At 45.4% G+C, this 57,671-nt stretch carries 58 protein-coding genes and 1 pseudogene (2 of these 59 cut by a window edge); 31 read left to right on the top strand and 28 right to left on the bottom strand.

The genetic code is table 11. From position 1 onward, the window contains the following. A protein-coding gene (locus tag H6G17_RS05465; protein WP_192154915.1) for a carboxypeptidase-like regulatory domain-containing protein crosses the window boundary here: on the bottom strand, positions 1-139 show its 5' portion. The gene continues 2,549 nt to the left of window position 1, outside the view; the window shows 139 of its 2,688 coding nt (coding positions 1-139); its start codon is at positions 137-139; its stop codon lies beyond the left edge, outside the window. Between the two features lie 610 nt (positions 140-749). On the opposite strand from H6G17_RS05465, the gene H6G17_RS05460 reads away from it, so the two are divergent. Beyond that, complete coding sequence (locus tag H6G17_RS05460; protein WP_192154913.1) at positions 750-1,298, top strand: hypothetical protein; 549 nt, start codon at positions 750-752, stop codon at positions 1,296-1,298. A gap of 131 nt (positions 1,299-1,429) precedes the next feature. Next, positions 1,430-2,254, top strand: a complete 825-nt coding sequence (locus H6G17_RS05455; protein WP_192154911.1) for a hypothetical protein — start codon at positions 1,430-1,432, stop codon at positions 2,252-2,254. A 13-nt stretch (positions 2,255-2,267) separates the two neighbouring features. On the opposite strand, the gene H6G17_RS05450 is transcribed toward H6G17_RS05455, so the two are convergent. Both H6G17_RS05450 and H6G17_RS05445 read right to left on the bottom strand, forming a co-directional pair. Further along, positions 2,268-2,717, bottom strand: a complete 450-nt coding sequence (locus tag H6G17_RS05450) for a hypothetical protein (RefSeq protein WP_192154909.1) — start codon at positions 2,715-2,717, stop codon at positions 2,268-2,270. Between the two features lie 163 nt (positions 2,718-2,880). After that, complete coding sequence (locus H6G17_RS05445) at positions 2,881-3,018, bottom strand: hypothetical protein (protein ID WP_015156971.1); 138 nt, start codon at positions 3,016-3,018, stop codon at positions 2,881-2,883. Between the two features lie 243 nt (positions 3,019-3,261). Here H6G17_RS05445 and H6G17_RS05440 point away from each other — a divergent pair, with 243 nt between their 5' ends. Next, positions 3,262-3,714 (top strand): EVE domain-containing protein, encoded by a 453-nt coding sequence (locus H6G17_RS05440; protein WP_192154907.1) that lies wholly within the window; start codon positions 3,262-3,264, stop codon positions 3,712-3,714. Between the two features lie 42 nt (positions 3,715-3,756). On the opposite strand, the gene H6G17_RS05435 is transcribed toward H6G17_RS05440, so the two are convergent. Together H6G17_RS05435 and H6G17_RS05430 are read right to left on the bottom strand one after the other, a co-directional pair. After that, positions 3,757-4,926 carry a DUF1822 family protein gene (locus H6G17_RS05435; RefSeq protein ID WP_192155121.1) on the bottom strand — a complete coding sequence of 390 codons (1,170 nt, stop codon included), beginning with the start codon at positions 4,924-4,926 and terminating at the stop codon, positions 3,757-3,759. Then, positions 4,923-6,137 (bottom strand): sigma-70 family RNA polymerase sigma factor, encoded by a 1,215-nt coding sequence (locus H6G17_RS05430; RefSeq protein WP_192154897.1) that lies wholly within the window; start codon positions 6,135-6,137, stop codon positions 4,923-4,925. Before H6G17_RS05430 ends, H6G17_RS05435 begins: the two co-directional genes overlap by 4 nt. Before the next feature lie 133 nt (positions 6,138-6,270). On the opposite strand from H6G17_RS05430, the gene H6G17_RS05425 reads away from it, so the two are divergent. Continuing rightward, positions 6,271-6,540: a Mo-dependent nitrogenase C-terminal domain-containing protein gene (locus H6G17_RS05425; RefSeq protein WP_192154895.1), complete on the top strand. Its 270-nt coding sequence runs from the start codon at positions 6,271-6,273 to the stop codon at positions 6,538-6,540. Between the two features lie 349 nt (positions 6,541-6,889). Here H6G17_RS05425 and H6G17_RS05420 read toward each other — a convergent pair whose 3' ends face one another. Next, a complete protein-coding gene (locus H6G17_RS05420; RefSeq protein WP_192154893.1) occupies positions 6,890-7,747 on the bottom strand; it encodes a FecR family protein in 858 nt (285 codons plus the stop codon). A 221-nt stretch (positions 7,748-7,968) separates the two neighbouring features. On the opposite strand from H6G17_RS05420, the gene H6G17_RS05415 reads away from it, so the two are divergent. The 11 genes from H6G17_RS05415 to glgP all read left to right on the top strand — a co-directional run bounded on the left by H6G17_RS05415 (position 7,969) and on the right by glgP (position 16,893). Further along, complete coding sequence (locus H6G17_RS05415) at positions 7,969-8,319, top strand: hypothetical protein (RefSeq protein WP_192154891.1); 351 nt, start codon at positions 7,969-7,971, stop codon at positions 8,317-8,319. Between the two features lie 282 nt (positions 8,320-8,601). Then, entirely contained in the window at positions 8,602-8,985 is a 384-nt protein-coding gene (locus H6G17_RS05410) for a hypothetical protein (protein WP_192154889.1), read from the top strand. 130 nt (positions 8,986-9,115) lie between these two features. After that, positions 9,116-9,544: a hypothetical protein gene (locus H6G17_RS05405; protein ID WP_192154887.1), complete on the top strand. Its 429-nt coding sequence runs from the start codon at positions 9,116-9,118 to the stop codon at positions 9,542-9,544. A gap of 76 nt (positions 9,545-9,620) precedes the next feature. Beyond that, entirely contained in the window at positions 9,621-9,974 is a 354-nt protein-coding gene (locus H6G17_RS05400; protein ID WP_192154885.1) for a hypothetical protein, read from the top strand. A gap of 73 nt (positions 9,975-10,047) precedes the next feature. Beyond that, on the top strand, positions 10,048-10,434 hold the full coding sequence (locus H6G17_RS05395; RefSeq protein WP_192154883.1) for a hypothetical protein: 387 nt from the start codon (positions 10,048-10,050) through the stop codon (positions 10,432-10,434). A 23-nt stretch (positions 10,435-10,457) separates the two neighbouring features. Continuing rightward, complete coding sequence (locus H6G17_RS05390; protein WP_192154880.1) at positions 10,458-10,676, top strand: hypothetical protein; 219 nt, start codon at positions 10,458-10,460, stop codon at positions 10,674-10,676. Between the two features lie 43 nt (positions 10,677-10,719). Next, complete coding sequence (locus tag H6G17_RS05385; RefSeq protein WP_192154878.1) at positions 10,720-11,106, top strand: hypothetical protein; 387 nt, start codon at positions 10,720-10,722, stop codon at positions 11,104-11,106. A gap of 379 nt (positions 11,107-11,485) precedes the next feature. Beyond that, positions 11,486-11,884 (top strand): hypothetical protein, encoded by a 399-nt coding sequence (locus H6G17_RS05380; RefSeq protein ID WP_192154876.1) that lies wholly within the window; start codon positions 11,486-11,488, stop codon positions 11,882-11,884. 182 nt (positions 11,885-12,066) lie between these two features. After that, positions 12,067-13,428 (top strand): serine/threonine-protein kinase, encoded by a 1,362-nt coding sequence (locus H6G17_RS05375; RefSeq protein ID WP_199316527.1) that lies wholly within the window; start codon positions 12,067-12,069, stop codon positions 13,426-13,428. Positions 13,429-13,589: 161 nt separating this feature from the next. Then, entirely contained in the window at positions 13,590-14,060 is a 471-nt protein-coding gene (locus H6G17_RS05370) for an ABA4-like family protein (RefSeq protein WP_192154874.1), read from the top strand. A gap of 142 nt (positions 14,061-14,202) precedes the next feature. Next, positions 14,203-16,893: an alpha-glucan family phosphorylase gene (gene glgP, locus H6G17_RS05365; protein WP_192154872.1), complete on the top strand. Its 2,691-nt coding sequence runs from the start codon at positions 14,203-14,205 to the stop codon at positions 16,891-16,893. Here glgP and H6G17_RS05360 read toward each other — a convergent pair. Continuing rightward, positions 16,795-17,667, bottom strand: a complete 873-nt coding sequence (locus H6G17_RS05360) for a DUF429 domain-containing protein (RefSeq protein ID WP_192154870.1) — start codon at positions 17,665-17,667, stop codon at positions 16,795-16,797. The two genes, glgP and H6G17_RS05360, sit on opposite strands and share 99 nt — an antisense overlap. Positions 17,668-17,737: 70 nt before the next feature. On the opposite strand from H6G17_RS05360, the gene gloB reads away from it, so the two are divergent. Further along, on the top strand, positions 17,738-18,511 hold the full coding sequence (gene gloB, locus H6G17_RS05355; RefSeq protein ID WP_192154868.1) for a hydroxyacylglutathione hydrolase: 774 nt from the start codon (positions 17,738-17,740) through the stop codon (positions 18,509-18,511). Here the strand turns inward: gloB and H6G17_RS05350 are convergent. Then, on the bottom strand, positions 18,450-19,193 hold the full coding sequence (locus H6G17_RS05350) for a glycoside hydrolase family protein (protein ID WP_242038250.1): 744 nt from the start codon (positions 19,191-19,193) through the stop codon (positions 18,450-18,452). The two genes, gloB and H6G17_RS05350, sit on opposite strands and share 62 nt — an antisense overlap. Continuing rightward, a complete protein-coding gene (locus tag H6G17_RS05345) occupies positions 19,193-19,855 on the bottom strand; it encodes an NAD(P)H-binding protein (protein ID WP_192154866.1) in 663 nt (220 codons plus the stop codon). The genes H6G17_RS05350 and H6G17_RS05345 overlap by 1 nt, the downstream gene beginning before the upstream one ends. A 184-nt stretch (positions 19,856-20,039) precedes the next feature. Between H6G17_RS05345 and H6G17_RS05340 the strand changes: the two genes are divergently transcribed. After that, complete coding sequence (locus tag H6G17_RS05340; protein WP_192154864.1) at positions 20,040-20,702, top strand: DUF1997 domain-containing protein; 663 nt, start codon at positions 20,040-20,042, stop codon at positions 20,700-20,702. Positions 20,703-20,738: 36 nt separating this feature from the next. Here H6G17_RS05340 and H6G17_RS05335 read toward each other — a convergent pair whose 3' ends face one another. Beyond that, the gene (locus H6G17_RS05335) at positions 20,739-21,209 is read right to left on the bottom strand and encodes a DUF4079 domain-containing protein (RefSeq protein WP_192154862.1); all 471 of its coding nucleotides are present in this window, start codon (positions 21,207-21,209) and stop codon (positions 20,739-20,741) included. Positions 21,210-21,400: 191 nt separating this feature from the next. Between H6G17_RS05335 and H6G17_RS05330 the strand changes: the two genes are divergently transcribed. Next, positions 21,401-22,882: an ankyrin repeat domain-containing protein gene (locus tag H6G17_RS05330; RefSeq protein WP_192154860.1), complete on the top strand. Its 1,482-nt coding sequence runs from the start codon at positions 21,401-21,403 to the stop codon at positions 22,880-22,882. 68 nt (positions 22,883-22,950) lie between these two features. Here H6G17_RS05330 and H6G17_RS05325 read toward each other — a convergent pair whose 3' ends face one another. Beyond that, complete coding sequence (locus H6G17_RS05325) at positions 22,951-23,334, bottom strand: pentapeptide repeat-containing protein (protein WP_192154858.1); 384 nt, start codon at positions 23,332-23,334, stop codon at positions 22,951-22,953. A gap of 232 nt (positions 23,335-23,566) precedes the next feature. Here H6G17_RS05325 and H6G17_RS05320 point away from each other — a divergent pair. Next, positions 23,567-23,923 (top strand): annotated as a pseudogene (locus tag H6G17_RS05320) (VOC family protein); the annotation flags it as partial. A 97-nt stretch (positions 23,924-24,020) separates the two neighbouring features. Continuing rightward, positions 24,021-25,319 (top strand): recombinase family protein, encoded by a 1,299-nt coding sequence (locus H6G17_RS05315; RefSeq protein ID WP_192154855.1) that lies wholly within the window; start codon positions 24,021-24,023, stop codon positions 25,317-25,319. 20 nt (positions 25,320-25,339) lie between these two features. Here the strand turns inward: H6G17_RS05315 and H6G17_RS05310 are convergent, their stop codons facing one another. After that, positions 25,340-25,948 carry a hypothetical protein gene (locus H6G17_RS05310; RefSeq protein ID WP_192154853.1) on the bottom strand — a complete coding sequence of 203 codons (609 nt, stop codon included), beginning with the start codon at positions 25,946-25,948 and terminating at the stop codon, positions 25,340-25,342. Positions 25,949-26,413: 465 nt separating this feature from the next. On the opposite strand from H6G17_RS05310, the gene H6G17_RS05305 reads away from it, so the two are divergent. Then, positions 26,414-26,830: a DUF1499 domain-containing protein gene (locus tag H6G17_RS05305; RefSeq protein WP_192154851.1), complete on the top strand. Its 417-nt coding sequence runs from the start codon at positions 26,414-26,416 to the stop codon at positions 26,828-26,830. Positions 26,831-27,084: 254 nt separating this feature from the next. Here H6G17_RS05305 and H6G17_RS05300 read toward each other — a convergent pair whose 3' ends face one another. The 3 genes from H6G17_RS05300 to psaA all read right to left on the bottom strand — a co-directional run bounded on the left by H6G17_RS05300 (position 27,085) and on the right by psaA (position 32,385). Beyond that, a complete protein-coding gene (locus H6G17_RS05300) occupies positions 27,085-27,477 on the bottom strand; it encodes a hypothetical protein (RefSeq protein ID WP_192154849.1) in 393 nt (130 codons plus the stop codon). Positions 27,478-27,848: 371 nt separating this feature from the next. Further along, positions 27,849-30,062 (bottom strand): photosystem I core protein PsaB, encoded by a 2,214-nt coding sequence (psaB, locus tag H6G17_RS05295; protein WP_192154847.1) that lies wholly within the window; start codon positions 30,060-30,062, stop codon positions 27,849-27,851. Between the two features lie 64 nt (positions 30,063-30,126). Further along, complete coding sequence (gene psaA, locus H6G17_RS05290; protein ID WP_192154845.1) at positions 30,127-32,385, bottom strand: photosystem I core protein PsaA; 2,259 nt, start codon at positions 32,383-32,385, stop codon at positions 30,127-30,129. A 539-nt stretch (positions 32,386-32,924) separates the two neighbouring features. Here psaA and H6G17_RS05285 point away from each other — a divergent pair. After that, positions 32,925-34,823, top strand: a complete 1,899-nt coding sequence (locus H6G17_RS05285; RefSeq protein WP_347276413.1) for a hypothetical protein — start codon at positions 32,925-32,927, stop codon at positions 34,821-34,823. Between the two features lie 131 nt (positions 34,824-34,954). Here H6G17_RS05285 and H6G17_RS05280 read toward each other — a convergent pair whose 3' ends face one another. Together H6G17_RS05280 and H6G17_RS05275 are read right to left on the bottom strand one after the other, a co-directional pair. After that, positions 34,955-35,542, bottom strand: a complete 588-nt coding sequence (locus tag H6G17_RS05280) for a rhomboid family intramembrane serine protease (RefSeq protein WP_192154841.1) — start codon at positions 35,540-35,542, stop codon at positions 34,955-34,957. Positions 35,543-35,679: 137 nt separating this feature from the next. Further along, the gene (locus H6G17_RS05275; protein ID WP_015156937.1) at positions 35,680-36,642 is read right to left on the bottom strand and encodes a lysylphosphatidylglycerol synthase domain-containing protein; all 963 of its coding nucleotides are present in this window, start codon (positions 36,640-36,642) and stop codon (positions 35,680-35,682) included. Positions 36,643-37,129: 487 nt separating this feature from the next. On the opposite strand from H6G17_RS05275, the gene H6G17_RS05270 reads away from it, so the two are divergent. Further along, positions 37,130-37,372 carry an RNA-binding protein gene (locus H6G17_RS05270; protein ID WP_015156936.1) on the top strand — a complete coding sequence of 81 codons (243 nt, stop codon included), beginning with the start codon at positions 37,130-37,132 and terminating at the stop codon, positions 37,370-37,372. Positions 37,373-37,565: 193 nt separating this feature from the next. Here H6G17_RS05270 and H6G17_RS34530 read toward each other — a convergent pair whose 3' ends face one another. Continuing rightward, complete coding sequence (locus tag H6G17_RS34530) at positions 37,566-37,838, bottom strand: GlsB/YeaQ/YmgE family stress response membrane protein (RefSeq protein ID WP_192154833.1); 273 nt, start codon at positions 37,836-37,838, stop codon at positions 37,566-37,568. Between the two features lie 161 nt (positions 37,839-37,999). Here H6G17_RS34530 and H6G17_RS05260 point away from each other — a divergent pair, with 161 nt between their 5' ends. From H6G17_RS05260 to H6G17_RS05245, 4 genes are all read left to right on the top strand, one after another. After that, positions 38,000-38,878, top strand: coding sequence for a M28 family peptidase (locus tag H6G17_RS05260; RefSeq protein WP_192154831.1), 879 nt, complete (start codon positions 38,000-38,002; stop codon positions 38,876-38,878). A gap of 155 nt (positions 38,879-39,033) precedes the next feature. Continuing rightward, complete coding sequence (locus H6G17_RS33315; protein ID WP_192154829.1) at positions 39,034-43,143, top strand: hydantoinase B/oxoprolinase family protein; 4,110 nt, start codon at positions 39,034-39,036, stop codon at positions 43,141-43,143. A 188-nt stretch (positions 43,144-43,331) separates the two neighbouring features. Continuing rightward, the gene (locus H6G17_RS05250; RefSeq protein ID WP_106546206.1) at positions 43,332-43,547 is read left to right on the top strand and encodes a DUF2945 domain-containing protein; all 216 of its coding nucleotides are present in this window, start codon (positions 43,332-43,334) and stop codon (positions 43,545-43,547) included. A gap of 9 nt (positions 43,548-43,556) precedes the next feature. Then, positions 43,557-43,889, top strand: coding sequence for a DUF3140 domain-containing protein (locus H6G17_RS05245; RefSeq protein ID WP_192154827.1), 333 nt, complete (start codon positions 43,557-43,559; stop codon positions 43,887-43,889). An 85-nt stretch (positions 43,890-43,974) separates the two neighbouring features. Here H6G17_RS05245 and H6G17_RS05240 read toward each other — a convergent pair whose 3' ends face one another. From H6G17_RS05240 to psbQ, 4 genes are all read right to left on the bottom strand, one after another. Next, positions 43,975-44,457 carry a hypothetical protein gene (locus H6G17_RS05240; protein WP_192154826.1) on the bottom strand — a complete coding sequence of 161 codons (483 nt, stop codon included), beginning with the start codon at positions 44,455-44,457 and terminating at the stop codon, positions 43,975-43,977. Between the two features lie 62 nt (positions 44,458-44,519). Then, entirely contained in the window at positions 44,520-45,365 is an 846-nt protein-coding gene (locus H6G17_RS05235) for an alpha/beta fold hydrolase (RefSeq protein WP_192154824.1), read from the bottom strand. Between the two features lie 74 nt (positions 45,366-45,439). After that, positions 45,440-46,594, bottom strand: a complete 1,155-nt coding sequence (locus H6G17_RS05230) for an FAD-dependent oxidoreductase (RefSeq protein WP_192154821.1) — start codon at positions 46,592-46,594, stop codon at positions 45,440-45,442. 122 nt (positions 46,595-46,716) lie between these two features. Further along, entirely contained in the window at positions 46,717-47,172 is a 456-nt protein-coding gene (psbQ, locus tag H6G17_RS05225) for a photosystem II protein PsbQ (protein ID WP_192154819.1), read from the bottom strand. 688 nt (positions 47,173-47,860) lie between these two features. On the opposite strand from psbQ, the gene H6G17_RS05220 reads away from it, so the two are divergent. The 3 genes from H6G17_RS05220 (at position 47,861) to H6G17_RS05210 (ending at position 50,300) form a co-directional block, all read left to right on the top strand. Continuing rightward, entirely contained in the window at positions 47,861-48,592 is a 732-nt protein-coding gene (locus tag H6G17_RS05220) for a carbonic anhydrase (RefSeq protein WP_192154817.1), read from the top strand. A gap of 444 nt (positions 48,593-49,036) precedes the next feature. Further along, positions 49,037-49,645, top strand: a complete 609-nt coding sequence (locus H6G17_RS05215; protein ID WP_192154815.1) for an SET domain-containing protein — start codon at positions 49,037-49,039, stop codon at positions 49,643-49,645. Between the two features lie 37 nt (positions 49,646-49,682). After that, positions 49,683-50,300: an MFS transporter gene (locus tag H6G17_RS05210; RefSeq protein ID WP_192154813.1), complete on the top strand. Its 618-nt coding sequence runs from the start codon at positions 49,683-49,685 to the stop codon at positions 50,298-50,300. Positions 50,301-50,331: 31 nt separating this feature from the next. On the opposite strand, the gene H6G17_RS05205 is transcribed toward H6G17_RS05210, so the two are convergent. The 3 genes from H6G17_RS05205 to H6G17_RS05195 all read right to left on the bottom strand — a co-directional run bounded on the left by H6G17_RS05205 (position 50,332) and on the right by H6G17_RS05195 (position 54,242). Next, positions 50,332-52,758 (bottom strand): GH116 family glycosyl hydrolase, encoded by a 2,427-nt coding sequence (locus tag H6G17_RS05205; protein WP_192154811.1) that lies wholly within the window; start codon positions 52,756-52,758, stop codon positions 50,332-50,334. 160 nt (positions 52,759-52,918) lie between these two features. Continuing rightward, positions 52,919-53,641, bottom strand: a complete 723-nt coding sequence (locus tag H6G17_RS05200) for a molybdopterin-dependent oxidoreductase (RefSeq protein ID WP_192154809.1) — start codon at positions 53,639-53,641, stop codon at positions 52,919-52,921. A gap of 16 nt (positions 53,642-53,657) precedes the next feature. Then, entirely contained in the window at positions 53,658-54,242 is a 585-nt protein-coding gene (locus H6G17_RS05195; protein ID WP_192154807.1) for a cytochrome b/b6 domain-containing protein, read from the bottom strand. Positions 54,243-54,352: 110 nt separating this feature from the next. Here H6G17_RS05195 and H6G17_RS05190 point away from each other — a divergent pair, with 110 nt between their 5' ends. Further along, entirely contained in the window at positions 54,353-56,110 is a 1,758-nt protein-coding gene (locus H6G17_RS05190) for a pseudouridine synthase (protein ID WP_192155115.1), read from the top strand. Between the two features lie 76 nt (positions 56,111-56,186). Here the strand turns inward: H6G17_RS05190 and H6G17_RS05185 are convergent, their stop codons facing one another. The 3 genes in view from H6G17_RS05185 to H6G17_RS05175 are tightly spaced (at most 51 nt apart) and all read right to left on the bottom strand, a layout consistent with a single transcriptional unit that may run on beyond the window. After that, positions 56,187-56,981 (bottom strand): tryptophan-rich sensory protein, encoded by a 795-nt coding sequence (locus H6G17_RS05185; protein WP_192154805.1) that lies wholly within the window; start codon positions 56,979-56,981, stop codon positions 56,187-56,189. 51 nt (positions 56,982-57,032) lie between these two features. After that, the gene (locus H6G17_RS05180; RefSeq protein WP_192154803.1) at positions 57,033-57,581 is read right to left on the bottom strand and encodes a methylmalonic aciduria and homocystinuria type D protein; all 549 of its coding nucleotides are present in this window, start codon (positions 57,579-57,581) and stop codon (positions 57,033-57,035) included. Positions 57,582-57,589: 8 nt separating this feature from the next. After that, a protein-coding gene (locus H6G17_RS05175; protein ID WP_192154801.1) for an alpha/beta hydrolase crosses the window boundary here: on the bottom strand, positions 57,590-57,671 show its final stretch. The gene runs 797 nt beyond the window's last position; 82 of the gene's 879 nt are visible here — the last part of the coding sequence; its start codon lies beyond the right edge, outside the window; it ends in the stop codon at positions 57,590-57,592.

Raw genomic sequence — 57,671 nt, 5'->3', positions numbered from 1 at the left:
AATGCATGAGTTCAGAATTTAAGAAATCTAGCGAAATTTGTCTAGCATTTTCATTTGATATTACTTGCGCGATCGCTGTTTCAAAAGTTCCCAGCACAGCCGTGAGGAGCGATAAAATCAGCAGATATTTTGTTTTCATATATTGAATATCAATGCGTCCAGGTCAGTTAAATTGAATTAACTTATCAACAGGCGATCGGCTAACAAGTAACAATTTTGTAAAACTTTAATCCTACAAAAACTCCTATCTAGATATTTACTTTCCAAAAGCAGCAATACATTACCAGCCGATTTTGGTAATGTAAATAAAGTTATTTTGAGCGAATAGCGGATTAATATAGCTCGACAATTATTAACGTCACATCCGTAGAATCCACGATATTTCTCGCTCGACGTGCAAATACCAGCTAAATAATCGAAAATAAATAAATTATTAAATAAAATCGCTATTTTCGTCGTTTTTTACGGCTAAACTTACGTAATTTCTCTCAGATAGTTTTGAGAAATACTTGCTTATTGTAGTAATCAGTCACAGCAATAGTTGAACCTGAAATTGAATGACATGAGTTAAAAAATCTCTAGTTGATTAATTTAACTGAAGTGATTTTTTAGAGCTATCAAGTAGTTTTTTATTAGGAAAAGCTATCTGTACTTAGAATGCATAGACTAATGCAAGTCTACTTCTAAGCAGTACTTTGCTGTGTCCTAGTTGAAAAATTCACCAAGATTTAATTTGAAAGGAGTAGCTTATGAATTGGCGTTTAGCTTTAGCTAGTAGTCTTGCTGTGTTGAGTACTGCATCTTTCATCCCCGTGGCAAATGCAGCACCAACAACCCAAGATGTTTCATTTAACGGCACTGTTGCAGGAAGCTGTGTATTTTCTGGAACTGTTGGCGGTACTCTCGGTCAGGTTATGCCCAAATATGGCTGGGTTGAATCTAGTGGAGGTATTCCTGGCATGGCAGCTAATCTTCCTGCCGGACAAACAATGATTAACTGTAATTCTCCCGCTCAACTAAGTACTTCTGTTCCAGTAGCAGTCAGCGTCCCTGCTAGTTTTAATCCACAGAAGTTACAATCTCTTGTTTACGATGGAGTAAATTATACTACCGCTTATTCCGGTGGTAGTACTTTTGATAGTGGTGCGTGGAACAAGCCTACAACTCCCATAACAATTCCTTCTGGTGTTGATGTTCCACTCCAAGTTGGTATGGCTGCTGGTACGAGAAGCTTTACTTCTGACGTTCCTAGCGGCACTTACCAATATATGGTTACTTTGACTGCAACCCCTAACTAATGCTATGACTGATTTGCTTAATTAAAAGCAATTGAGAAGTGACGAACTTGGTTTTTTCAAACCAAGTTTCGTTGCTAAATAGAGTTGCGCCTGCGTAACTAACAACAATAGTTATTTTGGTAAAACCATTGATGAATGTTGCTGCCATCGGTCGCTATTCGTTACTAGGTAGTTGTTTGCTATCTAGCTTTTTATTTTGGGGCAGTGTTGCCCGTGCAGATATTGCTATTACTCCTATGGTCGTGGAGACAGAAGCCAAACGGGGTCAAGCACAAGGTACGATGACTGTTTACAATCAAGCACCAGAAGCCTTTCGCGCCCGCGTTTACACTGCTCCCTTTACTTACGACAAAGAACAAGGGTTTCAAGCGTTGAAATCTAGCCCTAACGATCTCAGCCCCTATCTGCAATTCTCTCCTACAGAGTTAGTCGTTCCTAGCTCTAGTAAGCGGAAAATTCGTTTCATTGTACGTTTTCCACCCAGCTTACCAGATGGTGAATATCGCACTATGATTTTTACAGAAAACCTTCAGGCGGCTAAAGTTACGCAAACTAACCAGGCAAATCAAGTCACGTTCATCACTTCTGTTGTGCCGCGCATTGGTGTCACTGTATACGTCCGCAAAGGAGATGTATCACCAAATCTCGTTGCTAATAGTGCCAAATTTAACCCAAGATCGAACCAAGTGCAATTACTCGTGCAAAATACAGGCAAAGCTTCTGCTGTTGTAGCTGGAAATTGGACGTTGACACAAGGCAAGCAAGAGATTTCTACAGGTAAAATTAACGATACTACGGCGATCGCCCAAGGAGAACGCTACGTATTAATTTCTGCTCAAACTCCACAACAAGCTAAGTTAGCACCAGGAGAGTATCAACTCTCTGGTGAGATGAAATGGGGTGAGGACAAGAAAAATCACACTCCCTTTAGCGTCAGCTTCACCGTACCGCAGTAATTAAGGTTAGTAATCAAGGTGGCGTGACAGTGACGCTGAGAGTCAAGCGATAGTTATAATTCCCCGGCGTAAAAGCAACAGGACGCTCTACCCGCATCCGCACTTCTAAATCCGTGTTACCTGTGGGTAAGTTGGCAGTATTATTTTGACTATCGCTGCTTAGGCTATTTGCTCCAAAGTTCAGAAAGCCTATCCGCGTCGTCCCCGCTGGATCGTCTGACACTCCTTCTACCAAACTCGGAGGTAAAATACTAATCTGAGCCGCTAGCTCTGATGGTACGCTAACGCTCAGGGTCGCTGGTGCAGTTGACTGCAATATTTTCATATTCCCCAACATCGGCTCTACAATGCCAGGGTTAACACTGCTGAATGCTACTTGAGATGTTTCTTGAGCGATCGCAGTATAATTACTCAAGCCTACCAAAATCGATCCAGTGACAAATAATGTTAATCGGTGTAGCATTCGGCTCAGAATATGTGAATTCAGAAATATGTGAGTTCAGACAATGTGAATATTGATCGATTTCACTCTAGCGATCGCGAGAGTGTCAACCGGGAATATGGCATTTTCAAGTTATGAGTGTCAAGGATATCGAGCCGAAATAACCTTACACTTTGCGATCGTCTCAACCTTTGGTTAAGCGAATATGCTCCATAATCCGTTTCTTGCGGTCTTCTGAATTGAGTGACGGTTTAATAAAATCTCCCGTACTACGAGATAAATGTTCCATAATCTGCCGTTGCCGATCTGATGCTTCAGCCATGAGCTAGCTAATCTCCAATGCTACTATTTTTATCAATACTTCATATTATTTTACGTAAATTCATTAATTTTGGAAACGCCTTTTGTACGGGCGGGTTTTGAACAAAGATTGATTGCTAAAATCGTGAATCTGTCGCTAAACCCGCCCCTACGACTTTTGTACGGGCGGGTTTTGAACAAAGATTGATTGCTAAAATCGTGAATCTGTCGCTAAACCCGCCCCTACGACGACTTACGACTTAAAATGAATTATTGGTTAATGAAATCAGAACCACAAACTCATAGCATTTCAGACCTCGATCGCGATCGCACCACAATTTGGGATGGGGTACGCAACTATCAAGCTCGCAACTATTTGCGTCAAATGCAAGTAGGAGATTTAGCTTTTTTCTACCACTCTAATGCCACACCCCCAGGAATTGTGGGTTTGATGCGAGTTGTCACACCTGAAGTTATCGATCCGATGCAGTTTGACTCTAGTAGCCCCTACTACGACCCAAAATCGGATTCTGATTTGCCGCGCTGGCACACAGTTAAAGTGGAATTTGTCAAGGTTTTTCCTCGATTTATTTCCCTACCTACGTTGAAACAAAAATTTAGCCCAGAAGAACTAGGCGTAGTCAGACCAGGCAATCGATTATCAGTAATGCCCGTTACCGATGCGATCGCCCAGAGAATACTAGCATTGGCTCAGTGAGTGTTGGTAATTGGTAATTGGTAATTGGTCAGGAGTCACTGCTCAAAACCGCAAAATCTCGCGATCGTAATTGATTGGTGTGGGTTCGATTTCCCAAATTAAGCCTTCGCCTGAGGCAAGGGAGACTTCGACAAATAAACATTCTACAGGTTTGCTAGCTGTATCTTCGTTGCCTTCAAATGCTTGTAAGTCTTCGGTCAGCAAGCGTAGTGTAAATCCGGCAGGAATGGAATCCCCCATAGCATGACGTAACTCAAATCGCCAGACTCCCCCTGTACGAGGCATCACTCGTAATTCATACTGCTGCTGGGCAATAATCATGTGGCGAGTCAGCAAAACTTCTGGAAAGAATTGTGTCGTCCCTCGTGCTGCTGCCATTGCTGTTGCTGGTTGCCAGGTGCTTTGTCCCCATCCCATCTGTCTTGCTGCGTCCGATACTCCTGTTTGCAGCCATTCCAAAACCGACCACTGTTCGGGATGTCCCAAACGGTGATGGTAAAGTTTTTGTCGCCAACCGCCATGCGAGATTAACGCACCCCATAATTGGAACGGTACTGCCAAGCGCGGACTTACAACTTCTGAGTTTCCCAGGCGGGGAATTAAATTTTCTACCTGTGCTAGAGGAATGACGGGTAAAGCTGCAACTGTCCGGCGCGTCGTTTCAGTAATACCGAGTTGTCTACCTACCCACAATACGCTCATGTTCTGAATTACATGGGCTTCATCTAGGCAATAGCTGCGGTCTTGGGAGTCGTAGCTACCATTTTGTTTGAGTTGTTCGTGGGTAGCATAACCCCAAATTCTAATAGATCCACAATCGGGGTCTACTTGTACGCCAAAGTAATAATCGGCAACCCAGTCGGGAATGTCTACCCATTCTTGAGGTACGCGCAGTTCGCTCAAGTCAATTGTCTCTGTAGGAATTAAGACTATCCGCATCCTGTCCCAAGCTACGCCCGTTCCATTGACGAATTCCCAGATGCTAGGTAAAGCGGTGAAACTCGGTACAGCCAGAGCTTTTCCAGCGTGTTCTTCGCGCAACCAGGGTAATATAGTCTGGAGGCAAACTTGATTGAGATAGGCGTTCCAACGACTGCTGGGATGAGAACAAGCTTGGCTGCGCTGCCATGCCTGCGATCGCACCAAATCGGACACTTCCAGCCACAACTGTGTCGGATCGGTCAAAGTTAGCGAGTTAGGATCGAAGGTCATGAGGTAGACTCCATGAGCGAAGAGGGACGGCGGTAATGTACCTGCAACCATTCCTCTAAAACTGTGTTGATATTATTGAGTACCTCTGATGTCAGAGTAATATGCAATGTCTCTTGACTCCATTTTGCCAAAGCCAGTAACAAACTTTCTCTGGCTCTGGTGAGGCGGCGAGAAACTGTATATTGTTTGGTGTCGATCGCTTTGGCAATTTCCTGTTGCGTCAGTCCCTGTCCGTAGTACATTTGCATAATTGTCTGTGCTTGCGAGTCCAATTTAGCGATCGCTTCTGCTAAAACTGCCTGCATCTGAATTTGCCGCGATTGCTGTTTTTTCTGTTCTTCAACAGCAATCATTTCATTGAGATAATTATCTTGCTCGAAGTTACCTAGATCGTCAAGAAATGCTCCTGATTCTTGCCCTGGTTTAGGAGCATCAATCGATACGAGTGAGGGATAAAGGTAAGAACGTGCGGCTTTGGCACAGGCAATGAGCCATTTTTCTAGCGTCTGGGCGTTACATTCTGCCCCTGATGGCTGGAGTTGGGTAATGCGTTCTTGATTGTAAAGTTTAGCGATCGCCTCCCAAGTCTCGGATTCCGGTTTGGGCAGCTGGCGAGTTCCCGTGGGGTGAGTCGGGACGTAAAGCGTTTTAAAGCAATTCCAAGCAAGGACGTAACGGTTAGTAACGTCCATACCAAGTCCGGCATTTTGTAAAGACTCCACCAGTCTTTTTTGACTCAAGCGACGCAGCAGCGACCAATTTGTAGAGATATCGACTTCTTGCTGTTGGCGCAGCAAATCTTTCAGGACGCTGCTAAAAATGGCACTGGCATAGTTTTTGAACCCATAGCCCAATTGGGGATTAAAGCCTTTTAAGACCTTATCAAAACGGGCGATCGCCATTTGAAAGCAATCGGACAAGGTGTATTGGGATGAAGCAAAGCTGGCACTCGTTTTATGTGCCGTCCAGTAGCACACTTCCTGCAAGTAAGCGGTAAGGTGTGCCTTAGCTAGACTATCAGGCTGAGTTTGCCACAATTTATACCAGTAAAGAACCCAATAGTTTTCCGCCGCCTCCATTTGCGGAGATTGTGCCAGCCTAGCTTGCATACTCCGCCGCAAGTGCGGGTCGCTGACCCAAGCACGGAAGCGGTCTGCGTCAAATTGCAGAAAGGTCGAAAAGATTTCGATAATGCCTTGACGGGGACGCATGAATCAATCGCTCACGTTAATTGCATAACACAGCAGAGGTAAACCTATCAAATAAATGAAGGTAATTAACCACCTATATAAATAAAACCCATCAGTTCAACCTAATTTCAGTATTACAAAAGGAGAGATCCCTATGTTCGCACCAATCGCACTCAAAAGTAATATCTGCCAGTGGTTAGAAAGTCTAGAAATTCACAATCCCAAATTTGCTCATCTGTTTTGTCAGTTAATTCCCTCACGGTGTCCTTTTGAACGGACAATTACCTGCTTTGGGCGTACGCTGGTTCACATTCCACCTCTATGCAAGTTAAATCCTTTCTACGAACAGATCGTTTACCTCCGCTTCAAGTGCCTGTGCTTCCTAGCAGACGAGTGTGGTGAAGATGTTACGGTTTATTGTTAAACGGCGGGAGTCGGCAGTCGGAGAGACAAGGAGGACAAGGGAGACAAGGAGGACAAGGGAGACAAGGGAGAATAATTATCATCAACAAATGACGAATGACGAATGACAAATGGCGAATGACGAATGACGACACAGATTGGGTTATGGATGTGAAAGATAATTGCTAGCACTGTCCCAGGACTATTGTGGATGCATCTGGTGTTGGCGCAGGACGAGCTATTAACCCGTACTGAAGTTTTAGAAGTTAGATACTCTGTATAACCGCAACGCGATCGCGGACAGATTTACGCTTCCTCTGCTAGTTGGGATAACGCGATGAAATTATGGGATGTAAAAGCGATCTGACCCATCATCTCCTACTTGGCACAGATGGAAATCCCTGAAATACATTCTGAGAATTTGTTGAAATATCTTTTGGCTCTTCTTTAACGGTACACGGTACGATCTGCTCGAAACCAGGTGGGGGTTCGGTTTCTTCGCGGAATTGATCTTCTAAAGCTGCGATCGCCTGATTTCGGACTGTCAGAATCGTATTTTGTGCTTGTGGCGGGAGGCTATCGCTCAGTGTTTCCTCCGCCGTGCCTAAGTCAGCCGCTAGATTGCAGGCTTTGTAAAATCGCCTCAAGCTCATATCTTTTACAGATGTCAATTCTCCTTGTTTCACAGATGTGCGCTGTCCCGCATCTAAAACCACTACGCCTTCACCCCCAGAAGTTGCAACAGTCACGGGGACTTGGGGGTTTTCGGTCAAAACTCCAATCGATGTCATGTGTTTATCTGAGTTATGCTGCACCCATACAGCTGTTCCCGGCGCTGTAACTACAGCTTCTGGTGTCACAACAGTACCGCTCTTATCCCCAGGTGGAAAAATAAACAAGCCAGTACCGTTACGCAACTGAAAACTACGACTACCAGGTACAAAGCGAAAAATAGCATTTCCCCCCAACCGCACCAGCGAACCTTCATTAAAAACTAAATCTGCTCTGGCGAGGGGAGCGGTTTTGATGGTATCGAGAGGCTGAACCATGTCTGCAACTTGCGCCGATCGCGGCGGTTGGTTTTTCAGCCATAATTGGACTCGATCCACTAATTTATAAATTTCTGCTTGAGTTAATAAATCTGACTGCGCGATCGCTAGACTGCCGAACATGCCTACCAGATTAGCAGAGATAAATCCTGGCGCGAGCGAACGTTGCCACCATTTCATCAAAATCATCTCCTTAACCATTAGGAACTTATACAACTCAGTCAAAGTCTTTTTGGAAGGGAGCAGGGAGTAGGGAGCAGAGAGGCAGGGGGGCAGAGGAGCAGGTGAGCAGAGGAGAACGATCTCCAATTCCGAATTCCGAATTCCGAATTTTCCCCACACCCCACACCCTTTCTTCACTGATAACTGACTGACAGCTAAGTACAAAGGAAGAAATTACTATGAAAATCGATCGCATCCTCAAAACTGGTTGCAGCGGTTTAATTTTAGCTGCAAGTTTCGGATGGCTTTGTCTGCCTGCCCGAGCCGATAAGATTATTCAAATTAACACGCAAATTACTGGGCAAGATGGTAATAGCAATACTTCGGTACAACAATCTTCTCAAACTGCCGAAATTGATAAAAAGGGGATAAAAACGAAATTCGATCGCTCCGGTGACTACGACTATTTGCACGATTCCTCCGAGTCTTCTCGCCAAGACAAGCATAATCGAGGCAATAACCAACAAACCAATCGCAATGACAAGAAAAACACTTCTGTCGATCGCGGCATTACTGTTTATCCTCGCTAGTACCTGCGATCGCTAGTAGCTACAGCAAGTATTCTCAATGCTCTGGCGCGATCGCGTCAAATGTTTGATATATCTTGCGATCGCCGCTTTTTTTTCTCTCTGTTCTCAAAAAATTTTGCTTTCTTTCCGAAATCAGGCACAACTTTTCTGATTAACTGTAATAGTGATGCAGCAAGTAACTAAAAACACCTGCTCATCTGTGGAACAAATCTCTAAAAACCTCCGACATGAAGGATATCTTCCTTCTGAGGATAACAACCAAGTGCAAGTGAAGTAATAAAAATGACAAACAAAACTCTCAGAACCAATCTTAACGCCGGACTCAGAACAGGTTTAGTTGGATTAATCGCTGCTGCTGGCTTTGGTCTAATTGCTTTACCTGCCAAAGCCAACGATAACGAGATTAATCAAGGTAACACGCAAACCACCGGACAAGAGGGATACAACAACACCTCCGTCAACCAAAATACCCAAACGGGCGAAATTGAGGAAACTGAAACTAGATTTGGTCGTCCCGATCGCCGAGAAGGTCGTCCCGATCGCAACTCCATCAACCAAGGTAACGACCAACTCACCGATCAATATGGTGATGGTAATACTTCTGTCAACCAAAACACTCAAGATGGACGGATTCGCCGCGACCGCTTTGAGGTTCGCGATCGCTAAACCCCAATTCCCATCCTGCAATAGGTTGGGTTATGCTGCTTACACACACCCGCGCTGGCGATCGGATTTGACGACCCTCAACTACAGAACCAATCTCAGAAACCGATCTTAGTCGAAGGAAGTCACGCACATGCTAAACACCACTTCACATCCAGAAGTGAAGAGAATTTTCTCAACTTGTTTGCTCGGTCTTGTTGCTGCTATCGGCATTGGATTGAATTCCCTTCCCGCGCGTGCCGATGTCACTAGTCGTAGTAGTTCTTCTAACAGTGCAACAGCGAGCGATGGTGGCAGCGTCAACCAAAGCACTCGGCAAACGAATATCATTCACAGTGACGGTTCGGGAAATCATACATCAACTCAAAATTCCCGTGTCAGTGGCTCTGCAAGCGGTGAAAACAACCGCATAGATCAACAAATCGACCAATACAGCGACCAAGATCGACGTGGTGACAGCACGAACAGTACCACCAGACAAAACGCTCAAAGCGATGCTGTGACGAACGGAACCGATAACCGCATCCAGCACAAGATCGACCAATTCATTCGACGAAGATAAGAATTCGCTGTAGAGACGTTACATGTAACGTCTCTACAGCCCAACTAACAACTAAGTGCAAAAAGAAGGAAAAACTATGACAACCATCAAATCTACGGTTAAAGCTGGTCTAGTCGGAATTATTGCTGCTGCTGGCTTTGGATTGCTGGCGCTGCCTGCTAAAGCAGACGAGATTAAACAAGATTCAGTCCAAACCACAATCCAAGAAGGAAATAACAACACTTCTGTTAACCAAAGCACTCAAAACGCTGAAATTGATAAATCTGAAAGAAGATTTGGACGGCGTGGTGGTGCAGAGCGTTCGAGAGATGTTATCAATCAAACCTCCGATCAATTGACCGATCAATTTGGTAGCGGTAACACTTCTGTCAACCAAAACACTCAAGATGCTCGAATTCGCCGCGATCGCGATGTATTTCATCGTCGTTAAGTGGTAGTTAATGGTTGAGAGATGAGAGCTAGCTCTCACTCTCAACCACAATTATTAGTGCAGGTATCTGCTCATGATGAACAAAAAATCGATTTCAGTCTTGGTTGCCTCTATTTTCCTAGTGTTACCAATGGAAATGGCAAAAGCAGGCAACGTAGAAATCCGGTCGAGTAATGGGGGATCGACGGTCGTTCGGGGTGACGACATTCGCGTTACCAACGGCAACTCTCAAGTTACAATTCAACGCAATCGCCCAGCCGTGAGAAGTAGCAACCGCTGGCGGCGGATCTACAATACTCGTACCAGACGCAGCCCTTGGAGTGTCAGCCCCCAAGTCCGGCGGACGCAAACCAGTTGTAGAGGCGGTAGTACATACAGTCACCAAAGTTCTTCCACAACCACTTCTTCTGGTAGTGGAGTTAGCCGCACTCAAACTTCTTCCACAACCACTTGCAGATAGCCGTCGGTAAATAGGAGCTAAAAGTGCGGTTTAAATTCTGGTTACTCGGCTTACTCAGCGTTACCACTTTATCTGTGGCTGCTTGCGCGATCGAGCAACCTCGTGCAATTGATAATTCTCAAGTTCTGAGAAATCGAACTGATTGTAACAAGGGGAATTACAGCCACCAGCGATCGCAGACCACTGTTTCTTCTGGTGGCGTTTCTCGCACCTATAGTTCTTCATCAACAACGTGCGAATAAAACTACAAATCAGCATTCACATCAGGAGGAAAAAGTGAGATTTATGAGATTTAAATTTTTGTCCCTTGGTTTATTTTCCCTTTCTACTGTAGTGGCTTTAGGTACGACAACAATTAAACCCGCCCAAGCTGTTTGTACTGCAACTGACGTGAACGTGCAAGTGGGCGTATCTAGAGAGCCAGCCGAGCAAAACAACGAAGCTAGCGCCGAGTTTGACGAAAATTGCTACAACAACAATAGTACTCATACGTCTACTCAAGTCGGTCAAGGCGATCGCGTCAGACAAAATCGCCGCAGCGAACATAAACTAGGTGGTCGTGAAGGCGACAACAAATTGCGCGAAATGGGGATAGATACTCCAAATATTTATACTCCTGTCGATGTTCGCGTGAATGTACCTACTCCAGAAGGAGCTTTGGAACGCCGTTAGAGCCATTATCAGTTATCAGTTATCAGTAGGGTGGGTAATGCCCACCTAGTACTTGAATTATAGGCATCAAACAAGATTGCTAGAACGCAAATCATCTTAATAACTGCAATAACCGATCGCTGTTCGTAGCATATTTCAATTTTCTTGAAGTTAATTCCACAAATCCCCTCACCCTTTTGTACACTGAGCTTATACAAAGGGGTTTTTCAGTTATCAGTAATTAGTGACCAATTACCCATTACCCATTACCACTCACTTTCTCCCTACTAACTTAAAGATGTTAATCGGATTCATAATTGCTGTTTTAGGACTAAGTTCGCCATTGAATTATTATCAAAATAATTTATTTTTACCATCAAACAGTCAAATAATTGAACCTATGAATTATTCAAGAAGCTATTCGTATTCTCATACTGTTGCTAGCACCTATAGTCAATCATCGACTCAGTCGTCGCAGCAACAAACAACCGGAATTAGTTTGAATGCAACCGCACTGCGATCGCCTCACATTTTATCAGTGGCGATCGCCGGAAATACCCGTCTAACCGGAAAAGTCATGGTAGATGGGGTAGAAGTGAAAAAACTACAAGCAAGTCAAACAAGCTTCAATTTAGTGCCTTATTTAACAAAAGGAGCTAACAAAGTTGAAATTGTGGGCGAGTATCGACCAGTTTCCTCTAACGTGGCGATTAAACTTTCTGGACCTGGGACACAAATATCACAGCAAGTCAGTGGCAACGGTAAATTAAGACAAACGCTCATTATTACCGTTCGTTAAGCTTTTTCAAAAATCTCTTATTTGTTTGTGAATAATTAAGTTATAGGGTAGGCATCGCTTACCCTATTTTAGATTTGGTCTTGCATAACCATTCTACTTCGCTCCTAATTAATAATAAGAGTAAATAGGATGATAACTTTATACACACCTCTCCCTCCACTTTGTCCGAGGAAAGGATCGCTATGGCTGACGGTAACAATAATAACGCCAATTTTTTAAAAATCGTTTATACCAAAGTCACAACCAACGGTCAAACTGAGTTAGTGCCACTCAAACTCTACTCAGAAGTGCCGATTGAAGAAATTGCCTTGCCTGAAGTGAAAACTCAAACTGCAAATACGGCAACGGGAATGTTAATCGCTAATCGTTATTTGCTACATCGAGTTTTAGGACAAGGAGGGTTTGGACGGACATACCTAGCCTACGACCAACATTGCTTTAATAAGTTTTGCGTTTTAAAAGAATTTTTACCAGATTCAATTGCAACACATTGTTTGCAAAAATCTCGCGATTTGTTTGAGCGGGAAGCAAGAATATTATATCAAATCTCTCACTATCAAATCCCTAAGTTTTTAGCTTGTTTTGAAGATAACGGACGGCTATTTTTAGTTCAGGAATACGTTGACGGCAAGAATTATTCTCATATTTTACGAGACCGTCTACTAAAAACCGGACAAGCATTTTCAGAAGCAGAAATATTCCAATGGCTTCAGCATTTATTACCTGTATTGGATTACATTCACCAACACGGAATCATTCATCGCGATATTTCTCCCGATAATATCATCTTTGATGGCGAGAAAAATTTACCCGTATTAATTGATTTCGGCGTAGGTAAGCAGGGAGTAGAAGCATCTGGTAATATGGCTGCTAATAACTCCGGGCAAGCCTATATTAACTATAAATCTATGGTGGGTAAAGTTGGCTATGCGCCCCACGAACAAATTCGGATGGGTCACTGTTCTCCTAGTAGCGACCTCTATGCTTTGGGAGTAACTGCAATTGTTTTATTAACAGGTAAAGCACCCCATGAATTGCTCGATCGCTATTCTTTAGAGTGGCTCTGGCAAGATTATAAACCCGTCAGTCACGGCTTGACTCAAATTCTGAATAAAATGCTTGCCGACAGACCGCGAGAGCGCTATCAATCGGCAATGGAAGTACTTTCAGCAATGGGTGGAGCGCGATCGCAGCCTACTGTAATTAATCAACCTAGGTCAGGATTTCAACCGCAATCGCCACAAACAACTGTATTTCCCAGCCAACAACAGGCTTCTTTTTATCCGCAGACTACAGGTAATTTTCCCTCACAACCACCACAAGTCACGCCACCTCCAATCGAGCAACGTTCCTCGCTGCATCCCGAATTCGTGAAACTTTGCCATCAAGAACTAACTAATTTTGTGGGACCAATTGCGAGTTTTCTAATTCGAGAAACTTTAACTCAAAACCCTAGTATATCGGCTCATATGTTAGTAGAAGCTTTAGCCGAAAAAATTCCCAATCCACAACAGGCGATCGCGTTTCGTCGTCGTTTGCACTAGATTTTTGTACTAGATTTAAGTATATGTATATTGATAGGGTGCGTTAAATAACGCACCCTACCTAGATTTAAGCGCGATCGTATAGTAACTTGACAGATAGCGATCGCCCCCTGTAGTAATGCTGTAGTAGTGCTATTGTCTCACCCCTACTTTGCAGTATCATGACAATCGAGCAACTCTTCAACGGCGCGAATATCTTCGTTTTACCCTTTTGGGTATTAATAATTCTGCTGCCAAATTGGGGCGTAACCCGAAAGATAATGGAATCTTACCTCCCGTTTGTCGCCTTAGCAGTGTTATACGGTTTTTTCTTCGTCAACAGTCTCACAGCCGAAAACGCTCAAGCTTTATCCAATCCCCAATTAAAACTAGCAGATCTCGCCCAAATCTTCGCCGATCCGAAAGTCATGGCGACGGGATGGACTCATTATCTCGTCATGGATTTATTTGTCGGACGTTGGATTTACTGGGAAGGACAGCGCACCGGAGTTTGGACGATTCACTCATTAGCCTTGTGTTTATTTGCAGGTCCTTTAGGCTTACTCTCCCACATTCTCACTAGCGCGATCGGTCAAAAGTTCTTTACTCGTACTGAAGAGAGTAAGGTAGAAACTGTTACTACATCTAGCTGAATTGGTAGTTGGTAGTTGGCTAGACTGATAACTGATAACTGAAGCAATGAGTCATCGGTAATGGGTAATTGGTAGTTGGCTAGACTGATAACTGACAACTGATAACTGATAACTGAAGCAAGAAAGAATTACACCCTGCTATATGCAACCAATTCGCACGTTTAATGTCTCTCCTCGCCTATCGCCGCGCCTCGAACCTCTCCGGCGGCTGGCTTACAACTTACATTGGGATTGGAACGTTGAAAGCAAAGATTTATTTCGGCGCTTAGACCCCGATTTGTGGGAATCGAGCCACCATAACCCTGTATTAATGTTGGGTAACATTAGTCAAGCGCGGTTGCAAGAAGTGGAGGAGGATGAAGGCTTCTTGGCGCAAATGGATAGAGCTGCCCGTCAGCTAGATGACTACTTGCAAGAACGCACCTGGTATGATAAACAACGCGGACAGAAAACGGGAGACGGTAGCCTGGCATCGCAGCACACACTACACGAATCTACGCGCTATGCCAAAGAGTGTTACGCTTATTTTTCGGCAGAATTTGGTTTAGTAGATTGTTTGCCCATCTACTCCGGTGGCTTAGGGGTACTAGCAGGAGATCATCTCAAATCTGCGAGTGACTTGGGTTTACCGTTGGTGGGTGTGGGCTTACTCTATCAGCAAGGCTATTTTGCCCAATATCTCAACGCTGATGGTTGGCAACAAGAACGCTATCCCATCAATGACTTTTATAATATGCCACTGCACTTAGAGCGCAATCCTGACGGCTCTGAGATCCGCGTTGCAGTGGACTACCCCGGAAGAACCGTCTATGCAAGAGTCTGGCGCGTCCAGGTGGGGATGGTTCCGCTGTACATGCTCGATACCAATATCGAACCGAATGGCGCATACGACCATAACATTACCGACCAACTCTACGGTGGCGACCTCGATATGCGCATCCACCAAGAAATTATGTTGGGAATCGGTGGCGTGCGGATGCTGAAGGCGTTGGGATATAACGTCACGGCATACCACATGAACGAAGGACACTCGGCATTCTTGGCGCTAGAACGCATCCGCGTGTTGATGCAGGGTGAAGGTTTGAGTTTTACTGAAGCTAGGCAAGTCGTAGCAGCAAGTAACCTATTTACCACCCATACCCCGGTTCCCGCAGGGATCGATTTGTTCCCCGCAGACAAAATGTTGTATTACCTGGGACATTATGCCGATGCATTCGGGTTGGGACGCGATGAGTTTTTGGGCTTGGGACGCGAAAATACTGGGGATCTGAGCGCGCCTTTTAGTATGGCAGTGTTAGCGCTAAAAATGGCGACTTTTGCCAACGGGGTAGCCCAGTTACACGGTGTCGTGTCACGCGAGATGTTTCAAGGATTGTGGCACGGTGTTCCAGAAGAAGAAGTGCCAATTACAGCCATCACTAACGGGGTTCACGCCCGTAGTTGCGTTGCTAAGTCAACCCAGGAATTATACGATCGCTATTTGGGTCCAAATTGGTCTTCAGCCCCCAGCGAGAATCAGTTATGGGAACGGATGGATGCAATTCCCGATGAAGAGTTGTGGCGCAACCACGAACGCTGTCGTTTAGACATGATCGTGTACGTCCGGGAGCATTTAGTCAAGCATTTGCGCGATCGCGGTGCTTCTCCTGCTGAAATTGCCGAAGCTCAAGAAGTTCTAGACCCCTATGCTTTAACCATCGGCTTTGCACGGCGCTTTGCTACCTACAAGCGGGCAACTTTATGGATGCGTGACTTTAAGCGGATCGAGAAAATTCTTACCAATAAAGACCGCAAAGTACAATTTGTCTTTGCAGGTAAGGCACACCCTAAAGATATTCCAGGCAAAGAACTGATTCGCGAGATCAACCGCTTTATTCGCGAACACGGGTTAGAGAAGCAAGTTGTCTTCGTCCCGAATTATGATATGCATATTTCGCGGTTGTTAGTTGCTGGCTGCGACGTTTGGCTCAACAATCCCCGCCGTCCCCGCGAGGCTTCCGGTACGAGTGGGATGAAAGCGGCGATGAATGGACTACTCAACTTGAGTGTTTTAGATGGATGGTGGGATGAAGCCGATTACGTCCGCACTGGTTGGGCAATCGGACATGGAGAAATTTACGACGATCCCAATTTCCAAGATGAAGTCGAAGCAAATGCCTTGTACGATTTAATCGAGCAGGAAGTTGCCAGACTATTCTACGATCGCGATACTGACAATCTGCCCCGCCACTGGATTGCCAAAATGAAGGATGCAATTCGGATTAACTGTCCGTTTTTCAATACTTCCCGGATGGTAGGCGAATATGCCTTACGGGGTTATTTCCCAGCTAGCGATCGCTACTCTACCTTAACTGCCGATAAATTTATCCCAGCAAAAGAATTGGCTCGTTGGAAAGCCGATTTAACCGAACACTGGAACTACATTAAAGTTGTCGAGATCGATATTGCCGAACCAGCAGAAATTCAAGTGAATCAAAATATTGCTGTCAAAGCCAGAATCGATCTTGCCACATTGTCCCCTGATAGCGTGCAGGTAGAACTGTATAAAGGTAACGTTGATGCTAGTGGGGAAATTGTCAACGGCGTATCAATTACGATGCAGTTTCAAGGTACAGATCCACAGGGAATGAGTATCTATACGGTTGAAATTAACTACACCACTTCTGGCTTACAAGGATTGTCATTACGGGTATTACCAAAACACAAATATCTGTCCAATCCTTACGAGACGCGACTAATTCTCTGGGCGGAGGACTCCAGCGCCGTCAAGGTTAGCAGCTTGGACGGGCAAGGGAGCAGGGACAACAATGTACCCGCTGGTGCGATCGCCTAATACCCAGTTCCGCTCTAAACCCCAGTACCACCAATGCGCTGCTACATAAGCACAGATTAGACTATCTAACTGGTCTTCCACGGCTTTGAGGCTAGCAAGAGTCAGTGATGCGTGGCGATCGCTATTTAAAACCGATTGTATTCTCTTGTGACTCGTTATGGAGGGAATTTTGCCCCCCTTTTTAAGGGGGGTTGGGGGGATCTCCGAAGATTGGCAACTCTCCTGGCTCAAAACCAGAGCAGGTTCTAGAGTTGACAAAACATCAACAATATGCTGGCGGAGTTTGAGCAATTCTAAGTAACGTTCCGCCAGCTTTCCTTTTTTATATTTAAGAATCCGATCTAGCTGAAACAAATGCACGATCGCAGGATGCGGAAACACCTCAATTTGGTAGCGTCCTGGCATTTGAGGAGTAATTTCTGGCGCGTGGTTAAATCCCCTAGCTTCTAAAGCTAGACCAAAATCTACTGTCCTTTGAGCAAAAGGTAGGCTGAGATTAGCTGGATAGCAACCAGCATGATATTTACCAAAATATTTGTGAGTGAGTTTGTCAGGTAAACGCATCCCTGTGGCGTTGGGGATTAGAGTCGGCGCGTCTACAGCAACAATGGCTGGTTCCTCTAGTTGTACCCAAGTATCGATCCAAGCGAGGATATCGGCAATAGATTCTCTACGATCTAAATCCAATAGTTGTAACTGCCCGTTTGTTAGTTCTAAACAACACAAACCGCTTGCACCAGAACTCCAACCCAAATCTATTCCTAGAAATTTCATCCGTTAAAGCGATCGCCTTACCAAGACTCACTCGTTAAATTGTAAATGGCACTATACACGGTCAGACTAAATGCAGGTTATTCGTCTCAACGCACTTTCTGACAATTACATTTTCTTACTTTACGAACCACAGCATAATATAGCTGCTGTTGTCGATCCCGCTGAGGCTGAACCAGTTTTAAAACAACTGCAACAACTCGGTGCAGAATTAGTAGCAATTTTTAACACCCATCACCACCACGATCATGTGGGTGGAAATCAAAAGCTGATGCAAAAATTTCCGCAACTGACAGTTTACGGTGGAGTCGAAGATAAAGGCAGAATACCAGGACAAAAGGTGTTTTTACAAGAAGGCGATCGCGTTTCATTTGAGAATCGCACTGGCGAGGTTTTCTTCGTCCCCGGACACACCCGCGCCCATATTGCTTACTACTTCCCTCCTACCACCGCAAACGAACCTGGAGAATTATTCTGTGGTGACACCTTATTTGCTGGAGGCTGCGGGCGATTGTTTGAAGGTACGCCGACCCAAATGGTAGACTCTTTGAGCAAATTACGAAATTTACCCGATAATACGCGGGTTTGGTGCGCTCACGAATATACGCTGAAAAATCTGCAATTTGCCTTAACTGTAGATGGAAATAATGCAGAACTGCGATCGCGCTTTGCCCAGGTACAAGAGGCTCGCGATCGCGATCGAGCAACTGTGCCATCATTACTGGGAATAGAAAAGCAAACTAACCCATTTTTACGTTGGCAGCAACCCGAACTTCAAGCAGCAGTCAAAAGTCAAGATCCCGTGCAAACATTTGCCCGTCTGCGGGGGATGAAAGATCGGTTTTAGCTTGTAATTCCTGTTGCAAGACTTTTTGGTAGATTCGTGGCAAAGAACTAGTCATCGCGTTATCTTCAATTCCGTAACCGAGACTCGTCCAAGTACCAGAAAGCAGCCTTAACACTCGGTCTAGCTTGCCTTGACGCAACAATTTAGCTATGTCTGTTCCCCACTCTTGCGAGTCGTTGAGCCAAGCATAGACCACCTTATCCTGATATCTTGCCTCAAAACTATAAGACTGCCAAAACAGAAAGCCAGAAGGCTGAGGGTGGTATCGAGGCGCAAGAGCATACCAAGTTGTATTTATCATTTGATATCGCCCCGCTGCGGTAGAGCAATTTCCCTTGTTAGGACCGTTGACAATTGTGATACAGCGTTCTGGATGACGGCTCAAATCGCTAACGCGCTGACCGCCATAGATCAGAGAATAGGGTCGAGAACCATTTGCTTCGCTAGCGGAGATCGTCCGCATTAAAGCCCGAATGTAAGGATCTCCCCCCTGCATCACCAGAGGAGGAAAATTACTCTCAAAAGTAGGATCGGGAGGCGATTGCTCTTGAGGTAAATGCCGCAGAAAGGAAAGTAAGACAAATGCAGCAATACCAGCGGCAACTAAGCGCCTTCTGCCGATCCTTTTAGCAGCCCGTGGCGATCTTCCCTGCTCCCTGCTCCCGACTCTCTGCTCCCTCATTAGGCAACGCCTGCAAACAAATCTGCCAAATTCTTCTCTGGGGCTTCTGGTTTGGCGATCGCCTCGACAATTTTATTCCGCGCTGCTGGTTGAAATAAAGCTTCCACACAGATTTCGGCTACCTTGGTACGCGGAATGCTACCGCTTAAAGACAGCGTATCGGGGGAATATAACTCGATCTTATCTGCGTTATCTTCATTCTTTAACCCCCCAGGACGAACGATGGTGTAAGTCAAACCGCTTTTTTGAATGTACTCTTCCGCTTGCTTCTTCCAAACCAAAATTAACCAAAACAAGTTGAGTGGATGGAAAAATTGCGACGCACCAACCGAAGAGACCAAAACAAAATGCTCGATGCCTTTGGCTTTAGAGACATCGACTAGATTTTTCGTGCCTTCGTAGTCTACTTTATAAGGTGCTGTGGGGTCGAAGCCCGGTTTTGCTCCTGTCGCACACAAAACAACTGTACTATCTGCGATCGCAGTTTCTAAGGTACTTGGCTGTAGCACGTCACCCTGCACCAATTCGGCAGCATTAGGTAGAATTGCTCTAGCCGACTCCAAGTTTCGCACCAGCGCCCGCACGGGAATATTTCGTGCCACGAGTTGCTGGACGATCCTACGACCTGTCTCACCTGTTGCGCCTGCTACAAATGCTTTCATAGTGATTATGTTAAATAAACGACAGTTATTTGTCCTGCTATCTCTAAATTTTAAATTTGATAAACATTTGATGAACTCTGCCAGATTGACGTTTTGTTTTAGTAAAGATCGAGTTGGGAACAGCAACCTCTAACTTATCGTGGGCATCCTGAATATAGAGACCAGATTAGACACAAGGGCTTTTATGCTGTCAAGCAATCGCGAATACCAATATATGGAGGCTTCAAAAACGGTTTGGGATGCAGCAGCCGTGCCAGAGGTAGAAATACCAGCCGAGAAATTAACTCGCTTTCACGGTCAGTTTACCGACTGCATGGAAATGTATGCTGACGTGCATACTGTTGCCGAATATCTTAACGCCCATCAGGGTTGGTTTTGTCGCTGCGCTCAGCCGATGACAGTAGAGCCGCTTGGCGCTAACGGTTACGCCTTGACAGTCGGTCGCTTTGGTGCTTTCAATTACGAAGTAGAACCTAAAGTCGGTTTGGAACTTCTACCTCCAGAGTCAGGCGCTTATCGAATTAGAACGATCGCCATTCCAAATTACGTTGCTCCTGGCTACGATGTAGATTTCAAGGCAGTGATGAATTTAGTGGATGCTAGTACTAACAGTCATTACAACGGTGTCGTTACTGGAGTCGAGTGGGAACTCGATCTATCGGTTTATTTGCATTTTCCCAAGTTCATTCAGCGCTTGCCGCAATCTGTCATTCAAGCTACAGGCGATCGCCTCTTGAATCAAATCGTGCGTCAAGTCTCCCGCCGTCTAACTCACAAAGTACAGGAAGATTTTCACACGTCCTTCAATTTAACTTTTCCCAAAAAATCGAAGCGCCGTCATAGTTGATGTTAGAGCGCGATCGCGCTCTAACACCAAATTCGATTACTGTTTAGTAATAATTCTTTGGACGATTTGGACTCCGCTGACGGCTTGCCAACTAAATAAAGCTAAAATCGTAGCATTTAGGACAATATGGGTGTATCTCGCCCAATCTTGTCCTTTTTGCATGAAAGGAGACAAGCTAGCAGAAATAGCAATCATTCCTGTCATACCTAGTCCCGCTAAAAGGTGGGGTCCAACAAATAGCTTGCCGTTATTAATGTAAGTCACAGCCATCGCACCAATCGCACCCAGCACCATCAGCGCCAGAATCAGCGAGCCAACTTGGTAGTGTTTGACGTTATATCTACCTTTGAGTAGCTCTTTCTTTTTCTCGCCTTCAGCAGTTCTTGCCCGTCGCCACTGTATGCCCAAATAGAGCGCATAAATTGACACTCCTAGTAAGATCCACATCAAGACTGGATGGAAAAAATTGAGCCAGAACTTGACTTCTGGGGAGAGTAGAGTATTCATCGTGCGTTCACCTGGCTTTAAGAATCTTTATAAAAATTATAATAGGGAGTCGGTAGGGGCGCACTGCTTTGCGCCCGTACAGAGGAGTCGGGAGTAGAGGAGCGGAGGGAGCAATTCAAGTCACAAGTCGCAAGTCACAATGAATTCCGAATTCTCCTCACTCACCACGCACCACGCTCTATGAGATGATTATGAGCATGGATAGTCATGGTGTCTCCTTAATTCGAGCGGTAAAAAGTGGCGACGTTGGGCAGGTGACAGCGCTACTCGATCGCGGTGCTGACCCTAACGAGTGCGATCGCGAGGGTACGACAGCCTTGATGTTTGCCGCTCAACTTGGGTATAGGGAAATCGTTCGCGTGTTGCTCGATCGCAATGCCAATCCCAATATTCACCGACAACTTTTTGGCATTACGGCTTTGATGTTAGCAGCTGCGTCCCACCGTCTCGACGCGATCGAACTCCTGATTGCGAGAGGAGCTGATGTTAATGCTGGTAATGACGACAACAGCACAGCCTTGATGGTAGCAGCTGCCAAAGGAGATCTCGAAGTCGTACAAATCTTGTTACAAGCAGGTGCAGATGTCAATACTAGAGATAAAGACGAGGATACAGCACTGCTCCTAGCTATCCAGCACGGACACGATCGCGTCGTCCAAGCTTTACTGGTTGCAGGGGCAGATCCAAACCAAACCACAGCAGGCGAAACAGCTTTAACTCTAGCAGCAGCAACAGCTAACACTCAGCTAGTCAAAGTTTTGCTGGCACATGGTGCAGCAGTTAATGGCAAAAATTGGGAAGGTAGAACGGCACTCATGCAAGCTGCGCAAAGAGGTGATGTTGCCGTCACTCAATTGTTGCTAGCTAAAGGTGCTGAGCTGAATTCAAAAGATGATGCTGGCGAAACAGCTCTCACATTGGCAGTAGACGGAGGAAACCTAGAGATTGTCAAAGCCTTGTTGGAAGCCGGTGCTGACGTGAAGGCAAGGACGGAAGATGGTAGTACGGTAGTCGCGATCGCGGCGGCTAGCGGACAAGGGGAGATTGCCTCTGCTTTGCTTCTATACGGCGCTGACATTAATGCTAAGGACAAAGATGGAGAGACCCCCTTACATTTGGCTACCGTTGAAGGCTACGCTGATGTAGTAGAGACTCTACTCGAATGCGGAGCTGATGTCAATGTCAAAAATCAGCTTGGCGATACTCCGCTACTGGTAGCAGCTTTGCAAGGACACAGCCAAATTGCCGAAGCATTGCTGCGACGGGGTGCAGACCCTAATGTCAGAAATTTAGACGAAACTCCCCTCAACCTTGCCGCTAGCCTCGGTCGCACTGAGACAATCAAAATCTTGTTGAACTACGGTGCAGACCCAAATATCCAAACAGCAGACGGTAAAACCCCGCTGATGAAAGCAGCAGACCGCAACCAGATCGGTGTGATGCAACAGCTATTAAAAAAAGGCGCAGATGTGAATCGCCAAGATGCAGCCGGAGCCACAGCCCTAATGTGGGCAGCCCATCGAGGTTACACCGAAGCCGTAGAATTATTATTAAATGCAGGGGCAGATGTTAATTTAAAAAATCGTGGCGGACATACAGCACTGACGATCGCCGAGTTTAACGGTTATAAAAATGTGGTGCGATCGCTCCAAGCCGTTGAGGGTAAGTCGTAAGTCAAAAGTCAAAAGTCAGAAGTTATAACAGATCGCTGATAACTGCCCCCCTGCTCACTGCTCACTGCTCACTGTTTCGCGCCAGCTACATATGCTCCCCAAAGACTAGCACCGTCCATATTGGCATCGGTTAAGTTGGCTTGGGTAAGATTTGCCATTTTCAATTCTGCTCCACTCAGGTTAGCACCTTTGAGATTCGCTCCAGATAAATTAGCGCCATTCAATTTAGCACCGCTTAAGTCAGCTTGAGCGAGATTTGCCATACTCAAAGAGGCTTCTTGCAGGTTTGTTGCGCTTAAATTCGCTCCACTCAAATCGGCTTCGCTCAAAGATGCTTCTTTCAAGTTAGCACCACTTAAATTTACGCCACTCAGAGCAGCATTGATGGCATCGATTCCTTTGAAATTTCTCTCTCCAGCTTGATAGCGCTCGATTAGTTCTGAAACGTTCATCTTCACCATCGATTCTCACAGTAGGATTGGTAGTAAGCATCAAGCTTGTGCGAATAGAATTCGCAGACACGTAATCGGTTCGCCTGCACGGACTCTATAGCCTACAAGAGCAGGCTTTGCCTGTGTAGTCGTGACTTACAGTTGCAAGAGTGCTTACTCGTATAAGTTTTGCAAATATAAAAAGCGAGAAAAGTAAGATTAGATACTGATGTTGGGGAAGGTGGAGCAATTTATGCAAATCGAGCAATGTCTTCATACTGCGATACAAGTCTCCAATTTAGAGCAAGCCGATCGCTTCTACGGGGAAATTTTGGGATTAGCCAAAGTCGAGCGATCGCTCAATTTTTCTGGTACTTGGTATCAAGTCGGCACGTATCAAATTCACCTCATTGTTGCACCCAGCGTACCTTTTACAACTCAAAACCCCGAAAAATTGGGTCGCAATCCTCATATTGCTTTTGCTGTATCCGATCTAGATGCTGCCAAGCAAAGACTTTTGACTCACAACTGTCCTATACAAATGAGTGCTTCTGGTCGTGCTGCTCTTTTTACTCAAGACCCTGACGGCAATATCATCGAATTGAGTCAGTTAACAGTTATTAGGGAGCAGGGAGCAGGGAGTAGGGAGCAGGGGGAAGAGAGCAGAGGAAGCAGAGGAGATTAAACAATTTACAACTTACGACTTAATGACAATCTTTGCTTACTGCTACACCGATCCTCTCCTCGATCCGACACCCGATCTCGGTCGATGGCAGGGTGTGGATCGAGTTTATCAAGACTTAGGGCAGCGATCGCAGTTGCAGCAGTTGTTGAGTGACTCTCAGACAGCACCACCGGACTGTTTATATATCCGTGGTTTGGAGGATCTGGGCGATTCTGTGGCAGAAATTGGCGATCGCTTGGTTCAATTGCAGGCTTTGGGTGTAAAGGTAGCGATCGGTGAATCGTCTTTAGCAACCGATTTAGGGAGTGAATTAACGCTACAGACAGATTTAATTCAACTTCTACACGCTATAGGACAACAGCAGCGCAGCCGTCGCCTGCGTCAGGGACACGCTCGCAATCGTCTCAATGCCTTGCCTCCTCCTGGTAAAGCTCCTTATGGTTATCGGCGTGGCAAAGAAAAATACGCGATCGATCGCACGACTGCCCCAGTTGTGAAAGATTTTTTTGAAAACTTTCTCCTGTTTGGTTCTTTGCGCGGAGCAGTACGACATTTAGCACAAAAATATGGCAAAAAGATTTCCGTGACTACCGGACGACGTTGGCTGACGAATCCTGTTTATCGAGGCGATACGGCTTATCAAAACGGTGAGACGATCGCCAATACTCACGCACCAATTATTTCTCGCGAAGAGGCGGCTCAGATCGATCGCCTGTTGCGGCGTGACCGCCAGCTCCCGCCGAGAACTGCTAGCGCTCCTCGTTCCCTCGTCGGATTAGCGATCTGTAACGAGTGTCAAGCGCCAATGACGGTTGTGAGCGTTACTGCTCGTCGCCAAAAGCGAGAATATCTCTACTTACGCGCCTTGCAGTGTCCTCATCGCCCTAAGTGTACGGCTATTGCCTACGAACAGGTATTAGAACAAACAATCGCTGCCATTTGCCGCGATTTACCTGATGCTGTGGCTCAAATGAATTTTCCGCAATTGGACGCAGCAAAGCAGTCTTTACTCGATGCGATCGCCAATCGGGAAGAAATTTTAGCTCAACTCTCTCAGCTTACTAGTACGGGTGTTTTGGATGAAGAGACTGCTAGTTTACGCGCCTACAAACTCCGGGCAGAAATCTCTCAGTTACAAGCTAAATTTGCGACTTTACCACCAGTTAATTTACGTTCCGTAGCTCAGGCTGTATCCATTCCCCAATTTTGGCGCGATTTATCTGAATCGGAGCGTCGCTTCTACTTTCGCGAATTCATCAACCAAATTCAGATTCTGCGGCAAGATACGACTTGGCAGGTGTGCTTAGTTTTTGTTTTTTAATTTTAGGCTTCGCTTCAACATTAGGTTTCGCTTCTCAGACGCATTGCTAGTTCTGCAAATAAAGCCGATAAGGTAATCCGATTAGCTTTGTCGCTCCGTATTTCCTGAGTTTCTCGCTCGACTGTTGCTAAAATTTCAGCATATTTCTTGCCTATATCCTCGTTCATATTTTTGGATTGGTCTAAAATCTGCTGGCGTAAATCTCTAGCAATTTTATGAGTTTGTTCGTCCAAGTCAAACAGCTTTCTCTCTAGATTTTCAACTTGATTTTTGTGTTCTTGGGTCAGTTCTTTGAAAGCTTCATCTCGACTGACTTGCTGTTTTTTAACGATTTCTGTGAGAGATTCAATCTCTTGTCTGATGTAGGCTTCCAAGCCATCCATGCGCTTTCTTGTATCTTCCCGCAGTTCTGTAAATTCTTTCAGCAGTCGTTCTTCAATGCGATTAAATCTTTTATTATTGTCTCGAACTTGCGTCCCGAAGAGAATCTCCCGAATTTTATCTAAACTTCCACTACTTAAGTTTTCTACCTGAGCATATTGAGAACCATTTGCTCCAGGTGAAATCGGCTCGTTTTTTGGAGATTCTCCATCCATATATTTAATATCGTCCTCTGTCGATGCACTCATTATTAACTCCTTATCTTTTCCTGAAAATGATTTATTTACATTTTCATTCTTGCCAGATCGTTTGCGATCGCAGTCCGAACTTGACTCAACTTTTCTAGTTTAGACGAGATCGTCTCTAAAATTTTTTCCTGAACCTTTGATGCTTTCGTGCTGGTATATATGCTTTAATTTACTAAAATTAATCGTAGCGCGAGTGCTTGAGGTTAATTAAAGTTTTTGGGAAAATTTAAACTTCTTCATACAATAAAATCCCGAAAAACCAAGAAAATTTTAAAAAATTTTACACAGAGCGTCTTTGTCACAAAGAACTGTAACAAGATAGATCTTACTGAGTTTCATCGTTTCCAGTTTTGAGCAGGGTAACAACGTAACTATCGTGAGAAAATATTAATTGCCTGCGATCGCAACTAACATGAGCAATACAATATTAAAATTCATAGTATAGATGTCTCGCCGATAAAGAGCGTGGGTATATTTACAGGAAATAGACCAAATAACTTGGGCGTGCGCGATGGTAAGCTAGCCCCATGTCCGAATACGCCTAACTGCGTCTCTAGTCAAAGTGCAGATGCCAGCCATAAAGTGGAGCCGCTAAACTATACATCTGCTCCCGAGGTGGCGTTGACTCAACTCAAACAAGTTATCTCAAGTTTACCGAAAACAAATATTGTGACGGAAACTGACAGCTATATCTATGCTGAATTCACGAGTGCGATAATGGGTTTTGTCGATGATGTCGAGTTTTATTTAGATCGCGACGCGCAACTATTCCACGTCCGTTCAGCTTCTCGATTGGGTAAATCCGATCTGGGCGTGAATCGCAAAAGAATCGAGACGATTCGAGCGCAGTTTCAAGAACTACAAGTACAAAATTCCGCTTAGTACAAGAAGAAAAGAAATAAAACTGATAACTGGTCACTGGTCGCTGACAAAAAAATACCCTCCTACTGTGGCTTGAGGAGGGTTTGAATCTTTGCATGAGGAAGCAGACTGTTTTGTCTACTCAAAGATAGAATAGAAGGCTAATGTGACATAAATGTGACACAATTTTCAATTCGATCGCCTTCTCTTTCAATTGCTATATATTTTTATGGGCGTACCTCTGTGCGCCCTTACTGATTTGTATATCTCGCGAATTAATCCACGAAGTCTGAGGGCATCTCAGGTTGTGCCTTGTCATTTGAAGAAATTGGACGCTGACCATCCACATTCAACGTCTTATCAACTTTAAAATCATTCGCAGCGATAGGGCGTTGACCGTCAATATTTACCGTTTCTTTAATATCTAGATCGCTGGGATCGACTGGACGGCTACCGTCTACATTCAATGTCTCTTGAGATTGCAGATTACTAGCAGTAATGGGACGCTGACCGTCCACATTCAGGGTATCGCGCACTTCATTGCAATCGGCAGCAATCGGGCGTTGACCGTCAATATTTACCGTCTCTTTGACTTGAATTGCACTGGGATCGATAGGGCGATCGCCATCTACTTTAAGTGATTTTTTAGGTTGCTTTTTGCGGCTCATGTTCTCCTCCTATATCGATCCTCATGGGTAAATTCTTCAGTAAGGGCGTATTTATTCAGATCCTGGTGTAGAAATCAATATTTTTGGTGAACCCGCCCTTACAGACCTAATACTTATATGCTCTCCAGCAGTATTGCGCTCTTCTTTGCGCTTTAGCGTCTAACGCTACGCTAACGGCTTCGCCTTCGCTATCGCTAACACCTACGGCTGATGCGCAACACAAAATCTTTTCTTGACTTCAACCACAATCCAAAATTTACCTTTTAACCACATCAAAAACATCTACTAAAAGTCCAATCATCAAAAATTAAAAATCCCCCACCCGTAGGTGAGGGATTTTCTCATTTAACTACACAACTGAAGTAGAGGCGTTAACCAAACTTACCAGCCGTGGAGGCAATGAGGAACGCAGCATATGTGAGGATATATCCAGCAGCAAAGTGACCTAAGCCGACAATTCGAGCTTGAACGATGGATAGAGCAACAGGCTTGTCTTTCCAGCGAATCAGGTTCGCTAGAGGAGTCCGCTCGTGCGCCCAGACCAAAGTTTCGATCAATTCTTGCCAGTAACCGCGCCAAGAGATCAGGAACATGAAACCAGTTGCCCAGATCAAGTGTCCGAGGAGGAACATCCAAGCCCAGACAGACAGGTTGTTCATGCCATAGGGGTTGTAGCCGTTAATTAGCTGAGCTGAATACAGCCACAGGTAATCGCGCAGCCAGCCCATCAAGTATGTCGAAGACTCGTTGAATTGAGCTACGTTGCCTTGCCAAATACCTAAGTGCTTCCAGTGCCAGTAGAACGTCACCCAACCAGCAGTGTTTAATACCCAGAAAGCAGCCAGGTAGAAGGAGTCCCAAGCGGAGATGTCGCAAGTACCACCACGACCAGGACCGTCGCAAGGGAAGGCATAACCGAAGTCTTTCTTATCGGGCATCAGCTTGGAACCACGGGCATCCAACGCGCCTTTAACGAGTACCAACACGGTTGTGTGGATCGCCAAGGCAAAAGCGTGGTGTACCAAGAAGTCGCCAGGACCGATGGTCAAGAATAGAGAGTTCGTGCCGTTATTGATTGCATCCAACCAGTTAGGCAGCCATGCAGCGCCAGCGGTGGAAGCAACGCTATCGGGATTCGATAGCAGGGTATCGAAGCCGTACAGTACTTTCCCGTGAGCGCCCTGAATGAACTGCGCGAAGACTGGTTCGATCAGGATTTGCTTTTCAGGAGTACCGAAGGCTACTACAACGTCGTTGTGGACGTATAGACCCAAGGTGTGGAAGCCCAAGAAGAGAGACACCCAAGACAAGTGGGAGATAATCGCTTCTTTGTGCTTCAAGACGCGATCGAGAACGTTGCCTTTGTTTTGCTCTGGGTCGTAGTCGCGTACCCAGAAGATTGCAGCGTGGGCAAACGCACCCAACATCAACGCACAAGCAATGTACTGGTGATGGGTATACAGCGCTGCTTGTGTCGTGAAGTCCTGCCCGATGAATGCATAGGGAGGCATCGCGTACATGTGCTGCGCGACCAAGGATGTAATCGTTCCCAGTGCAGCCAGTGCCAAAGACAACTGGAAGTGCAGGGAGTTGTTGATCGTGTCGTACAAGCCTTGGTGAGGCAGGTTGAACTGACCTTCGGTGCTAGCGCCAAAGAATTTCTTGGCGTTGAGCATTTCTTTGATGCTATGACCGATGCCAAAGTTGGTACGGTACATGTGTCCGGCGACGATGAACAATACAGCGATCGCCAGGTGGTGGTGTGCCATATCCGTCAGCCACAAGGACTGGGTTTGGGGATGGAAGCCACCTAAGAAAGTTAGAATTGCGGTTCCTGCGCCTTGACTCGTGCCAAATACGTGATTGGCAGTGTCAGGGTTAGCAGCATACGCGCCCCAGTTACCAGAGAAGAAGGGTTGTAGCCCATCTGGATGAGGTGGGGTGGTGAGGAAGTTACTCCAACCAACGTGCTGTCCGCGAGATTCGGGGATCGCAACGTGAACTAGGTGTCCAGTCCAAGCTAAGGAGCTAACGCCAAACAGACCAGCTAAGTGGTGGTTGAGGCGTGGCTCGGCGCTCTTGAACCAGGAGAGACTGGGGCGGAACTTGGGTTGCAGGTGCAGCCAGCCAGCGAACAGGAAGAGAGACGCTAGTAGCAGCAGGAAGACAGAACCCATGTAGAGATCGTTATCTGTCCGCATCCCAATGGTGTACCACCAGTGGTAAACACCAGAGTAAGCAATATTGACGGGATAGCTTGCACCACCTTGGGTGAAAGCATCAACTGCGGCTTTGCCGAATTGTGGGTCCCAAATCGCATGAGCGATCGGACGGACGTGGAGTGGGTCTTTAATCCACTGCTCGAAGTTGCCTTGCCAAGCGACGTGGAACAGCAGGCTAGATGCCCACAGGAAGATGATTGCCAAGTGACCGAAGTGAGTGGCGAAGAGTTTCTGATACAGATTCTCTTCGGTCATCCCGTCGTGGCTTTCAAAGTCGTGAGCGGTGGCGATGCCGTACCAAATCCGACGTGTCGTCGGGTCCTGGGCTAGGTCTTGGCTAAATTTAGGGAATTTTGTTGCCATAGGTTTCGTGAATCCTCTGACCTATTGCCATCAGCAATCCATAAGAATTGCTGATGACTGAATGCTAACCTACTGAAAGTATTCGCGCCTCGAAGAACGCCCAGATCGTGACGATCGCGCCCAAGAGGTAGTGGGCTACTCCCACAGCTCGACCTTGAATGATGCTCAAAGCGCGAGGCTGTACGGTGGGAGCAACTTTTAACTTGTTGTGCGCCCAAACGATCGATTCGATCAGTTCTTGCCAGTAGCCGCGACCGCTGAACAAGAACATTAAGCTAAATGCCCAGACAAAGTGAGCGCCTAAGAACAGCAGTCCGTAAGCGGACAGTGCCGAACCGTAGGACTGAATCACCTGAGCGGCTTGCGCCCACTGGAAGTCACGCAACCAACCGTTGATGGTAGTGGCGCTCAACGCCCAGTTGCCTGCCGTAATGTGATTGATCGTACCGTCTGGGTCTACCGTGCCCCACACATCCGATTGCATCTTCCAGCTGAAGTGGTAGACGGCGATCGAAATCGTGTTGAACATCCAGAACAATCCTAAGAATACGTGGTCCCAACCAGAAACTTGGCAAGTACCGCCGCGTCCTGGACCGTCGCAAGGGAAGCGGAAGCCCAAGTTAGCCTTGTCTGGGATCAAGCGAGAGTTACGGGCAAACAAGAAGCCCTTAAGCAGGATTAGTACAGTAACGTGGATTTGGAAAGCGTGGATGTGGTGGATCATGAAATCCGCCGTACCCAACGCGATCGGCATCATGGCAACTTTTCCGCCTACAGCCAGTACGCCGCCACCGAAAGCATAGCTCACGGGTTCGAGGGCGTTAGGAGCGGTGGAACCAGGAGCCAATGTGTGTAGATTTTGCACCCACTGCGCGAATACGGGCTGAAGTTGAATCGCCGTATCCGAGAACATATCCTGGGGACGACCGAGCGCTTGCATCGTGTCGTTATGGATGTACAAGCCGAAGCTATGGAAGCCCAAGAACATGCACACCCAGTTGAGGTGAGAAATGATAGCGTCGCGGTGACGAAGGACTCGATCCAGAACGTTGTTCATGTTCGTGGCTGGATCGTAATCCCGCACCATGAAAATAGTGGCGTGAGCCGCACCACCGACGATACAGAAGCCGCCAATCCACATGTGGTGAGTGAAAATGGACAGCTGTGTCGCGTAGTCGGTTGCCAAGTACGGATACGGAGGCATCGCGTACATGTGATGCGCCACGATAATCGTCAGCGAACCCAGCATTGCTAAGTTGGTTCCCAACTGAGCGTGCCAGGAAGTGGTCATGTTTTCAAACAGACCTCTATGACCGTCTCCGGTGAAGGGTCCTTTGTGATTTTCCAGAATTTCCTTCAGGCTGTGACCGATGCCCCAGTTCGTCCGGTACATGTGTCCGGCAATGATGAACAATACGGCGATCGCCAAGTGGTGGTGCGCTTGGTCTGTCAACCACAGTCCACCAGTAACGGGATTAAGTCCGCCCTTGAAGGTGAGGAAGTCAGCATACGCGCCCCAGTTCAACGTCCAGAAGGGCGTTAAGCCTTGAGCAAAACTGGGATACAACTCAGTCATCAAATTGGAGTTGAGGATAAATTCTTGCGGTAAAGGAATATCCTTTGGCGCTACCCCAGCATCCAACAGCTTGTTAATTGGCAAAGATACGTGGATCTGGTGTCCCGCCCATGCCAAGCTACCTAGACCTAACAATCCTGCTAGGTGGTGGTTCAGCATTGACTCGACATTCTGGAACCATTCCAACTTAGGAGCGCGTTTGTGGTAGTGGAACCAACCAGCAAACAGCATTAGCGCCGCCATGACTAAACCGCCAATGGCAGTGCAATAGAGTTGGAACGTGTTCGTGATGCCAGCACCACGCCAAATTTGGAAAAACCCAGATGTAATCTGAATACCGTGGAAGCCACCACCGACATCAGCATTTAAAATGTCTTGACCAACAACAGACCAGACGACCTGAGCGCTAGGCTTCACGCCCAGCGGATCGGCTAGCCAAGCTTCATAGTTTGAAAAACGAGCGCCATGAAAATACATCCCGCTCAACCAGATGAAGATCACCGCTAAGTGACCGAAGTGAGCGGCGAAGATTTTACGGGAAATATCTTCTAGGTCGCTGGTATGCGTATCGAAATCGTGTGCGAGGGCGTGCAGGTTCCAAATCCAGGTTGTGGTTTTGGGACCTCTAGACAAGGTGCGATCGAAGTGTCCTGGTTTTGACCACAACTCAAATGAAGTTGGAACCGGGTCATTATCGACGACAACTCTTGCTTTCTTTTCCTCTCGCTCCGGAGGACTGATCGTCATTTAGACTCTCCTCTCTTGACAAGGAAACAGGAGTGGTTTAATTCACAAATCGATTTTCTTTGAAGAAGCCAACCATTTTGTCTGCTTTATGACATCCATCAGGTAGACCAGAAGACCGATCGTGAAACTGCTTTCTGATGAATTATAAAATCTCGGTTGTCTTCATCTTAGGCGTTTGTTAACAATAATTCAAAATTGCTCAACATTAAGCAGGTTCAGGTGTCCAAGTTTACATGACTGTGAAAAAAGTCAAGGGGTTATTTATATAATTTACAAAGCTAAATAATTTGCAACACTTATGAAGAAATGAGTCAAAAGTCAGAAAACAGGCGATGAGAGTTATCTCTTGAGGATGAAGTTTTTTATTAAGTTGACTTATATCGCATGTATGAGTTAAACGTAACGCTTGATACTTAGAACGCGAAAGCTGAGCTGTCATCTGGCACAATCTGTAAATCATTTCAGGCGATTTACCTACAACCCTTAAAATTTAGATTGAGGGTGATAGTAAATTTCGAGCATGAGGAGCATTTGGGGTGGTGGCGATCGCAAAACTACGAAAAATGGCTAAGGCTGCGATCGCAGTTCTAGTCGCAGCATGTTTGAGCCTAGGTCTAGTAAGTTGTGGCAGTTCGGATACTTTACGCGCCGCTATTCCTCCAAACTCCCGCAGTACCGTCCAACTTGCAGGTAACATTACCGAAGTCGCCCCGCCGGAAGCTATTCTGCAACTGCGTCAAGCCCTGGAAGTTCGCCAGCCGCAAGTAAAAATCTTGTCTCCCCAGCCCGATGAGGTGTTGCAAGACGACACGGTATCAGCCCGCTTTCAAGTTCAAGACCTACCCATTTTTCAAAATTCAGATTTAGGCTTAGGACCCCATCTTCACGTTATTCTCGATAACCAGCCCTACGAAGCCGTCTACGACGTGCAACAGCCTTTTGTTCTATCCAACCTATCCCCAGGTACTCACACCCTGCGCGTCTTCGCTTCTCGCCCTTGGCATGAAAGTTTTAAGAACGAGGGTGCGTACGCTCAAACTACATTTCACGTTTTTACCAAAACCGACGATAACAACCCCAACTCTAGCCAGCCATTATTAACCTACAGCCGTCCTAAAGGTAGCTACGGGGCAGAACCAATCCTACTCGACTTTTACCTTACCAACGCCCCCTTACACCTCGCCGCCCAAGCCGATCCTCAAGACGAAGTTCCCGACTGGCGGATCCGTTGTACGATTAACGGCAAGAGTTTTATCATCGATCGCTGGGAACCGATTTATCTTTCGGGTTTTAACAAGGGCAAGAACTGGGTACAACTCGAATTTCTCGACGAACAAGGCAACCCAGTCAAAAATATATTTAATAACACCGTTCGCGTCATTTCCTACGATCCGAATAGTCAAGATACTCTTTCAAAATTGGTAAGGGGTGAACTATCCGCCGCCGCCGCCCGTGGTATTGTCGATCCTGACTATAAGGGTGAAGTAGAAGAAGTGCCTACACCCATACCACCAGCGATAGAAGAGACTACTCCACCGCAATCAGAAGAAGAAATACCAACCGAAACGAAAGAAAAGCCTACCGAAACAAAGATTGAAACTCCAGAAACTGAAACTGAAGAACCAGCCCCGATACCTCCAGCCAAGGCAGAAGAACCAAAGGGATTTTTCAATCGCTTCCGTCGTCCTGCGGCTACACCATCCCCAACGCTACCGGAAGTAGAAGCATCCCCCGCACCAGAATTAACTCCACCTGCTGTAGAACCACAACTAGAATCCCCAGAAGTGGAACCTGCTGTAGTACCGGAAGAGAAATCTGAAGCAGCACCAAAAAAACTAGAGGAAGAAAAACCGAAAGGATTTTTCAATCGCTTCCGCCGTTCTCCAGTTGTCGCACCGTCTCCAACACCGGAAGTAGAATCACCTGCACCAGAGTTAACTACTCCCGAAGAAACAGAACCATTACCAGAAATTGCCCCAGAAGTACCAGCAGTAGAAATTACGCCACCAGTCGCACCGACTCCCGCCACTCCCAACTCCCCACGTTTTGGTGGCTATTTCAATCGTTTTCGTCGTCCACCAACTGCTACACCATCGCCCACTTTGCCTGAAGTGGAAGAATCACCCGCATCCGAGTTAAATACTCCTGAAGAGGAAACGACTACTCAAGAAATTGCACCAGAGTTAACAACGCCAGTAGAACCGACTTTACCAGTTACGCCAGAAACACCAAAGACTCAAAATCCAATTGGTCAAAAATTTGGTGGCTATTTCAATCGTTTCCGTCGTCCTCAAGTCACACCATCTCCTAGCGTGTCACCTGCTTTACCAGAAATTACAGAACCGAGCGAACAACCAATTCCCGAATCAGAAAATTCAGGAGATGCGGAGTTAGTACCACCTGTAGGTGTACCTGAAAGTATGGGCGATCGCAATTAGTATATAGATTGAGCCATATCAACGTAGCATTATATCTTGGGAAAATGGCGAAGCATACACCTTTACTATAGAGTCTAAAGATAGCAAAAATTTTAGATCTCTTGAGGGCGCATGGCTGTGCGCCCCTACTATCAATACCTCTTTTTTGGTTTAGCTAGTAAACGAGCCGCGATCGCACCCCCAATAAATCCAAATAAATGCCCTTGCCAGGAAATACCATATTGGCTCGGTAAAACTCCCCAAATCATTCCGCCGTAAAGGAAGCCTACAACAAGAGAAAATAAGATTGCTGCAAAACTCCGTTCAAAATAGCCGCGTAGGAGTAAAAACCCAAAATAACCAAAAATAACTCCACTCGCGCCAACGTGAATTGAGTAAGGCGAACCAGTCAGCCACACACCTAATCCGCTGACAAGCATTGTGACGATGCTGACGACAAAAAAATCGCTGGTTTCCCGCAACATCACTAACCAGCCTAGAGTTAGAAAGGGAATTGTATTCGCAATCAAATGCCCCAATCCGCCGTGTAAAAAAGGCGCAAATAAAATGCCCCGCAAGCCAATAAAACTGTGGGGACGAATACCAAAAGCGTCTAATCTACCTCTAAAAAAAAAGATATCTATAAATTCGGTAATCCACATGAGGGCGGCGAGTCCACCCAACACTAAAATTTGGGTTTGAATTTCCCGCGCGATCGCTCCAGATTCTTGTTTACTCATAGTTCATAGTTACGAAGTTGGTAGCAGCCTACCCCACACTCAAAACTTCTTAGCTCAACCATAATTTGCACTGACTCAGGCAGCAAATACAACAATATCTTTGGCTGTGTTTGTATTTTAAAATGAGTTCAGAAAGTTTAGGTACGATTGCGCGGAGAAAACTCTGTTTTCTCAAATCGCTGCCGCAATTCATAAATCCCCAGCAGTACGATCGCCACAATTAAAGGTAAAAAGTAGTAAATGCCTCGATATGCTAATAACGCCCCAAATAGTTCGGCTGATGGAATTTGCGCTGATAGCGACAGCAAGAGTACCGTTTCAAACACGCCTAATCCACCAGGGACATTGCTAATAACTCCTGCCAACTGTCCTAAGATGTAGATCCCAAAAAAACTTGGATACGATAGGGGAGCGTTAGCTAATAGCAAAACGTAAAGAACGCCCCCTGCAATTGCCCAGTCGAGGATCGCGATCGCTGTTTGAAATAGTGAAAGCTTACCAGGAAGGCGCGGAATTCCCCACTTGCCAAGTTTCATCGGCTTGTGACTCCAAGTATTCCACAATAAATATCCTGCAACTAAAAATAAAAATATCGTACCAAGCGGAAATAAAGAGTTTGAGGGAATGCGGAGTAAAGAGGGGACAGATACAGGTTCGCCGATCAACACCAAGCCAGCTACGGCAAAAAAACCCAGCCAAAAGCTAACATGACAGAAAGTAATCACTTTCGCAATTTCTAGAGTCGATAGCCCCCAAGCCGAATAAAATCGGTAGCGGATCGCGCTGCCAGTTAAGAGTTCTAATCCGGCAGTATTGGTAATTGCTTGACTAATAATCGCCGTCAGTGCCACTTTCCGAAAAGGTATGGAACGGCGAATGTATCGCATTGCTAAAGCATCATACCCCGTCAGCATCAAGTAGTTCAGCGCAGTGCAAATCAGTGCAAGTACTATGTAACTTTTGGGAATTTCTGCCAAGCTGCGAAAAATATCTCGATAGTCGAACTCTCGCAATTGAGTTGCGATCGCCCACAACGATACTCCAAATAAGAGTAAACCTAAAATCGGAGAGCCAAACTGAGATAAGCGTTTGAGGTTCATTTAGCAATCTTAATAAATTTTACGGAAAAGCTAAATTTGTATTATCTTCCCGTAATACGTTGCCAGAAGTCATGAATCTAACGTAGTAGATGTGCTGTCAATTATTAATTTTGAGTTAATTGTTATTAAGTATACAAAAAACATAAATCCTACTGACTCGCAAGCGGTAACAATCAAAACTGTCACAGCAACAATAGGTAGAAGTCGCAAATTAGACATCACCTTACGTGCCAATTTTTTTCAGCTGCCTAAAAAGGGTCAGGAGTTACGCACAAGAAAATCTGAAATCTCGATCCCCTCTGGTTCCCCCCTTTTTAGGGGGACTTTAAGCCCCCGATTTAGCAGGGGTTTGGAGGATCGACTGCGTAAGTCCTGAAGAGTGTTGGAGGATCTCCGAACGAAGCCGATCTATCGAGCCAAATTTTTGATGAAATTTTGGGAATACTAGAGTCCAGGCATTGCCATGAATCGATAGAGGAGTGTTTTTATGACCCTGTTCGTTAATAACTTACCGCACCAAGTAGCACAAACAGATATTTTAGACCTCTTTGGCAATTATGGTTCTATCAAACATATTTTTTATCCGACTCACTGGAGTACGGGTGAAGGGTTAGGATTTGCCTTCGTTCAAATGACTGCAAAACCTCAAGAAGAAATAGCAAAATTTCAGCTTCACGGTGCTGAGTGGATGGGTAATGCTTTGCAAATTCGAGAAGTGAGTTCGGATTAAGTTTGACTGACAATCTGACATAACTTTTATTTGAAAATCGGTTCTACAACAAGAGATGATAGATAAATTTTTGTCTGCTCAGATTCAGAGCTATGTATCGAATATTCAATCACAAAAAATCGGGATAGTTTATCTACTTTTCTATCCCGATTTATTCTAGATATTATACTTTAACTACGCTTTTGCTAACAGCTTATACAGCGCTACGACGGTTGATTGCATTCCAAATAAATATAGCAATAATTGCACCAAGAACTGCTAAAGCTATACCAGGAATACTAAATGTTGTGGCTGCCAACTGTAAGGTTCCCGTACTGAGGAAAGTTCCCAAAGTACCACCTACAAATGCACCAATAATACCTAGTAAGAGCGTACCTAAGATCCCACCGCCTTGACGACCGGGATAGATAGCTTTGGCGATCGCACCAGCAATTAAACCTAAGACTATCCAAGCTAGAATATTCACCGATCAAACTCCTTTGAATAATTTATTTCAATACTCTTATGGTATTGATATATACTGAAAAATCGATCTATCCCACGGAAGAAATTTGAGAATCGCAAGATATATTCGGTTTGTACGACAATGAAGGTGAAAACTGTTTAAGTAAAAAATTAAACCAGACTGTGGATCTCAAACAACGCTTGCAGAATCACTTAACGGAAATAGTCCGCGATCGCGATCCTTTCCTATCAACAGCAGGACATTTCTTTGTCCGCCAATATATTCATGCAGAACTCAGTCAATGGGGCAAGGTAGACATTCATGAATTTCAAATTAGAGGACAAACTTTTCAAAACTTAATTCTCAATCTTCCTGGCTTGCAACAAAGCAGTAAGAGAAAATCTCCACCAATTTTAATTGGCGCGCATTACGACACCGTTCCCGGTACGCCTGGGGCAGATGATAATGCTACAGGTGTATCGGTACTACTAGAATCAGCAAAATCTTTGGCTAGCCAACCAGCCAAACATCCCATTCAACTCGTAGCATTTGATTTAGAAGAATACGGATTTACCGGAAAAGACGGTATCGCTGTAGGTTCGGGTGCGTCTGCATATGCCGATTTATTACGCCAGCAGCAGCAACCGCTACGTCTAATGATTTCCCTTGAAATGTTGGGTTATAGCGATGCTACACCTGGATCGCAACGATACCCAAGTCCATTAGAGCGTTTTTACCCTAATCGCGGCGATTTCATTGCTTTAATCGGTAATTTATCGATTGTTCCCGACTTAATTCATCTCAGCCGAAATATACGCCAAGTAGGAGTTCCTAGCGAGTGGCTACCAGTTCCCAACCGAGGTAGGATTGTTCCCCAAACGCGATTAAGCGATCACGCGCCCTTTTGGGATCGAGGATATCGAGCGATGATGGTTACAGATACAGCGATGTTACGCAACCCTCACTATCACAAACCGAGCGATCGCATTGAAACCTTAGATTTAGATTTTCTCACGGGTGTTTGTCAGGGATTAATTCAAGGTATTCGTCAGTTAAAATAACCCGATGAATCATAGAGTCATAGCGGCAAGAAACAGCGTCAGGATGATTACGAGAAAAAGCCATGACTACATCCAAGCGTAAAGGCGATCGCACCATGCATCTGTACCCTAGCTGCTGCTAACTTACAAATAGCCCTTGCATTGAGGAATGAGTGATGACGGTAGCCGATCGCGCGATAGGACGTTGGCAATTTTGGATCGATCGCGGTGGTACGTTTACCGATATCGTGGCGCAGCATCCTGACGGACGAACGATCGTTCACAAACTCCTGTCGGAAAATCCAGAACGCTATACCGATGCAGCAATCCAAGGTATACGGGAAATACTGGGCGTTCCTACCGATGCACCCCTACCAGCAGCACAAATTGGCGTGGTGAAGATGGGAACTACTGTCGCGACAAATGCACTGTTAGAACGTAAAGGCGATCGCACTGTCTTAGTCGTGACAAAAGGCTTTCGAGATGCCTTACGCATCGGCTATCAAAATCGCCCCAACATCTTTGCACGGCAAATCGTTTTACCAGAAATGCTGTACGAACGAGTCGTTGAAGTAGAAGAACGCTACAGCGCCCAAGGCGAAGAACTCATTGCTGTTAATCCAGCCTACACTTTAGAATTGCAAGCAGCTTACGATGCCGGAATTCGTTCCTGCGCGATCGTCTTCATGCACGGCTACCGCTATCCTCAACACGAACAACAAGTTGCAGCCGTAGCCCGAAAAATCGGTTTCACTCAGATTTCAGTTTCCCACGAAGTCAGCCCCTTGATGAAACTCGTTAGTCGAGGTGACACTACCGTAGTTGATGCCTATTTATCTCCCATTTTGCGTAGATACGTGGATCGGGTGGCGAGTCAGTTGGGAGGAATCGGGAGTCGGGAAGAAGGGGATAAGGGGGACAAGGGGGATAAGGGAGACAAGGAGGACAAGTCGCAATTTCGCACGCTCAACCAACAACCGTCAACTGCCAACCATCAACTTACCCCCGACTCCCGTACGGGCGGGTTTGGAAACCCGCCCCTACCAACTCCCGATTTCCCCAAATTAATGTTCATGCAATCCAATGGTGGGTTAGCAGATGCCCAAAGGTTTCAGGGGAAAGATAGCATTCTCTCAGGACCTGCGGGAGGGATTGTCGGGGCAGTACAGACAAGTTTGATGGCAGGGTTTAATAAGATTATCAGCTTCGATATGGGTGGAACGTCTACAGATGTTGCCCATTACGCAGGCGAATACGAACGGGCGTTAGAAACAGAAGTGGCAGGAGTGCGACTGCGAACGCCGATGATGGCAATTCATACGGTGGCGGCGGGTGGCGGTTCGATCGCCCAATTTGACGGGGCGCGCTATCGTGTGGGACCCGAATCAGCAGGAGCAAACCCAGGACCCGCTTGTTATCGCCAGGAAGGACCGCTGACGGTAACGGACTGCAACATCATGGTAGGCAAGTTGCAGCCGGACTTGTTTCCCAAGGTATTTGGATCGAGCGGAGATTTACCCTTAGATGTAGAAGTCGTGCAACGCAAGTTTAGCCAACTAGCGACAGAAATTGGAGGTGGGCGATCGCCCGAACGAGTCGCAACGGGATTTTTAGCGATCGCTGTGGAAAAAATGGCGAATGCAATTAAGAAAATCTCTCTTCAGCGCGGTTATGACGTGTCGGAATACACTCTCTGCTGTTTTGGCGGCGCAGGCGGACAACATGCTTGTTTAATTGCCGATGCTTTAGGAATGCAGCAGATTTTGATCCATCCCTATGCTGGGGTGCTGTCGGCTTACGGTATGGGTTTAGCAGACGAACGGGCGTTGCGGGAACGTGCCGTGGAGAGGGTTTTAGATGTAGGGTTGGTGGCTGAATTAGAGGAAATTTTAACTCAGTTGGAGTTAGAAACAAAAGCAGAACTAGACCTTACAGATGGAGATAACCGCGTTACCGATAGGGTTGAGGTGATGCGGCGAGTACATTTGCGCTACGAGGGGACAGATTCGCCTTTGGTAGTCCGATATGAAGATATAGCAGGAATGCGACAGCAGTTTGAGGCAGCGCACCGTCAACTGTACGGTTTTATTGCTGCGGATCGAGGATTAATTGTCGAGGCTGTAGCTGTGGAGGCGATCTTAAAAACAGAGGTGGCTACAGAACCAATTGTGACCCGGCGCACCGACGCACCTCCCGTACCAGTGAAGACAGTACAAATGTATACAGCCGATGCGTGGCACGACACACCTGTATACAGAAGAGAAGACTTACAACCAGGAGATTGTATTTTCAGTCCGGCGATCGTCGCGGAAGCCACGGGGACGAATATCGTCGAACCTGGCTGGCAAGCCGAAGTGACACAGAGAAATCATTTGGTGATGAGAAAGCGGGAGTCGCAAGTCGTAGGGGCGGGTTTAGCAGATAGATTGACAGCCTCAACAGTCAGTCTTCGTGCCAAACCCGCCCGTACAGGGGAGTCGCAAGTCGTAGGGGCGGGTTTAGCACCTGGATTCACAGGCGTAGTCGAAAATCTTCCTTCAAAACCCGCCCTGATAGGGGAATCAGAGGCACGGGGAGCAACTACCAATGACCAATTACCAATTACCGATCGCCAACTACCAGATCCAGTCATGTTGGAAATTTTCAATAATTTATTTCGGGCGATCGCGGAACAGATGGGTATAACGTTACAAAATACAAGTTCTTCGGTCAATATCAAAGAAAGGTTGGATTTTTCCTGCGCAATTTTCGATTCTCGCGGACAGTTGGTGGCAAACGCGCCTCACATTCCGGTTCATTTAGGTTCTATGAGTGAAAGCGTGACGGCGTTGATTGCCCAAAAAGGTAGTAGCTTGCAACCTGGTGATGTTTACGTATCGAATAATCCTTACAATGGCGGAACTCACCTCCCTGATATTACTGTAATTACTCCTGTCTGGGCGGGTTTGGAACCAGGATTGATGGTTGATGCTGACAATTTATTTGCAAAACCCGCCCCTACGACTCCCGACTCTCCCGTACGGGCGGGTTTTGCACCAGGATTGACGGTTGATGCTGACAATTTATTTGCTAAACCCGCCCCTACACCCATCTTCTACGTTGCTTCCAGGGGACACCATGCCGATATTGGCGGGATTACTCCTGGTTCGATGCCACCCAACAGCACAACTGTGGAACAAGAAGGGGTATTAATTGATAATTTTCTGCTGGTATCTCAAGGAGAGTTTCGCGAACCGGAGTTAATGCAACTCCTGTGTGATAGCGCGTATCCCGTTCGCAATCCGATGCAAAATCTTGCCGATCTCAAAGCCCAAATTGCCGCAAACGAACGCGGCGTGCAAGAACTCCACAAAATGGTAGAACACTACAGCTTGGAAACAGTTCAAGCCTACATGGGTTTTGTCCAAGATAATGCTGCCAAGTCAGTACGGAAAGTTATAGAAGGACTCAGCAGTGGAGAGTTCGCTTACCAACTCGACAATGGTAGTGTCATTCAAGTGGCGATCGCGATCGATAAATCTACCCGTAGCGCTCGAATCGATTTTACTGGCACTTCACCCCAACTGAAAACCAATTTTAATGCTCCGGCTGCGGTGTGCCAAGCTGCGGTGTTGTATGTCTTCCGCACTTTGGTAGATGACGATATTCCTCTGAATGCTGGCTGTCTCGAACCTTTGGAAACGATCGTTCCTGAAGGTTGTATGTTGAATCCTCGCTATCCGGCGGCGGTGGTGGCGGGGAATGTCGAGACTTCCCAAGCGATTACCGATGCTTTATATGGTGCTTTGGGTGTGATGGCAGCAGCGCAAAGTACGATGAATAATTTTACTTTTGGTAGCGATCGCCATCAATATTATGAGACGATCTGCGGCGGTTCGGGTGCGGGTGCAGATTTTGACGGCACGGATGCGGTGCATACTCACATGACAAATTCTCGCCTTACCGATCCTGAAGTCTTAGAATGGCGATTTCCAGTCTTGTTAGACAGTTTTAGCATTCGTCCCCACAGTGGCGGTGAAGGCTTGCATCGCGGTGGTAATGGTGTCATTCGCCGCCTTCAGTTTCGCGAACCAATGACAGCGGCAATTCTCTCTGGACGTAGGGTTGTGCCTCCCTTCGGCTTGCATGGTGGTAAGCCTGGGGCAGTGGGGAGAAACTACATTCAACGCCAAGATGGTACGGTGGAGGAATTAGGTAGTACAGCGATCGCGCAGATGCAGCCTGGAGATATTTTTGTCATTGAAACCCCAGGTGGTGGTGGCTTTGGTGCTTCTAAGAGTCTTTAGGCGATCGCAAAAATCCCCTAAATATAGCTACCACGCTATCTAAATCTCAACCACTGACAAAAGTAAGATTTAGATTCAAATTCACCTAATTTGTAATCTGTAAATAGATTGATGGCTGCTTGCTTAATCGTCAAGATAATTAAACACTAATAGGGAAAGAAAATTTAAGTAGGAACAATCTTTTACTCATGTCTGAAGAATTTAAGCAAGGCGATAAAGTTGAGTGGAAAACCTCTCAGGGTAAAACTACTGGTGAAGTAGAAAAGAAACTCACTTCTCCTACAGAAATTAAAGGACACCACGTTGCTGCATCGAAAGACAATCCTGAGTATCTGGTAAAAAGCGAAAAAACAGGGAAAGAAGCAGCCCACAAACCAGATGCTTTAGACAAAGTAGAGGAGTAAAATTAAGTTATGAGTCAAGATGTCAAATCTGCGATCGCAGAGTTTCATCAAGTCGTCAATATGACTCCTAAAGAGCTTGAATCTTGGTTGAAAACTGAGGAATCACAAGCTGTAGGACAAAAAAAGGACGATGACGAGTCAACCGGACATAAATCTGGACGGCGAATCGTTGAGTTATTGCAAAAAAAAGAGGATGAATATACTGAAGACGATATTTCTCATCTGATGAAAGTCATCAGTTACGTCCACCGTCATAGCGCCCAAAAGCCATCACACGATATTGAGAATTCGCGCTGGTATTATTCCCTAAAAAACTGGGGTCACGATCCGCTGAAGAAGTGATGTATATGGTAGGGTGCGTCAATAACGCACCCTATTGTTAATAGATCCAGAAGTGCTATATATAGCTCTCCAATTAAAAATTTATTTAAGCATTTGCAGACAAGAAAGGAAGATTTTCAGCTAAAGCATCCTTCACGATTGTTCCTTGTTTGCTTGCCCAATATTGACTCAAAAAATGAATTTGTCTCAAACCGACAACTAAATTCAAGCCAGGTACAAATATCCACCAAACAGTTAGCGGTTCTTTCATTCCTGCTTCCCGATACAGCACATTCACTGTTTTATACAGCTTGAACTGCACGATATAAATCCAAACCACCCCCAGCAGTGAAAACCAGCCGAACCAACCTGGTACGTCAGGATCGTAAATCCGTAACAATTGGGGAACGACAACCCCTAGTACAAAAGGTGCTAAGCACAGCGTCCCAGACCAGCCATAACCGTTGTAGCGGCGTAATTCTTCTTGAATAATCCATTTATACCAGCCGTAGTACAGCATCAGACTAGCAACAGACAGTAAAATGACACGCCAAAGAGGACGGGGTTTACCTATGAATCGGTCAGACATATGAAAGGAGAAGCTTTTCTTTACATTACTTCATAATAAATCGAATGAAGCTATCTCGCACTCTACGAAGCACGACGCACGAAAGGTAAAAGATCTGATAAGATGTCTTCGGCAAAATGCTCTTGAGGATAATGCCCCGCTTTTTCAAGTTTGACAATCTCTGCCTGGGGTAGGTTGCTGGTAAATTTCTGGGCGATTTCGACAGGAAGCCAAGGATCGTTGACACCCCAGACAATTAGAAGTGGTTTCTTCCAGTCTTGAAAACCATCAGCAATTTCTGTCATAGACGGGGACATTTTCAGATTGCGTACCGTCGTCATTAGCGATCGCCCCGCTTTTGAACTTTTCAAAAAAGGCTTGCGAAATATGTCTAAATCTGCATCCGAAATCTGGTAACGGCTACCACCTTCGAGGGTACGATCCACCAACAAAGGATCTTGCGTCGCCATGTCTCCCGCAAAAGGTAGTCCCCACTGTTGCATCTGCCAAGGTAGTTTAGCAGCCGTAGTCAAGGGAGTATTGAGAATGGCAATATTTTCGACGCGATCGCTATGGCGTAAAGCATACTGCAAGCCTACCGAACCCAAAAATCCTTGCACGACCAAACAAAAGCGATCGATCTCCAAAGCTTGAATAAAGTCATCTAATGCCTTGACAAAAGCATCGGGAGTGTAATTAAAATCCCGCCCTTGGGGTTTTGCTGACGAACCAAAACCAATCAAATCGGGGGCGATCGCCCTAGTTCCCTGACTCCCCAAAGCAGGCATAACATGTCGCCAACCGTAGCTATGGGAAGGTAGACCATGTAAAAGCACCACTGGCAGCAGATCGCTCATTCCAATGGGGGCAACCTCGCGGTAAAACCATTCTAGGGAACCAACATTAATTTGATGTTCTGTAATAGACACGATACGAGTAATGGGTAATGGGTAATGGGTAATAGGTCATAGGCAACCACCAACTACCAACTACCAATTACCAATTACCACTCTTCATCAGAAGATAATATCATTTTGCGGATCGCTTGTGCGGTGGCGGGTGCGAGTAAAACACCGTTGCGATAGTGTCCCGTCGCTAAGAGGATATTGCTAAATCCTGACAGGTAGTCAATTATGGGGGCGGAACGACCTTCAGGACGGGGACGTAAACCAGACCAGGTTTTGATAATATTTGCCGTAGCTAGAGCAGGACAAAAAGCGATCGCCTGTTGCATGACTTCCTCTAACAAGGCTGGCGCTGCCTCGATTTCTCGCCCAATAGCAGGAAATTCCACCGTTGCTCCTACCCAATATTCAGTTGCTTGTTGACCCCCATTTAGAGGGACGATATGCACGTCGTTACCCGTGATGACGGGTTGAAAATCTGTGTTACCCAAAGGGCGATCGAGCTTGAGGTGAATAGCTTGACCTAGTACGGGTACGAGGTCAAATTGTAGTTGGGGTGAAGTTTCTGTTGGCAGAGATGGTAACGAGCCTAAGCCAGCCGATACAACTAGCCAATCAACATTCAAATGCGATCGCTCTCCAGAAATTGTTATTTGTCTGATGCGGCGATCGCCTGAACCACTCTCAGCATTGCTGGAATCCGCATTGAAATTATATTTCTCTATCTGCGTTCCAAAGTAGAATTTGACACCGTTGCATTTTGCCCCCTCAACTAGAGCTAAAGTTAAACTCACCGGATCGACTTGCCGATCTTGGGGCGAGTAAATTGCCCAAGTCGAGGGATGGCAGTTAATTTGCGGACAACAGGACTTGACTTCTGCCCCATCCCAAATTTCTAAAGCTAAGCCTTGAGAGGCGCGAGTAGCGACGAGTTTCTCCCAAGAACCGAGTTCTGCTGCCACGCACAACATCAAAATTCCCTGCCGATTAAAAGGGATATGATGCCCTGTCAGTGCCTCTAATTCTGGAATGAGGGTTTCATAGCGTTGGATACTTGCCTGTCGCAACTGCCACGCCCTACCCTTAGTTTTATGGCTGATGACACCCATCAAAACACCCAAAGCCGCTTTTGTTGCTGCTTGCGCTGGCAATTGGCGATCGAGGACAGCAACCTGTAACCCTGGAACCTGGCTCAGTTCGTAGGCGATCGCTGCCCCCACTATACCGCACCCGATAATTACTACTTGAGTCATATTTGAGCGGCTAGGAGTAAGGGATAAGAGAAATTTTGGGTTTTAGATTTGGAATTATAGATTGTAATTCCCCCTTGTCTTCCTTGTCTCCCTTGTCTCCCTTGTCCCCGACTCCCGACTCCTTACTCTGCTGTTTGGGGAAGCAACTGAAGAAAGTTGTCGATGTCTGCTATGGCTTCTCTGGCGTTGAGCAAGGCTTTTTTCGCATCGCCTTGTTGAGCAGCTTGATCGACCGCTACTAGGTCGTTAAAGAAGTTTCGCGTAATCTGCTTTGCTTTAGATTGATCTTGCGGCAGCAGATTGCGCGTCATGTAGTTCATAGTCAACCGCAGTTCTCCTAAAGGTCCGTGGACGAAATTACCGACATCGATCCAATCTTTTCTTTGTACTAAAGACGGAATTTCTCTGCTGGCGCGATCGCGCAAGCTTTGGATATCGGGAATGTACTGCTGAATCTGCTGAATTTGAGCCGAGCTGTAAGTCGGGGGTACTGTGGCAGTGCCGGGACTGCTACAGCCGATGAGAAATGTTGCCAAAATTACCAAAATCAGGGATAAGAACGAGCGATGGCGCAACATAAAATCAATTGCTTGTAACTGCTACTAATCAGTGTCATTTTAGATCGCTAATGGTAACAATCAATCCTAGCTATGGGAGTGAATTCAAAGATTTTAGATTTAAGGCGAGAGGCAATATGCGTCAAAGGCGAGCTGGAAAAGAGTTGAATTAGCGATGGTGCAAGCCCTTCAGTGCAACGCCAAGCTTCCAACACGTCATCTTTCGAGTTCTCCAATATACCGGAATATAGTCTCCGTTGGTTCCACAAGGAGCGTGAATTCGGATTTGCCCAATTCCACTATGAAAAAATCATCAAAAATATGATGACTATCTTTTCATTCAGATAATCGTGTTAAGCGCAGCAAAAAAGCTTTTGTCTCCAGAGTTAAAAAACTACTGCGATCGCAGCATATCTATTACTTTTGATGAATATAACAGACTTAATCGTTTGTTCTCTATATTTACCATAGAATAGCCTTATAGTAAAGATTAATTTTTTGCCCCCATAATTTGGTAAATTTCCTAATCGTTGGGTCTGTTGTTTGCTAGATTTTTTGCAAGTTAGTTTATTTTAATTTTGCAGATTTCCACGTCAAAGTGAAATTAGGTCGTGCGACTACAAACGCAGCCAACATAGAAGTTTACTGTGCTGATTTTTCCTATTTTATTAGGCAGAAATCAGCAGATATTTTTGATTGAGGTGCGGTGATGACTCGAAAAAATGGATTTGTTGGACGACGCAATTTGCTCAAATTGGTGGGTGTAGGAGGAGCTAGCATAGCTGCTACTAGTGTTGTTAGTAGTTCGTGGGGCGCACGATCTGCTGTAGCGCAGCCTGCAAAAATTGAAGACAAGCCTCAGCCAGTCGATCCTAATATGGCTTTGCAAAAGCTGATAGAAGGTAATAAGCGATTTGTCAATGGCAAGCGCCAAAATCCCAATCAATCTCATCTACGCTTGCAAGAAACAGCAGTAGCACAATATCCTTTTGCATCTATACTTGGCTGTGCTGATTCGCGGGTTCCGGCAGAAATTGTTTTCGATCAAGGGTTGGGAGATTTATTTGTCGTGCGCGTGGCTGGTAACGTTGCTAGTCAAACGGCTATCGGCAGCTTAGAATTTTCTACAGCAGTATTGGGTTGTCAACTGATTATAGTTTTAGGACACAGCAAATGCGGTGCGGTACAAGCAGCAATTAAAGGCGATCCGTTACCTGGCAGAATCGGCATTTTTGTTGAGGAAATTAAACCATCTGTAGAGTTAGTTAGGCACAAAACAGGCGATATGGAAAAGAATGCCATCATCGCTAACGCACAATATCAAGCACAACAGTTACGGGAATCATCAACAATTTTAGCTGGACTAATGAAGGAAGGTAAATTAAAAATTGTTCCTGGTCGCTACGATCTCGTAACTGGAAAAGTTACTCTTCTGACTTAGTTAGAGATTATATAAGAGTGCGATCGCCTACTTTTTTTTGGCATAAACAGCTCTATCGGTTCTGATGGAGCTGTTTATTCACCAACGGCGATCGCTCTCAGTAACATCATTTATAGGAAATGTCCTGAAGGGCAAGCTTTAGCTGTATATTTAGTAACAAGCGCTTTACGAATAATTGCTTTATAACTGCGGCGAAACTGTTTGATATTCGTGAATTGTTTATGATAACTGTAGAATAAGATACTCGATCTTAAATGCTGATTTGAAATAGCTGTAATTAAAACTAACCGATGTTGGACTGAGTTATATATTATATCTAAATGAGAGTATAATTACCAACGTTTATATCGTTACTATGTAGAAATATTAAAAAAAGCTTAAATTGAGGTATACTGCGAAAATAATTATGATAAAAAATTACGCATTGCTATGCATTGAAACTTTATGATTCATCCAGACACAGAGCTACGTTTTGTGAATAAAATTATTGGTTACGGTGTATTTGCTACCAAGTTTATTCCTAAAGGAACAATAGTGTGGGTATTAGATGAATTAGATCGGCAATTTGATGAGGCATATATATTATCTCTAGACCAACTTCAACAAAAGCACATATTTAAATATTCTTTTCGAGGAAGAAACGGTGACTACATACTATGTTGGGACATTGGTAGATATATCAATCATAGTTTTTATGCCAACTGCATCTCTACAGCTTATGACTTTGAAATAGCTCCTAGAGACATTTATTCTGGTGAAGAATTAACCGATCACTATGCCTGTTTTAATTTAGACAAACCTTTTGAATGCTTTCCAGAGCCAGGTATCACCAAAACTAAAGTTATGCCTGATGATTTTTTGTTACTATACCCAGAATGGGATAGACAAGTTGCTGAAGTCATGCCCCATTTCAATTGCGTCGAACAGCCATTAAGAAAGTTTATTTCAAGTAAATTTGTAGACAAAGTGAATGCTGTTGCTGCTGGAAAAGAACGGCTTGATTCCGTACTTAATACCTACTACGACCGTCAACATAGACTAATGACTGCATAAAATATACTCAGTTCATTAAGTCGTTGCTTTATTTTTTATGCTTCAAAAAAATCTCAAAATTCTACTTTACAGTAGCAATATTTGGTATTTGGGCGAAGGAATGTTTGCTCCAATTTTTGGTTTATTCACTCAAAAAATTGGAGGCAACATTCTTGATATTAGCGGAATTTGGGCTACATATCTGGTTGCTACAGGAATTTTTACTATCATAGTTGGAAAGCTATCAGACCGGAATATAAATAAAGCCAAACTCATGATAATTGGCTATGCTTTAAATGCCATTTTCACATTTTGCTATCTATTCGTATCTTCTCAACTAAGTTTGTTTATCGTTCAAGTAGGGTTGGGAATTGCTTCCGCTTTAGCAACTCCTACCTGGAATGCTTTATATGCACAATATGAAGATCGAGGAAAGGCAGGACAAATTTGGGGCATGGCTGACGGACAATCAAAAGTCATGACTGGTCTTGCTGTAGTGCTTGGGGGAATAATTGTTAATTGGTTGTCTTTCAATACTTTATTTATCACAATGGGAACGATTCAAGTTATTGCTACCTTGTATTCCATTCAACTGTTAAAGCAACAGGGACGTGCAGCAACAACTACTGATAAAAAGCATTTGCTAAGAAGACATCAAATAAATTCAAGCGATTGACAAAAGCAAAAGACGGTAAATTGCTAAATAACTAAAAATCAAACCACACGCCATAAATTGCCCAAATTGCCATTGCCCGTAAATAATAGCTTGCCCGAAAAGTACCAACAGATGTAATTGCTTCTGGAGTACGGAATTGCAAACCATTTTCATAGATTTGATTGACAACTGTTTCTGTTAATTGTAGTGCCTCAGCTTTCATTCCCATTTGCAAGAGAAAAGCCGCCAATCCAAAATTAATTCCCGTCCATACTTCTAATGGATGGGTAGCATTAGGGTTTTCAGGAGAACCATTCAGTTTTAAACCGTTCGCCGCCCCAAATTTTCCCTGATGAAATTTCAAAAAGCAAGCATCGTATATAGTTTTGAGTGCAGATAAAGCACATTCTTGCGGTACAATGTCAGGTAGTTTTAATAAACGAGCGTAAAATTGTCCGCAGAGTTGATCTGCCATCACGACATCAGAACCGCTATTGCTATCTAAGCGATAATATTGTCCGTTCCAAAGTTTTTCTTGGTAGATAGGACGCGATCGCGATAACCAAGATTGATAAGTGTCGATCGTTTCTTGTAGAGACGTTACATGTAACGTCTCTACATTGTTAAGTAAAATTTTACCAATGGCGATCGCGGCTTCTAAAGCCGCCAACCACAATCCCCCACAATAAGCACTAACACCCTGCAACTTCCAATCATCAAAAGTTTGATCTGGCGCACCAGAATTTTCAGGAATTCCATCGCCATCTTTATCGAAAGTTTTCAAATAATTGAGGGCTTGAACGATCGCCTCCCAACATGATGCTAAAAACTCTACATCAGTCGCACCTGTCAGTAAATAGTCTCGATATACCTGCAAGACAAAATCGCTGGGTAAATCCTTCCACAAATTGCAATCTTGATATGCCGTGTAATTTGTTTTTTCCCAAACGTGTTCGTTGGGTGCGCCTAAATCGTGAGGTGTTGCACCAGCAACTTTACGCGGTGCGAGGGGCATTTCCGCCCCAATAGTCAGGTAATATCCAATGAGGCGACGATGGTTGTCACTAGCAGGAATAGCCCGTGCAAAAGCACGCATTACAGCCTTCTCCAACTCTGGAAATAAAATTAATAGAGCAAACGAACCGTAAAGCCGCACGTCAAGGCTTTCATACCAGCGATAATCAATACATTCTAAAATGGCAAACTGACCGATCGGATCGCGCTCTGTCGCCGCACTCCACAGCGTCCCACCGCTGGTAAGATCGTAAAGTTCGTTAAACAATGCCATTTTGAACCAATTTGGCAGATCGGTTTTATTTAGAATTGGTTGCTGCCAAGCTTGAATCTGAGATTGCCAAGTTCGATCCGAATGTAAAGCTGTACGCGCGATCGCCCAAGCATTTTTACCCGTGCGATCGAAAAAATCTGTATAGCGACGATAATATTTGACCCCAGCAGCAAATTCCGTAACGGGAAAATCCCAAGTTAAGACAAAGGGAATCGTGCGAGTTTCCCCTGGTTGAAGTGTAAAACGAATGGCGATCGCACCTGCAATTTGTTCTCCCTCTATAGCTGGTGTCTCATCTTGTAAGTTAGGTAAAGCACCAAATTCAGCAAAGTCTGTCCAGATATCTTCTCCCGTACCGACAGGATTCCAACGGGTATGATGAAAGACTTCTACACCAGGCTGTTTTGCCGTAGCAATGCACCACTGTCCATCTCCTTCTTCTGCATCCTCGCTATTGTCTCGCCCTAATAAGCATCCGACAGACTTGGAATCTTCCACCAACCGATTAAAATTTCCCTGGCTTTCTCCCCAGCGCGATTTATATTCATACACGGGGCTACCATCATCTCTAATTTTTACTTCTGAAGATTTACTAGCATTGGTAAACCAGCCTGTCATATTCTGCCAGGACAGCATAATACTCAGAGTTATAGGGGCATTAGTAGGATTGTGGGCAGTCCAGACAAATACACCCACTGGATAGCTGCTTTCCTGATAGTTATTTGCCCAAATTGGCGAAAACTGTTCGCAGGTTAACTGAGATTGAAACACACCCTCATAGACAAACCAGCTACGAGGATACAACGCATGATACGTGCCTGTATGGGCGTGTTGTTCGCCTCTAGAGGGATACCACTGCCAATTCTGCAATCCATCTTCAGGTGCTTCCGTACACAAAGCGTAAGCCTGACGAGATGCACTCCGTTCAGACACGCTTTCAAACACGCTAAACTGACAAGCAGGCATCGGCTGAAAAATATGCTCGCCGCCGTCCACCTGCCACAAATTAAAATCACCCCTAGAAGACCGACCGATACAACCCGCACCAAAGCCCCCTAAAGGCATACCGTGCCAGGGACCATCATCTAAATTACTTGCGGTACGGACAGTATAGGGCTTATCCCAGCCCAGACCAATAGGGCGCTGCCAGGTACAGTTAGGAATGTTCATCATTAAGGTGCTGAATTGCATCCCATAGATTTTACTCTTGGATTTGGTAATTAGTCATTGATAATCGGTAGTTGGTGGTTGGTAGTTGTAAATTTTAACTTTTGTACGGGCGGGTTTTGACCAAAGATTTATTGCCTCAGTTGTCAATTTATTTGCTAAACCCGCCCCTACGACTTACGACTTACAATCCTGCATACCATTCATAGCCTTGGTCTTCCCAGTAGCCTTTGACGGGTAGGAGGCGATCGCTAAGAATAATGTTAGTAACCCACTTGCTTTGCTTGTAACCTAGTTTAATTGGCGAGGCGAGACGTAAAGGCGCACCGTTATCTATCGGCAAAGGTTGCCCGTTTTTCTGATATGCCATCAGCGTTTGCGGGTGCATACACGAAGCTAAATCCCAGCTTTCGTAGTAGCCATCAGCGGATTTAAAATAAACGTATTTTGCCTCGGGTTTAGGTTGGGCAAGATTAATAATATCTCGCAATCGAACTCCACCCCATTGCACGATCGCCGCCCATCCTTCCACGCAGACGTGACGAATCACCATTGAGGCAAGGGGCATTTGCTGAATGTCTGCCATGCTGAGGCTGAGGAATTTATTGACTGCACCATCGACAACCAGACGAAATTTGGTTGGATCGATTTTGGGAGTAAAGTTAAATGAGTTAACAATTAATGCTTCTGGTTTAATCTCGCTAATTGGAAATTCTGGTGCGAGTTTGTCAGGATTAAAGATTAAAGTTTCAACTTTCTGATTCAATGGTTCGGAAACTTTACCAACTATATCTTCAAATAAAGGCGTGCCACATCCACCTAATAATAAACTGACGCTGGAAAGCCCAGAAAGTTTGAGAAAGTGACGACGTAATAGTCTTTGGCGAGGGATTTGAATCTGATTCATATTATTATAGATAAGCTTACCAAAACATCGATTCTAAAAGGCGATCGCCACCGACTTTTCGTCCTAGTAAGGCGTGGATTGTGGCAAAGATAACTACTATTGGTACTGTGGTGAAGTGAACGATTCGCAACGCTTGCCAATCGCCAAAACAATCAACAATCCAGTGAAATTGAGCGGGTTTGTACATACCTAAGCCGCTAAATATAGCAAGTAATAAAATGGGAACGATCGCCGTATAAGCAATCCGATGCCATGCATAAGCACGACGCTTTTGGTTTTGACTCAATTTCAGTGCTTTGATGTCTTTATCGCTGACAAATCGATGTTTCCAACGGCGGGAAACGAGGATATAAATTCCATAAAACACCAAGTTGAGCGAAAACAGCCACATTGCAGCAAAATGCCAGTGTCTACCACCAGCGAGCCACCCTCCAAGGGTAAAAATTGGCGGAATATGCCAGCCTGCACGCCCGCCGAATACGGGATTAGCATTGTATATTTGCAGTCCGCTGGTCAGCATAATGAATAAACTAACAATATTTACCCAATGAAAAATTTTGGCTGCAATATCTTGCCTGGGAAGTCGAGACAGAGATTTCATGTCAATTATCAGTGAAGAAAGGGAGCAGGGAGCTGAGGGGGGACGAGGGGGACAAGGGGGACAAGGGGGACAAGGAAGCAATTACCAACTACCAATTACCAACTACCAATATTATGATCCTTCATCTACCAACAGATTTTATTAGCTCAGGTTGCGTTGCTGGTGACTTACCTGTCAGTTATTGGTATGAAGGTTATTGTCCCCAGACGGGTAAATTATTGACACTACCCCGCACTCCTTTTGTAGAAGCGATCGCAATTGGGTTGATGCAACAGCTGGCTACTGACGCGCGGGATTCCCATGAGGGGAAAATGTATGGCGTGTTGCTTGTCGAGACTGCTGCTGGGGAACGGCGAGTGCTGAAAGCATTTTCTGGGCTTTTGCATGGTCGTAGCACGGTTACAGGTTGGGTGGGGGCGATCGAGGGCAAAGAGCTGGCTTTAGAAGAAGCTCGTACCCTGGATATGTTAGCAGCAATGAAACAAGAGCTAATTGCCTTGCAACAAATTCCAGAGCGACAAAAGTATGCAGCGTTAGCACAGGAGTTTGAAACCCGTTGGCAGCAACTGACAATCCTACATCGCGATCGCAAGCAACAGCGACAATTTCAGCGCCAGGTATTTCAAGATACCCTCGCAGGCGTTGCTTTAGTAGAGGTGTTAGCGCAACTAGACGAACAAAGTCGTCAGGATGGGATCGATCGCAAGCTGTTTAAGCGTCAACGAGATTGTCTGTTACAACCGCTCCAACAGGCGATCGAGCAAGCAGATAAGAGAATGTATGAGTTGAAACAACAGCGGAAAAGTTTATCTAGGCAGCTGCAAGCACTGATGCACGCTAGCTATAGGTTGAGCAATTTTGCAGGGGAGTCTCTACCACTACAGCAGTTGATGGCGGGTTCGCTACCTACTGGCACTGGGGCTTGTTGTGCGCCAAAATTATTGCATTACGCTGCCACTCACAACCTCAAGCCATTAGCAATGGCAGAGTTTTGGTGGGGATCGCCTTCGACTAATGGCGAGAAAATGCAGGGGGAGTTCTATGGAGCCTGTGCGGAGCGCTGTCAGCCGTTGATGGGGTTTTTGTTGTCAGGTTTACAGCAGAGATTCCCCCAACCCCCCTTAGAAGGGGGGGCAGTCAGATCCTTCCAACCTGCTGTAGACAGGGGGGCTAAGGACGGCTTTGTTTCCCCCTTTTCAAGGGGGATTAAGGGAGATCTTCAAGATCTATGCATCCAAACTAAGAAATCTATTCTTTATGAAGACGAGTGGCTGATTGCTGTAAATAAACCGCCAGGACTGCTCTCCGTTCCTGGTCGTTATAGCGATCGCTACGATAGCGTCGTGTCTCGTCTACGTCATCTACTACCTGATGGAATGGCGATCGCAGCCTCACATCGCCTCGATCTAGAAACGTCAGGTATTTTGCTACTGACTCGCGATCGCGCCTCTTATCGTCATCTGAGCCAGCAATTTCAACAGCGGCGAGTGCGTAAAGTTTATGAAGCGGTACTTGGCGGATGCGTGACGCAAGAAAGCGGTACGATTCAACTATCACTTTGGGGAGATCCTAGCGATCGCCCTTATCAGAAAGTCGATGCACGGGGTAAGCCGAGCATAACTGAATTCCAGGTTATCGCCAGAGCGGAGAATTCCACTCGAATGCAATTTTTCCCGTTAACAGGACGAACTCATCAGCTGAGAGTTCACGCTGCCGATCGCCAAGGGCTAGGAATACCTATTTTGGGCGATCGCTTGTACGGTTGTCGCGCCGAAGTAGAGCGTTTATGCTTACACGCGAGAGAACTTTGTTTCGAGCATCCATACTCTGGAAAGATTCTAACTCTACAGGTAGAAACTCCATTTTAAGTAAGTCAAAAGTCAAAAGTTAAAAGTTAAAATTTTTCGACTATCAACTTCAGACTCTCCAAAAGCAAAACTTTCTCTACTTTGAATCGAGCTTATGTAATCTCATCTTACTAAATCCCAACAAGACTACAAGAATAATTGCTGCTACTATTGCTGTTATTGAAATGACAGGATTATTGAGAGATAAATGACGAACTGCGATCGCAACATATGCCCAAACAAATACCAGCGTAAAGGCAATATCTGCCCGTTGAAGGGCAACTACAGAGGCGATCGCTGCACCAACAAGCAGCATAATGACAGTCCATCCTAGAGGGTTTATGCCCCAACCATCCCAATTAGAAATATAAAGAGCAGAGGCAATATTAACAATCGTTGCTACAGAGATCCAACCTAAATAAATACTAAATGGAGCGTGTACCAGCCATTTGAATTCGCGCGATACTCTTTTGCCAATTTCTAATTGCAAGTAAGCTCCAATTAAGGAGATTAGAATTGCTAGCATTGCTATTACTGAAAGCCAAAATAGCTGTAGCGTGAAGAGATATACCCAAGCAATTTGAGCTAGACAAGCAATAATTAGTAAGACATCAACTCGATACAGAGTTGAATTTTGGCGCTGTGCCGGAAGAAACTGATAAACCCCATATGCAATTAATCCGAGATAAATTAATCCCCAAATAGCAAAAGCATAATTTGCTGGCGTAATTTGCACGCCTTGAAGGATGGTATTGGCAATTTCACCAATATTTAATCCTCGAACTGGAAAGAAGTTTGACAAGACGTTAACGCCGAGCGTCGCCAAGATAGCAAATAGCGTTGCCAAAGGCAGTACAATTTCTTTACCAGAACCTTGTGTGGATGCTTTCATAAATTTTTTCTCAAGCTGCGATCGCAGATGCACGCTCTTATATTGGCTCTCTTATACTGGCTTTATATTTGGAAAAGGTTGCCCCTCTACGGTTGGATCGCTCGATCCTGCTACGGGTTGAATATCGCAGTGCGTGCTATTAGCTGCTATGTTAGCCACGATTTCTGCAACTACATCTGGTTGGGCAGATGAGACAAGTGTAGAAGGATAAACCGCTTTTCCCCAAGTTGGATGGACGATCGCAGCACACTGACCGCTACGATCGATTGTATAGCCCAGGGTAGCGCCAACAACTTTTACATCGCTCAACCGCACTTGACCGGGAGGAAAAGTCATAGGGAAACCAGTGCGTGGGTCAAACATATCTGCTAAGTATCCCATTGTTCCCAGTTGGGCAATGATTTGGCTGCCAAATTCTAGAAATTGTTGCCGAAATTCGTTCTTATAGATTTCTGTCTCAACTGTCCGTTCCAAGAAAGCAAATTGACACAGTTGTAAAACTACAACCACAGATAAAACTGGCAACGACCAACTCGGTAAAAGCCGATTTAAATGAGTGCGAATGAATCTAGGAGCTGGGTGAACTGAGTATTGCAGCATTTAATCAATTAATATGCTTGCTGAATATCTTCTAGAGCTTTCTGTAAATCTGGTGCGTGCAGCCAACCAACAAAGCCTGCATACAAACAT

It is taken from the genome of Chroococcidiopsis sp. [FACHB-1243], assembly GCF_014696895.1.
GTDB lineage: Bacteria > Cyanobacteriota > Cyanobacteriia > Cyanobacteriales > Chroococcidiopsidaceae > Chroococcidiopsis.
This window is presented reverse-complemented; position numbering and strand designations above follow the sequence as displayed.

Bases quoted from the DNA above. Each gene is read 5' to 3' on its own strand.
- psaA (WP_192154845.1), bottom strand. From the start codon at position 32,385: ATGACGATCAGTCCTCCGGAGCGAGAGGAAAAGAAAGCAAGAGTTGTC.
- H6G17_RS05445 (WP_015156971.1), bottom strand. From the start codon at position 3,018: ATGGCTGAAGCATCAGATCGGCAACGGCAGATTATGGAACATTTATCT.
- H6G17_RS05420 (WP_192154893.1), bottom strand. From the start codon at position 7,747: ATGAAATGGTGGCAACGTTCGCTCGCGCCAGGATTTATCTCTGCTAAT.
- psaB (WP_192154847.1), bottom strand. From the start codon at position 30,062: ATGGCAACAAAATTCCCTAAATTTAGCCAAGACCTAGCCCAGGACCCG.
- H6G17_RS05180 (WP_192154803.1), bottom strand. From the start codon at position 57,581: ATGCTGCAATACTCAGTTCACCCAGCTCCTAGATTCATTCGCACTCAT.
- H6G17_RS05405 (WP_192154887.1), top strand. From the start codon at position 9,116: ATGCTAAACACCACTTCACATCCAGAAGTGAAGAGAATTTTCTCAACT.
- H6G17_RS05400 (WP_192154885.1), top strand. From the start codon at position 9,621: ATGACAACCATCAAATCTACGGTTAAAGCTGGTCTAGTCGGAATTATT.
- H6G17_RS05200 (WP_192154809.1), bottom strand. From the start codon at position 53,641: ATGAATCAGATTCAAATCCCTCGCCAAAGACTATTACGTCGTCACTTT.
- H6G17_RS05310 (WP_192154853.1), bottom strand. From the start codon at position 25,948: ATGAGTGCATCGACAGAGGACGATATTAAATATATGGATGGAGAATCT.
- H6G17_RS05335 (WP_192154862.1), bottom strand. From the start codon at position 21,209: ATGAATACTCTACTCTCCCCAGAAGTCAAGTTCTGGCTCAATTTTTTC.
- H6G17_RS05270 (WP_015156936.1), top strand. From the start codon at position 37,130: ATGACCCTGTTCGTTAATAACTTACCGCACCAAGTAGCACAAACAGAT.
- H6G17_RS05350 (WP_242038250.1), bottom strand. From the start codon at position 19,193: ATGAGGGAGCAGAGAGTCGGGAGCAGGGAGCAGGGAAGATCGCCACGG.
- H6G17_RS05220 (WP_192154817.1), top strand. From the start codon at position 47,861: ATGACTCGAAAAAATGGATTTGTTGGACGACGCAATTTGCTCAAATTG.
- H6G17_RS05440 (WP_192154907.1), top strand. From the start codon at position 3,262: ATGAATTATTGGTTAATGAAATCAGAACCACAAACTCATAGCATTTCA.
- gloB (WP_192154868.1), top strand. From the start codon at position 17,738: ATGCAGGTTATTCGTCTCAACGCACTTTCTGACAATTACATTTTCTTA.
- H6G17_RS05250 (WP_106546206.1), top strand. From the start codon at position 43,332: ATGTCTGAAGAATTTAAGCAAGGCGATAAAGTTGAGTGGAAAACCTCT.
- H6G17_RS05300 (WP_192154849.1), bottom strand. From the start codon at position 27,477: ATGAGCCGCAAAAAGCAACCTAAAAAATCACTTAAAGTAGATGGCGAT.
- H6G17_RS05375 (WP_199316527.1), top strand. From the start codon at position 12,067: ATGGCTGACGGTAACAATAATAACGCCAATTTTTTAAAAATCGTTTAT.
- H6G17_RS05345 (WP_192154866.1), bottom strand. From the start codon at position 19,855: ATGAAAGCATTTGTAGCAGGCGCAACAGGTGAGACAGGTCGTAGGATC.
- H6G17_RS05245 (WP_192154827.1), top strand. From the start codon at position 43,557: ATGAGTCAAGATGTCAAATCTGCGATCGCAGAGTTTCATCAAGTCGTC.
- H6G17_RS05385 (WP_192154878.1), top strand. From the start codon at position 10,720: ATGAGATTTAAATTTTTGTCCCTTGGTTTATTTTCCCTTTCTACTGTA.
- H6G17_RS05450 (WP_192154909.1), bottom strand. From the start codon at position 2,717: ATGCTACACCGATTAACATTATTTGTCACTGGATCGATTTTGGTAGGC.
- H6G17_RS05415 (WP_192154891.1), top strand. From the start codon at position 7,969: ATGAAAATCGATCGCATCCTCAAAACTGGTTGCAGCGGTTTAATTTTA.
- H6G17_RS05315 (WP_192154855.1), top strand. From the start codon at position 24,021: ATGACAATCTTTGCTTACTGCTACACCGATCCTCTCCTCGATCCGACA.
- H6G17_RS05460 (WP_192154913.1), top strand. From the start codon at position 750: ATGAATTGGCGTTTAGCTTTAGCTAGTAGTCTTGCTGTGTTGAGTACT.
- H6G17_RS05325 (WP_192154858.1), bottom strand. From the start codon at position 23,334: ATGAACGTTTCAGAACTAATCGAGCGCTATCAAGCTGGAGAGAGAAAT.
- H6G17_RS05435 (WP_192155121.1), bottom strand. From the start codon at position 4,926: ATGACCTTCGATCCTAACTCGCTAACTTTGACCGATCCGACACAGTTG.
- psbQ (WP_192154819.1), bottom strand. From the start codon at position 47,172: ATGTTGCGCCATCGCTCGTTCTTATCCCTGATTTTGGTAATTTTGGCA.
- H6G17_RS05195 (WP_192154807.1), bottom strand. From the start codon at position 54,242: ATGAAATCTCTGTCTCGACTTCCCAGGCAAGATATTGCAGCCAAAATT.
- H6G17_RS05410 (WP_192154889.1), top strand. From the start codon at position 8,602: ATGACAAACAAAACTCTCAGAACCAATCTTAACGCCGGACTCAGAACA.
- H6G17_RS05275 (WP_015156937.1), bottom strand. From the start codon at position 36,642: ATGAACCTCAAACGCTTATCTCAGTTTGGCTCTCCGATTTTAGGTTTA.
- H6G17_RS05360 (WP_192154870.1), bottom strand. From the start codon at position 17,667: ATGAAATTTCTAGGAATAGATTTGGGTTGGAGTTCTGGTGCAAGCGGT.
- H6G17_RS05395 (WP_192154883.1), top strand. From the start codon at position 10,048: ATGATGAACAAAAAATCGATTTCAGTCTTGGTTGCCTCTATTTTCCTA.
- H6G17_RS05425 (WP_192154895.1), top strand. From the start codon at position 6,271: ATGTTCGCACCAATCGCACTCAAAAGTAATATCTGCCAGTGGTTAGAA.
- H6G17_RS05280 (WP_192154841.1), bottom strand. From the start codon at position 35,542: ATGAGTAAACAAGAATCTGGAGCGATCGCGCGGGAAATTCAAACCCAA.
- H6G17_RS33315 (WP_192154829.1), top strand. From the start codon at position 39,034: ATGACGGTAGCCGATCGCGCGATAGGACGTTGGCAATTTTGGATCGAT.
- H6G17_RS05205 (WP_192154811.1), bottom strand. From the start codon at position 52,758: ATGCAATTCAGCACCTTAATGATGAACATTCCTAACTGTACCTGGCAG.
- H6G17_RS05430 (WP_192154897.1), bottom strand. From the start codon at position 6,137: ATGCGTCCCCGTCAAGGCATTATCGAAATCTTTTCGACCTTTCTGCAA.
- H6G17_RS05455 (WP_192154911.1), top strand. From the start codon at position 1,430: ATGAATGTTGCTGCCATCGGTCGCTATTCGTTACTAGGTAGTTGTTTG.
- glgP (WP_192154872.1), top strand. From the start codon at position 14,203: ATGCAACCAATTCGCACGTTTAATGTCTCTCCTCGCCTATCGCCGCGC.
- H6G17_RS05340 (WP_192154864.1), top strand. From the start codon at position 20,040: ATGCTGTCAAGCAATCGCGAATACCAATATATGGAGGCTTCAAAAACG.
- H6G17_RS05240 (WP_192154826.1), bottom strand. From the start codon at position 44,457: ATGTCTGACCGATTCATAGGTAAACCCCGTCCTCTTTGGCGTGTCATT.
- H6G17_RS05230 (WP_192154821.1), bottom strand. From the start codon at position 46,594: ATGACTCAAGTAGTAATTATCGGGTGCGGTATAGTGGGGGCAGCGATC.
- H6G17_RS05370 (WP_192154874.1), top strand. From the start codon at position 13,590: ATGACAATCGAGCAACTCTTCAACGGCGCGAATATCTTCGTTTTACCC.
- H6G17_RS05185 (WP_192154805.1), bottom strand. From the start codon at position 56,981: ATGAAAGCATCCACACAAGGTTCTGGTAAAGAAATTGTACTGCCTTTG.
- H6G17_RS05380 (WP_192154876.1), top strand. From the start codon at position 11,486: ATGAATTATTCAAGAAGCTATTCGTATTCTCATACTGTTGCTAGCACC.
- H6G17_RS05330 (WP_192154860.1), top strand. From the start codon at position 21,401: ATGAGCATGGATAGTCATGGTGTCTCCTTAATTCGAGCGGTAAAAAGT.
- H6G17_RS05215 (WP_192154815.1), top strand. From the start codon at position 49,037: ATGATTCATCCAGACACAGAGCTACGTTTTGTGAATAAAATTATTGGT.
- H6G17_RS05210 (WP_192154813.1), top strand. From the start codon at position 49,683: ATGCTTCAAAAAAATCTCAAAATTCTACTTTACAGTAGCAATATTTGG.